At 70.9% G+C, this 57,020-nt stretch carries 49 protein-coding genes, 1 tRNA gene and 1 pseudogene (1 of these 51 running past the window's edge); 22 read left to right on the forward strand and 29 right to left on the reverse strand.

Going from position 1 to position 57,020, the window contains the following annotated elements:
• Positions 1–214: 214 nt before the first annotated feature.
• Positions 215–1,282: pseudogene (locus tag AC1DW8_RS06120) on the reverse strand (IS256 family transposase); the annotation flags it as partial.
• A 429-nt stretch (positions 1,283–1,711) separates the two neighbouring features.
• Here AC1DW8_RS06120 and AC1DW8_RS06125 point away from each other — a divergent pair.
• Positions 1,712–1,918 carry an ankyrin repeat domain-containing protein gene (locus AC1DW8_RS06125; protein ID WP_056781326.1) on the forward strand — a complete coding sequence of 69 codons (207 nt, stop codon included), beginning with the start codon at positions 1,712–1,714 and terminating at the stop codon, positions 1,916–1,918.
• Between the two features lie 291 nt (positions 1,919–2,209).
• Positions 2,210–3,235 carry a molybdopterin-dependent oxidoreductase gene (locus AC1DW8_RS06130; protein ID WP_056781323.1) on the forward strand — a complete coding sequence of 342 codons (1,026 nt, stop codon included), beginning with the start codon at positions 2,210–2,212 and terminating at the stop codon, positions 3,233–3,235.
• A 203-nt stretch (positions 3,236–3,438) separates the two neighbouring features.
• On the opposite strand, the gene AC1DW8_RS06135 is transcribed toward AC1DW8_RS06130, so the two are convergent.
• The gene (locus tag AC1DW8_RS06135; RefSeq protein ID WP_478092602.1) at positions 3,439–4,383 is read right to left on the reverse strand and encodes a cold-shock protein; all 945 of its coding nucleotides are present in this window, start codon (positions 4,381–4,383) and stop codon (positions 3,439–3,441) included.
• A gap of 613 nt (positions 4,384–4,996) precedes the next feature.
• On the opposite strand from AC1DW8_RS06135, the gene AC1DW8_RS06140 reads away from it, so the two are divergent.
• Positions 4,997–5,824 carry a carbon-nitrogen hydrolase family protein gene (locus tag AC1DW8_RS06140; protein ID WP_478092604.1) on the forward strand — a complete coding sequence of 276 codons (828 nt, stop codon included), beginning with the start codon at positions 4,997–4,999 and terminating at the stop codon, positions 5,822–5,824.
• Between the two features lie 536 nt (positions 5,825–6,360).
• Here the strand turns inward: AC1DW8_RS06140 and AC1DW8_RS06145 are convergent.
• Positions 6,361–6,723: a cupin domain-containing protein gene (locus tag AC1DW8_RS06145; RefSeq protein ID WP_478092605.1), complete on the reverse strand. Its 363-nt coding sequence runs from the start codon at positions 6,721–6,723 to the stop codon at positions 6,361–6,363.
• 407 nt (positions 6,724–7,130) lie between these two features.
• Here AC1DW8_RS06145 and AC1DW8_RS06150 point away from each other — a divergent pair, with 407 nt between their 5' ends.
• Positions 7,131–7,640 carry a hypothetical protein gene (locus tag AC1DW8_RS06150; protein ID WP_056781312.1) on the forward strand — a complete coding sequence of 170 codons (510 nt, stop codon included), beginning with the start codon at positions 7,131–7,133 and terminating at the stop codon, positions 7,638–7,640.
• 1,110 nt (positions 7,641–8,750) lie between these two features.
• Here the strand turns inward: AC1DW8_RS06150 and AC1DW8_RS06155 are convergent.
• Positions 8,751–9,269 (reverse strand): NUDIX hydrolase, encoded by a 519-nt coding sequence (locus tag AC1DW8_RS06155; RefSeq protein ID WP_478092608.1) that lies wholly within the window; start codon positions 9,267–9,269, stop codon positions 8,751–8,753.
• Positions 9,270–9,370: 101 nt separating this feature from the next.
• Positions 9,371–10,246, reverse strand: coding sequence for a helix-turn-helix transcriptional regulator (locus tag AC1DW8_RS06160; protein WP_478092610.1), 876 nt, complete (start codon positions 10,244–10,246; stop codon positions 9,371–9,373).
• 104 nt (positions 10,247–10,350) lie between these two features.
• Between AC1DW8_RS06160 and AC1DW8_RS06165 the strand changes: the two genes are divergently transcribed.
• From AC1DW8_RS06165 to AC1DW8_RS06175, 3 genes are read left to right on the forward strand one after another with little or no spacing between them, the layout of a single operon-like run.
• Positions 10,351–11,226 carry an aldo/keto reductase gene (locus AC1DW8_RS06165; RefSeq protein ID WP_478093043.1) on the forward strand — a complete coding sequence of 292 codons (876 nt, stop codon included), beginning with the start codon at positions 10,351–10,353 and terminating at the stop codon, positions 11,224–11,226.
• Positions 11,227–11,266: 40 nt separating this feature from the next.
• Entirely contained in the window at positions 11,267–12,022 is a 756-nt protein-coding gene (locus tag AC1DW8_RS06170; protein WP_478092612.1) for an SDR family oxidoreductase, read from the forward strand.
• A gap of 44 nt (positions 12,023–12,066) precedes the next feature.
• Complete coding sequence (locus AC1DW8_RS06175) at positions 12,067–13,056, forward strand: aldo/keto reductase (RefSeq protein ID WP_478092614.1); 990 nt, start codon at positions 12,067–12,069, stop codon at positions 13,054–13,056.
• 33 nt (positions 13,057–13,089) lie between these two features.
• Here the strand turns inward: AC1DW8_RS06175 and AC1DW8_RS06180 are convergent, their stop codons facing one another.
• The 3 genes from AC1DW8_RS06180 to AC1DW8_RS06190 form a co-directional block, all read right to left on the reverse strand.
• On the reverse strand, positions 13,090–13,734 hold the full coding sequence (locus AC1DW8_RS06180) for a signal peptidase I (RefSeq protein WP_478092616.1): 645 nt from the start codon (positions 13,732–13,734) through the stop codon (positions 13,090–13,092).
• Between the two features lie 115 nt (positions 13,735–13,849).
• On the reverse strand, positions 13,850–14,419 hold the full coding sequence (locus tag AC1DW8_RS06185) for a hypothetical protein (protein WP_478092618.1): 570 nt from the start codon (positions 14,417–14,419) through the stop codon (positions 13,850–13,852).
• Positions 14,420–14,811: 392 nt separating this feature from the next.
• Positions 14,812–15,909, reverse strand: a complete 1,098-nt coding sequence (locus AC1DW8_RS06190) for a helix-turn-helix domain-containing protein (protein WP_478092620.1) — start codon at positions 15,907–15,909, stop codon at positions 14,812–14,814.
• Between the two features lie 280 nt (positions 15,910–16,189).
• Between AC1DW8_RS06190 and AC1DW8_RS06195 the strand changes: the two genes are divergently transcribed.
• Positions 16,190–16,726: a GNAT family N-acetyltransferase gene (locus AC1DW8_RS06195; RefSeq protein ID WP_478092622.1), complete on the forward strand. Its 537-nt coding sequence runs from the start codon at positions 16,190–16,192 to the stop codon at positions 16,724–16,726.
• Between the two features lie 25 nt (positions 16,727–16,751).
• Here the strand turns inward: AC1DW8_RS06195 and AC1DW8_RS06200 are convergent, their stop codons facing one another.
• From AC1DW8_RS06200 to AC1DW8_RS06210, 3 genes are all read right to left on the reverse strand, one after another.
• Complete coding sequence (locus AC1DW8_RS06200; RefSeq protein WP_478092623.1) at positions 16,752–17,492, reverse strand: phosphotransferase family protein; 741 nt, start codon at positions 17,490–17,492, stop codon at positions 16,752–16,754.
• A 69-nt stretch (positions 17,493–17,561) separates the two neighbouring features.
• Complete coding sequence (locus AC1DW8_RS06205) at positions 17,562–18,914, reverse strand: DUF1501 domain-containing protein (RefSeq protein WP_478092625.1); 1,353 nt, start codon at positions 18,912–18,914, stop codon at positions 17,562–17,564.
• A gap of 8 nt (positions 18,915–18,922) precedes the next feature.
• Complete coding sequence (locus tag AC1DW8_RS06210) at positions 18,923–20,551, reverse strand: DUF1800 domain-containing protein (RefSeq protein ID WP_478092627.1); 1,629 nt, start codon at positions 20,549–20,551, stop codon at positions 18,923–18,925.
• Between the two features lie 122 nt (positions 20,552–20,673).
• Here AC1DW8_RS06210 and AC1DW8_RS06215 point away from each other — a divergent pair, with 122 nt between their 5' ends.
• The 3 genes from AC1DW8_RS06215 (at position 20,674) to AC1DW8_RS06225 (ending at position 26,307) form a co-directional block, all read left to right on the forward strand.
• The gene (locus AC1DW8_RS06215; RefSeq protein WP_478092629.1) at positions 20,674–21,498 is read left to right on the forward strand and encodes a nucleotidyltransferase family protein; all 825 of its coding nucleotides are present in this window, start codon (positions 20,674–20,676) and stop codon (positions 21,496–21,498) included.
• 96 nt (positions 21,499–21,594) lie between these two features.
• Complete coding sequence (locus AC1DW8_RS06220; RefSeq protein ID WP_478092630.1) at positions 21,595–25,719, forward strand: AAA domain-containing protein; 4,125 nt, start codon at positions 21,595–21,597, stop codon at positions 25,717–25,719.
• Between the two features lie 66 nt (positions 25,720–25,785).
• Positions 25,786–26,307: a tetratricopeptide repeat protein gene (locus tag AC1DW8_RS06225; RefSeq protein WP_478092632.1), complete on the forward strand. Its 522-nt coding sequence runs from the start codon at positions 25,786–25,788 to the stop codon at positions 26,305–26,307.
• A 100-nt stretch (positions 26,308–26,407) separates the two neighbouring features.
• On the opposite strand, the gene mscL is transcribed toward AC1DW8_RS06225, so the two are convergent.
• The 5 genes from mscL to AC1DW8_RS06250 all read right to left on the reverse strand — a co-directional run bounded on the left by mscL (position 26,408) and on the right by AC1DW8_RS06250 (position 30,540).
• Positions 26,408–26,773 (reverse strand): large conductance mechanosensitive channel protein MscL, encoded by a 366-nt coding sequence (mscL, locus tag AC1DW8_RS06230; protein ID WP_056777871.1) that lies wholly within the window; start codon positions 26,771–26,773, stop codon positions 26,408–26,410.
• Between the two features lie 158 nt (positions 26,774–26,931).
• Complete coding sequence (locus tag AC1DW8_RS06235; protein WP_478092634.1) at positions 26,932–27,633, reverse strand: SAF domain-containing protein; 702 nt, start codon at positions 27,631–27,633, stop codon at positions 26,932–26,934.
• Entirely contained in the window at positions 27,633–28,511 is an 879-nt protein-coding gene (locus AC1DW8_RS06240) for an S-methyl-5'-thioadenosine phosphorylase (protein ID WP_478092636.1), read from the reverse strand. Before AC1DW8_RS06240 ends, AC1DW8_RS06235 begins: the two co-directional genes overlap by 1 nt.
• A 73-nt stretch (positions 28,512–28,584) precedes the next feature.
• Positions 28,585–28,974, reverse strand: a complete 390-nt coding sequence (locus AC1DW8_RS06245) for an FmdB family zinc ribbon protein (protein WP_478092638.1) — start codon at positions 28,972–28,974, stop codon at positions 28,585–28,587.
• Between the two features lie 45 nt (positions 28,975–29,019).
• Positions 29,020–30,540: a potassium/proton antiporter gene (locus AC1DW8_RS06250; protein ID WP_082622929.1), complete on the reverse strand. Its 1,521-nt coding sequence runs from the start codon at positions 30,538–30,540 to the stop codon at positions 29,020–29,022.
• A gap of 228 nt (positions 30,541–30,768) precedes the next feature.
• Between AC1DW8_RS06250 and AC1DW8_RS06255 the strand changes: the two genes are divergently transcribed.
• The gene (locus tag AC1DW8_RS06255) at positions 30,769–33,300 is read left to right on the forward strand and encodes a penicillin acylase family protein (RefSeq protein WP_478093045.1); all 2,532 of its coding nucleotides are present in this window, start codon (positions 30,769–30,771) and stop codon (positions 33,298–33,300) included.
• A 91-nt stretch (positions 33,301–33,391) separates the two neighbouring features.
• Here AC1DW8_RS06255 and AC1DW8_RS06260 read toward each other — a convergent pair whose 3' ends face one another.
• Positions 33,392–34,006, reverse strand: coding sequence for a 5-formyltetrahydrofolate cyclo-ligase (locus AC1DW8_RS06260; protein WP_478092640.1), 615 nt, complete (start codon positions 34,004–34,006; stop codon positions 33,392–33,394).
• Between the two features lie 59 nt (positions 34,007–34,065).
• On the opposite strand from AC1DW8_RS06260, the gene AC1DW8_RS06265 reads away from it, so the two are divergent.
• The 5 genes from AC1DW8_RS06265 (at position 34,066) to AC1DW8_RS06285 (ending at position 39,655) form a co-directional block, all read left to right on the forward strand.
• The gene (locus AC1DW8_RS06265; protein ID WP_478092642.1) at positions 34,066–36,708 is read left to right on the forward strand and encodes a UTP--glucose-1-phosphate uridylyltransferase; all 2,643 of its coding nucleotides are present in this window, start codon (positions 34,066–34,068) and stop codon (positions 36,706–36,708) included.
• A 149-nt stretch (positions 36,709–36,857) separates the two neighbouring features.
• Positions 36,858–37,283 carry a cyclic pyranopterin monophosphate synthase MoaC gene (gene moaC / locus AC1DW8_RS06270; protein ID WP_056778655.1) on the forward strand — a complete coding sequence of 142 codons (426 nt, stop codon included), beginning with the start codon at positions 36,858–36,860 and terminating at the stop codon, positions 37,281–37,283.
• Positions 37,276–37,770 carry a MogA/MoaB family molybdenum cofactor biosynthesis protein gene (locus AC1DW8_RS06275; RefSeq protein WP_478092644.1) on the forward strand — a complete coding sequence of 165 codons (495 nt, stop codon included), beginning with the start codon at positions 37,276–37,278 and terminating at the stop codon, positions 37,768–37,770. The genes moaC and AC1DW8_RS06275 overlap by 8 nt, the downstream gene beginning before the upstream one ends.
• 75 nt (positions 37,771–37,845) lie before the next feature.
• Positions 37,846–38,478, forward strand: a complete 633-nt coding sequence (locus AC1DW8_RS06280; protein ID WP_056777884.1) for a GNAT family N-acetyltransferase — start codon at positions 37,846–37,848, stop codon at positions 38,476–38,478.
• A gap of 70 nt (positions 38,479–38,548) precedes the next feature.
• On the forward strand, positions 38,549–39,655 hold the full coding sequence (locus AC1DW8_RS06285) for a hypothetical protein (RefSeq protein WP_478092647.1): 1,107 nt from the start codon (positions 38,549–38,551) through the stop codon (positions 39,653–39,655).
• Between the two features lie 257 nt (positions 39,656–39,912).
• Here AC1DW8_RS06285 and AC1DW8_RS06290 read toward each other — a convergent pair whose 3' ends face one another.
• Positions 39,913–41,133, reverse strand: coding sequence for an AI-2E family transporter (locus AC1DW8_RS06290; RefSeq protein WP_235508718.1), 1,221 nt, complete (start codon positions 41,131–41,133; stop codon positions 39,913–39,915).
• Between the two features lie 138 nt (positions 41,134–41,271).
• Between AC1DW8_RS06290 and AC1DW8_RS06295 the strand changes: the two genes are divergently transcribed.
• Both AC1DW8_RS06295 and AC1DW8_RS06300 read left to right on the forward strand, forming a co-directional pair.
• Positions 41,272–41,823 carry a hypothetical protein gene (locus tag AC1DW8_RS06295; protein WP_478092649.1) on the forward strand — a complete coding sequence of 184 codons (552 nt, stop codon included), beginning with the start codon at positions 41,272–41,274 and terminating at the stop codon, positions 41,821–41,823.
• Positions 41,824–41,856: 33 nt separating this feature from the next.
• Positions 41,857–42,729, forward strand: coding sequence for an SDR family oxidoreductase (locus tag AC1DW8_RS06300; RefSeq protein ID WP_478092651.1), 873 nt, complete (start codon positions 41,857–41,859; stop codon positions 42,727–42,729).
• Between the two features lie 54 nt (positions 42,730–42,783).
• Here the strand turns inward: AC1DW8_RS06300 and AC1DW8_RS06305 are convergent, their stop codons facing one another.
• The 9 genes from AC1DW8_RS06305 to AC1DW8_RS06345 form a co-directional block, all read right to left on the reverse strand.
• Positions 42,784–43,941, reverse strand: a complete 1,158-nt coding sequence (locus AC1DW8_RS06305; RefSeq protein ID WP_056777895.1) for an acetate/propionate family kinase — start codon at positions 43,939–43,941, stop codon at positions 42,784–42,786.
• Positions 43,938–46,043 carry a phosphate acetyltransferase gene (gene pta / locus AC1DW8_RS06310; protein ID WP_478092653.1) on the reverse strand — a complete coding sequence of 702 codons (2,106 nt, stop codon included), beginning with the start codon at positions 46,041–46,043 and terminating at the stop codon, positions 43,938–43,940. Before pta ends, AC1DW8_RS06305 begins: the two co-directional genes overlap by 4 nt.
• A gap of 9 nt (positions 46,044–46,052) precedes the next feature.
• On the reverse strand, positions 46,053–46,568 hold the full coding sequence (locus tag AC1DW8_RS06315; protein WP_056777900.1) for an OsmC family protein: 516 nt from the start codon (positions 46,566–46,568) through the stop codon (positions 46,053–46,055).
• Between the two features lie 121 nt (positions 46,569–46,689).
• A complete protein-coding gene (locus tag AC1DW8_RS06320; RefSeq protein ID WP_056826702.1) occupies positions 46,690–47,520 on the reverse strand; it encodes a DUF72 domain-containing protein in 831 nt (276 codons plus the stop codon).
• Positions 47,521–47,560: 40 nt separating this feature from the next.
• Positions 47,561–48,640, reverse strand: a complete 1,080-nt coding sequence (locus AC1DW8_RS06325; protein WP_478092655.1) for a sulfite oxidase — start codon at positions 48,638–48,640, stop codon at positions 47,561–47,563.
• A gap of 65 nt (positions 48,641–48,705) precedes the next feature.
• A complete protein-coding gene (locus AC1DW8_RS06330) occupies positions 48,706–49,569 on the reverse strand; it encodes an enoyl-CoA hydratase/isomerase family protein (RefSeq protein ID WP_056777911.1) in 864 nt (287 codons plus the stop codon).
• 21 nt (positions 49,570–49,590) lie between these two features.
• Positions 49,591–51,000 carry a Dyp-type peroxidase gene (locus tag AC1DW8_RS06335; RefSeq protein ID WP_478092658.1) on the reverse strand — a complete coding sequence of 470 codons (1,410 nt, stop codon included), beginning with the start codon at positions 50,998–51,000 and terminating at the stop codon, positions 49,591–49,593.
• Positions 51,001–51,008: 8 nt separating this feature from the next.
• Positions 51,009–52,139, reverse strand: coding sequence for a DUF4331 family protein (locus AC1DW8_RS06340; protein ID WP_478092660.1), 1,131 nt, complete (start codon positions 52,137–52,139; stop codon positions 51,009–51,011).
• 28 nt (positions 52,140–52,167) lie between these two features.
• Entirely contained in the window at positions 52,168–52,644 is a 477-nt protein-coding gene (locus AC1DW8_RS06345; RefSeq protein ID WP_156415619.1) for a hypothetical protein, read from the reverse strand.
• 427 nt (positions 52,645–53,071) lie between these two features.
• Here AC1DW8_RS06345 and AC1DW8_RS06350 point away from each other — a divergent pair, with 427 nt between their 5' ends.
• From AC1DW8_RS06350 to AC1DW8_RS06360, 3 genes are all read left to right on the forward strand, one after another.
• Positions 53,072–53,473: an SHOCT domain-containing protein gene (locus AC1DW8_RS06350; protein WP_056777920.1), complete on the forward strand. Its 402-nt coding sequence runs from the start codon at positions 53,072–53,074 to the stop codon at positions 53,471–53,473.
• Between the two features lie 132 nt (positions 53,474–53,605).
• Positions 53,606–54,709 carry a peptidoglycan-binding domain-containing protein gene (locus AC1DW8_RS06355; RefSeq protein WP_478092662.1) on the forward strand — a complete coding sequence of 368 codons (1,104 nt, stop codon included), beginning with the start codon at positions 53,606–53,608 and terminating at the stop codon, positions 54,707–54,709.
• A gap of 105 nt (positions 54,710–54,814) precedes the next feature.
• Positions 54,815–54,887: transfer RNA gene (locus AC1DW8_RS06360), tRNA-Ala, on the forward strand.
• A 113-nt stretch (positions 54,888–55,000) separates the two neighbouring features.
• Here AC1DW8_RS06360 and AC1DW8_RS06365 read toward each other — a convergent pair.
• Together AC1DW8_RS06365 and AC1DW8_RS06370 are read right to left on the reverse strand one after the other, a co-directional pair.
• Positions 55,001–56,599, reverse strand: a complete 1,599-nt coding sequence (locus AC1DW8_RS06365) for a phospholipase C (RefSeq protein WP_478092664.1) — start codon at positions 56,597–56,599, stop codon at positions 55,001–55,003.
• A gap of 280 nt (positions 56,600–56,879) precedes the next feature.
• On the reverse strand, positions 56,880–57,020 hold the final stretch of the coding sequence (locus AC1DW8_RS06370; RefSeq protein WP_478092666.1) for a dolichyl-phosphate-mannose--protein mannosyltransferase. Its footprint extends 1,455 nt past the window's final position; the window shows 141 of its 1,596 coding nt (coding positions 1,456–1,596); its start codon lies beyond the right edge, outside the window — the gene reads right to left on this strand; the stop codon is at positions 56,880–56,882.

Below are 57,020 nucleotides of genomic sequence, written 5' to 3' on the forward strand. Positions count from 1 at the left end.
TCTCATGAGTGAGTAACTCCTCAACCCATCGACGATGATGATCGTGGTGGTCGAGGACAGTCCTGCCGTTCGGTCAGCACGCCGCTCTTAGGTCACGGGACCACCGGGATAGAGAGAGCCCGGAGGGACTGGCCCTAACGGGGTCAAGGCCCTCAGGCCCGACAGAAAGATTCCGGGTCACCCCCGGGCTCCCAAGGCTCAGACAACCACGCAGGAAGATACCCACGACGTCGGTGCGCCGGCGGATCTCACGGTTGAGCCGCTCGTTCGGGTTGTTGGACCAGATCTGGCGCCAGATCTCCTTCGGAAACACGGTGAAGGCGAGGATGTCCGCCCGGGCCAGCTCGAGGTGCTCAGCCACCGTCGGGAGCTTCTCGTACAGTCCCTCCAAGACCCGGTCGAACTGGCCGTTCACGGCCTCGGCGTCGGGCTGGTCGTACACCGAGTGCAGCAGCGCCTTGACCCACCCCCACTGCGACTTCGGCGTCGCGGCCATGAGGTTCGCGGCGTAGTGGGTGCGGCACCGCTGCCACGACGCGTCCGGCAGGGTCGCCCCTATAGCCTCGACCAGGCCGACGTGCGCATCGCTGGTGACAAGCGCGACGTCCTTGAGGCCGCGGGCGGTCAGGTCCCGGAAGAACCCGAGCCAGCCGGCGCCCGATTCTATTGTGGCGGTGTGGATCCCGAGGACCTCCCGGTAGCCGTCAGCGTTGACACCGGTGGCGACCATCACCGCCACCTTCACGACACGGCCCGCTTCGCGGACCTTCATCATGAGCGCGTCGGCCGCGACGAACGTGTACGGCCTCTCGTGCAGCGGCCGGGTCCGGAACGCGGCGACCTGCTCGTCGAGGTCCTTGGCCATCACCGACACCTGCGACTTGGACAGTCCGGTGATCCCTAGCGTGCGGACGAGCTTGTCCATCCGCCGGGTGGACACCCCCAGCAGGTAGCAGGTCGCCACGACCGTCGTCAGCGCCGCCTCCGCCCGGCGGTGGCGCTCGAGCAGCCAGTCCGGGAAGAACGACCCCTCGCGCAGCTTCGGGACCGCGACGTCGATGGTGCCGGCGCGGGTGTCCAGGTCGCGGTGGCGGTAGCCGTTGCGACGGTTGGTGCGCTCGTCGCTGCGGACCCCGTACTCGGCGCCGCACACGCTGTCGGCCTGCGCGGACAGCAAGGCGTTGATGAAGGTGCTGAGCAGCTCACGCATCAGGTCGGGACTGGCCTGGGCCAGCTGCTCGTGAAGAAAGGCGGCAGGGTCGATACTGGTCTTCGCGGTCATCGCGATGCTCCATTCGAGGGTGCTGTGAGAGGTTCACTCGAAGGATCACGCGGTGACCGCACCTGCATGTGCAGGGACACGCTCACCGGTGTCGTCGTACACCAACGCTATGGACTCAACTGTCACGACTCTCTTGGCGCTGTGAGTGCGGGTGCATCCGGTGTATTTGTCGGCATATCCGTTGTCGAAGCATTCGGCTTGATGAGGCCACCCAGAAAGCAAGAGGACTGGGTGCAGGCTGGGTCTCTGGACAGAGCTGGACGTAGCCCGCTGCACTACGCCGCCCTGGAGGGAGACGTCGAGGCCGCCGATGCACTGATCACCCAGGGCTCGCCCCGGGTTTGCCTGACCATGCCGGGTACACCCCTCTGAACTTCGCGGCCCAAGGACTGCACGCCAGCGTCGCGCGAAGCCTGCTGGCCGGCAGGGGTGCCGGTTGGCCCGCAGGACCGCTTCGGCAGGACGCCGCTGTTCGTGGCGATCATGAGAGTGGGCGACCAAGGCGGTGAGGTCGTGCGGCTGCTGCTGGCCGCCGGGGCTGACCCTGACCTTCAGAACTTCTCTCACAACAGTGCCCGGTCGGTCGCCGAGAAGACCACAAACTTCGATCTCCTGAGGTTCTTCCGCCCTGACTGACGGCGTCGCTCAACGTCGCGCCTTTGCTTGCACGTGCAGGTCTCGATGCGGCACGACCGGGCACCCGCAGCCGCCCTTCACGCGACGTATGCAGACGTTCCCTACGCCCCTGTCACGGCGACCGGTTCGACAGCCGATTGCGCACAGCGGTGAACCAGTCGCGCATGCCATGACCGTCGTCGTGAGGATCGGAGGAGGCTCGCGGGCGGACCCCGACACGGCTGGGGCATCCGCCCGATGACAGCACGCGCGTGACGGTGCCATTCCGGGAGTCCGGGGCACACTTGACGGATGGTCTTACCGTCCCGGCCAAGCCGGCAGACCAACCTCGCCCTGCTTCTGCTGCTGGCGGGAGCCTTCGCGACCGGCTGGTTGGCGTTCGGGGTCGAGGGTTCGCCGCAGTCCAGGACCGTGAGCGTGGTGCACGGCATCCTGGGCCTGGGCATCCTGGTGCTCGCCCCGTGGAAGAGCGTGATCGTGCGACGTGGACTCCGTCGTCGGCGTCGGCACACGGTGGCCGTCGCCTTGGCGGTGGTCGTCACTGTCAGCCTGGCTGCCGGGGTGGTCCATGCCACGCTCGGTCCCCTTGAGGTCGGCGGCGTCCGTGTGCTCGCCGTGCACGTCGCCTCTGCCGTCGCGGTCGCGCTGCTCGTGCTGCTCCACGTGGCGCGTCGGGCGCAGCGACCGCGCCAGACCGACATGTCCCGTCGAACCGCGTTGAGAGCCATCGTGATCGGTGGCTCCGCGGCACTGGCCTACGGCGCGGCGGAGTCCGTCACGTCGGTCGCAGGTCTCCCGGGTCGACACCGTCGGGCGACCGGGTCCTACGAGGTGGGGTCTGGCGTCCCCTCCACCATGCCGGTCACGCAGTGGTTCACCGACGACGTGGCCCGTATCGACCTGGACACGTACGCGTTGAGGGTCAGCCGACCCGGTGAGCCGACGATCGCACTTTCACACGGCGAGCTCTTGGCGATGAGTAGCACGACGCAGGTGGCGGTCCTGGACTGCACGGGCGGGTGGTGGGCCGAGCAGACTTGGCGCGGCGTCCGTCTGGACACCCTGCTCGGGACCCCGGACCGGGGATCTGTCGTCGTCCGTTCGGCGACCGGCTACACGAGACGCTTCCCACCCGAGGACACGTCCGTGCTGCTGCTGGCCACCCAGGTGGGCGGCGCCCTGCTCTCGTCCGGCCACGGCGCGCCGGTCCGGTTGGTCGCACCCGGACGCCGAGGTTTCTGGTGGGTCAAGTGGGTCGACCACATCAGCGTCCAAGCGCAACCCTGGTGGTCGCAGCCACCGTTTCCCCTGCAGTAGGCGCAGGGGCTGACTCGTTTCGAGGGCAGGGTCCAGAATCGACCGAGCCGCGACGCTGCCGCGCCACGTCATCCGCGCCGCTCACCCTCGCGCTGACGAGCCGCGTACGACCCGTCGGCAGAACCGCTCGCGGAGAGCGGGACGGGCGTGCAGCCGGATCGGGACACGCTCGAGCACCGGCTCCGCCCGGACCGGCGTCCCGCTCACACCCTTTCGACGCGGTCGGCCTGGGGTCCTCGATCGCTCTGTCGCACCTGGTACCGGACCCGATCGCCCTCGTGCAGCGCCTCGGCGTCTCTGAGGACAGACACGTGCACGAACAGGTCCGGGCCTCCCGCGTCCGGGGCGATGAAGCCGAACCCCCGCTCCGCGTCGTAGCGTGCGACCACTCCCTCGCCGCCGCGCGCCGGGACGTCGGATGCGTCCAGGTGTCGCGACCGAGGGCGGGCCGTCGATGCCGCGGGTGCGCCCCGCGGTGTCGAGCCGCGTACGAGGCGCACGTCGCGAGCCTGCGGGCCCTTCTCACTCACGACGACGTCGAACGTCACGCGGTCTCCCTCGTCCAGCTCTGGGAGCCCGTCGGCAAGCGCCCGGAAGTGGACGAAGACATCGGGGCCGCCCGACTCGGGGGTGATGAACCCGAAGCCCTTGTCGAGGTCGTACCAGGTCACGGTGCCGTCCGCCCCGTCGGATGCCACGGCCTGCTGGGCGGCCGGGGCTCCCAAGGGAAGCAGATGGTCAGCCTGCGGTCCCTTCTCCCCGTCGACAACGAGGAACGCCACTCGCTGCCCCTCCGAGACCACGCCGCCCGCCACGATGGCCGAACTGTGCACGAAGATCTCGGCACCACCGCCATCGGGCGTGATGAACCCGTACCCCTTGGCAGGCTCGTACCAGGCGACGGTGCCGAGCACGCCCAGCGGTGTATCGGCGGCCTGGTCGGCCGTGACCCGGACGCGGCGTGCCTGCGGGCCGCGGTCCCCCTCGCCGATCTCGAACTCAACCACCTGCCCCTCCCGGAGCAGCTTCATCGCGTCGTCGCTGACGATCTCGGACGCATGCACGTACACGTCCTCTGCGTCCTGCCCGAGGGCGATGAAGCCAAACCCCCGGTCGGCATCGAACCAGCGGACGGTTCCCTCGGTCACGGCTGACTCCTTGTCGAAGCTATGGTCGGTGTTCCCCTAGTGTCCCCCGACGGGACCGCGACAAGCGCCCGGCGCCCGGCGCCCGGCGGTGCTCGCACTGCCGTGGCAGGTGCCCGACGGCGACATCCACGGCGCCCGGCGACGCGCCGACAGCGGCCTGACCGGACGTAGACAGACCGTCGCCGCCATACACCTCGGAATGCCGAAACCCATACTGCTCAGGCGCGGTCGGGTGGATGATCGAGTATGCGCTTGAGGAACTTCCCGTGCTGGGTCATGGGCCACATGTACCTCCACAAGCCCGGAGACAAGGACATGCTCGTCTGCCAGCGCTGTGGCCATCAGGAACTGATGGCGACCCGGCAGATGCGACAAGGAGGCGCTCCGCTGGGCCCTCGCTCTTGGAAGGAATGACGGACAGAAGGGTCGAGTTCGCGAGTCGTCGGCCTTCGCGGGTGCGGTCCGCGTAGCGATCTCTTGTATGGCAAACAGACATGCGACAAGCGGCAGATGTGGGAGTTCAGCATGCGCGCTGGGGAGCCGCGCCGATCGAATGAATGGGCTACCTGTGAGTCGACCGCCCTTCGTCGCCGTGACCTGCCAGCATGCGCGGATGAGCCTTGCCATCGCCACCTGCCAGCCCACCGCGTCGACCGATCCCCGCGCCAACGGCGCCGAGGTGCGTCGCATGCTCAGGGAGACCTCGGCCGCCGGTGCGCGGCTAGCCCACTTCCCCGAGGGGTTCCTGTCTGGGTACGCGGTTGAGGACGTGGCCTCCTGGGACGGTTTCGACTGGGCACTCGTCCGCAGCGAGCTCGAGGATGTGGCCGCGCTCGCCGGCGAGCTGGGGATCTGGGTGGTGCTCGGGTCTGCCCACCCGTTGACCGAGCCGCACTGGCCGCACAACAGCCTGTACGTCATTTCGGAGGAGGGGAGGCTCGTCGACCGATACGACAAGCGGAAGTGCTCGCACACCGAGGTCACGCGGTTCTACACACCTGGCTTCGAGCCGGTGGTCTTCGACGTCGAGGGTTTCCGGTTCGGTATGGCGATCTGCATCGAGATCAACTTCTCCGACGTGTTTGCCGAGTACGACCGGCTCGGCGTCGACTGTCTGCTGCTGTCCGCCTATCCGGTCGACTCGATCTTCGCGACCAAGGCCCGTGCGTACGCCGCGATCCACAGCTACTGGTTGAGCCTGTCGGTTCCGGCGCAGACTACGCACCTGTTCCACTCCGGACTCATCGGCCCGGACGGCGAGGTGCTGGCCGACGCCGGAGGCGAGTCCGGCTTGGTGGTCGGGACTTTGGACCGTGCAGATCCGGCGCTTCGCGGTGCGCTCGAGTTTGCCCGCCCCTGGCGGGCGATGGCGCGGGCCGGCGACATCTATAACGATCGCCGGGTCACGGACGAGCGGAGCCGAGTGCGCACCGAGTTCTAACGGCGTGAGTCAGTTCCCGAAAGCGCGGACATCGGCACGACCGATCGGCGGCAAAGTCGCACGTCTACGTCCCCAGTTTCGGCGATGACTTCGGGATCACGCGCCGGGTTGGCAGAGACGTCACCAGGCATGCCGGCGACGTGTGTCGGCCTGCTTTTGAAGTGACCGCCGAAGTCCAAGGGGCGGTCGGGGGACCCGCCGGGATCGTCCTTTCCGCACCGGGCGCGGTGCCGATACTGTCCACCGCCAGAAGAGTGTTCCACGCCCCATTTGTAGCGAAGGTTGAGACGACAGGGCAGCGGCTTGCACGGCCCAGTCGGGCTAGTAGTCACGTAGTTCTCTTTAGATCGCGTCCACGCAGGCGTTCTCGTCATCAGGGCGGCGGGCTCACGTGCACTGCTAGGGGGCGGTGCGGCGCCCATCCCGCAGCTGACATCCTGTGGCGCAGGAGCCCGTAGTGACGCTCGCGACCCTGCCGGACGCCCGATCGCGCGCCTCGCTGCTCTATCGAGACGTGGCGTCCGGGGCCCGGCGCGTCAGCGCTTCGCGTAGTCGGCGAACCCCTGCCAGTCGATGAAGACGCAGGGCTCGTCCCCCACGACCCAGGCGTCGTGGCCCGGCGCCATGGCCGCGAAGTCGCCCGGGCCGTAGTCCGTCTCCTCGCCGTCGTCCATGACGACCTTCATGCGGCCGGACACGAAGTAGCCCAGGTGGGCCGCCTGGCAGCTGTCCGTGCCGGCGATCGGTTTGACGTGCTCGGACCATCTCCAGCCGGGCAAGAACGTCGCCCGGCCGACGACCCCTTCTTGCGTGTTCACTAGCTGCAGCTGGCCCGTGTCCCCTTCGAAGGGGCGCGTCTCTTCGGGCGAGTCGAGGCTCTTGCGCACAAGACCTGACATCGTGACCTCCAACGTGACTGCTGGTCGCGGAAACGGTTGCACCTTTCAGGTTGGCATCGCCGCGCAGGGGTGTCAGCGTTTCTGGCCAACCGCACGTGGGCAACGCCTCCCGTTCGGGCAAGCGGCGTGACGTCCGTGGCGTAGCGTCCGCGGCCGGGGGGTAGCGGCCCAGAGCGGACAGGTGTCTCTGCCATCAGGATCGGTGATCAGCATGAGACGGCATGTCAAGACCGCGCGCCGCGGTTCGACGAGGGGGGGCACTCCTTCAGGGCATCATGAGCGATTCCGCTACAGGGCCGAAGGGCAGCTACTAGGCTAATGCGGTCTCAGGGGAGCAACCGATGCGCCGCGTGCGCGGGTGTACAGGGGTCGAGTTCACGCGGCCGGTCCATGGAGGTGGACGCACTGTGAAATCGCCCAAGCACCCCGTCCGGACACTCACCATCGCCTGTGGCGCCGTGGCGCTTCTCCTGTTCGCCCCCGCCGCGGCGAACGCGCAGCCGAACGCCAATGTCATCCGCGTCGCCGGATACCCCGGCGACGTGGAGGACATTGGCGCCTGCGCGTTCCCGGTCGCCAACCATCCGTACCAGGAAGGCACGATCTCGGTTCGACAGACCGCCAACGGCACGCTCTTCGAGGTCAGCCTCCGCGAGGTGGACACGTTCACGGCAAACGGTGTCAGCCTGACGTCGACGCCGTACTCCTTCCACTTCACTGGGGAGCTCGACCTGCAGGGCAACATCGTGCGTGAGACGACCGCAGGCGTGCTTGTGAAGGTCCCGTTGCCTGATGGCTCGACGTTCTTCTCCGCCGGTCGGGTCGATCAGCTTGCGTCCGGGCTCGCGTACGTGGTGCTGCCGGACGTGGGGACGAGCCGGGGTCTAGACGCGTTCTGCGCCGCCCTCGCTGGATGAGTCCTCTAGGACTCAGCAACGGCCGCCTCGCGGCGTTCCGACCAGGGTTCTCTGTGGAACTGGAACGCAGCAACTCCCGGCGGACAGCGTTTGATGCCTACCTGCCCATCGGAGGCCACACGACGGTGACCAACTCGGACGATGAGGACAGCCGGCTCTGCCCTTGCCGCCACACGCCGTTGACCTTCTTCCCGTCGACAGAGGCCGGCCACGTCGGCTCCGGTGGCCCGATGAGGTCGTAGAGCGGCGTGGAGGTCGGCCGAAGACGCAGGGAGTCATCCCACGACCCGGGATCGAGGCTCTCGCGGTTGCGCGCAAGGTCGTTGAAGCGGTCGAGTTCGCTCCGGAGATGCCCAGTTCGACGTCGCCCGGATCGTTGGAGGGCAGCAGGCGCGACAGAGCCCCGTGCGGGCAGCCGGTACGGCGAGCCCGAGCGCCAGGCCACCGCAAGGAGCGCACTCCCCTGGCCGGGGTGATGCCTGTGCCGGTCGATCGGGGTGTTCCTGGGTCCCACCTACGAGTGCGCAACCAGCTCTGCTCGTCCACTTCAACGAGGACCGCACGGCACGTGGCGGTCTGGCGCTGGATGACGCAGCCGACGCGTCATCTGCTCGGTGGGAGCCTCGCCCATGGCGGTACGTGCCTGGGGCGTCGTCCGCTCCAGGGACCGAACTCGCACTAGTCGGCGAAGCACTTCCGGCCGACATCACCCAACCCGGCCAGCAGAGAAGGTGGCGAATCGCCATCGCCCTACCTTTCGACTCTCCTCGCCAAGCATCCACCTCGCTGATGTTTCAGCCTGCCGCACGTCCTCACATCGGCATGACGGGAAGAGTGCTTCCGCGTTCCGTGAGCGCACTGGGCTCGATCCAGCCCCAAGGGAGCACACCTGCCGGGCTCATCGCATCACCCAGGTCTGCGGGTTTCAGCCATATGCCACGAGGTCGGGGCATATGGCTGAACCCTCGCTGGGATCTAGCGCGACAAAGCCCTGGCGGGCCGACCAACGGGGACAGGCGACTGGACCGCAGGGGCGCTCTCGCGCAGGGCTGCCAGCGTCGGCCGCCGAGAGTTGTCGGCGACAGGAGCAGACGCCTATGCGTCAGCGGATCACAGGCCGAACGTCACGGGCGTGGCCGGAATGTCGCCGGCGATCAAGGCCGCCAGCGGTGTCGCGATGTCGCGGGGTGAGAACAGGTCGGTTCCGTCGTATTCGGCGATCTCTGCGTGCCGCCACCATCGCATCTCGCTGATGTGCTCGGCGGCGAGTTCGGTGTCGGACAGGGCGCCGCGAGGATCGAAGAGCGTGGTGCGGACCAGGAAGTAGTCGTTGACCACACCGTCGTAGCCGTCGGCGTGGCCGGGAGCGACGACCTCCTGGTGCCAGACGTGGGGCGGGTCGGCGTCGAAGACGAGCCCGGTCTCCTCGTGCAGCTCGCGGCGCAGCGCCGCGAGCGGAAGCTCACCGGGCTCGATGCCGCCGCCGGGGGCCGCCCACACGACCGTTGCGCCCGTCGGGACCGCTGGATGCGGGAAACTGAAGCGACACAGCAGGACCCGGTCGTCCTCGGCCAGGATGACCGCCCGTACGGCATGTCTCAGCTTCGTCGCAGCAGGCGTCTGGTTCATCACCAGATGATCAGGGCGCCAGCGGTGGCCCGCAAGTCGGCACCGGCATTGATTGGACCCGAGCGACGGCTCGCGCCGTGTTGGCTGCAGCGGTCAGCCGGTTAGCTCGTCGTCTCGTGGGTGTCGCTCGGAGCCGGCTCGCTCGTGGCCCAGCTGGAGAGGAACTGCAGTGCTTCGGCAGAGGGCGTGCCGGGTTCGACCGTGTAGGTGATGATCGTGAGCCCGGTGTCTCCGGGCAGCTCCAGCGCCTCGCCGGTCAGCTCGATGTCCCCGATGACCGGGTGGTGCATCTGCTTCGTCGAGGTGCGGTGGAGGCGGACGGTGTGGCCCGCCCACCAGGTGCTGAACTCCTCACTGCGAGTGGACAGCTCGCCGACGAGGTCCGTCAGGCCGCGGTCGGACGGCGTGTGGCCCGCCTGCAGGCGCAGGGACGCGACGACGTCCTTGGCGACCCTGGTCCAGTCGGCGTAGAAGTCCCTCGAGCGGTCGTCGAGGAACAGGTAGCGCGCCAGGTTGGGGTGTGTCGTGCCGCCGTCGTAGAGGTCGGTCAGCAGGGCTCGCCCGAGTGCGTTGACACCGAGCAGGTCGAGGCGGTTGTTGCGGACGTAGGCCGGCGCTGACAGGGAGTCGAGAATGCGTTGTATGCCGGGTCGCAGCTGCTCCTTGACCGGTGTCCGTCGCCGTCGGTTGCCGGCGTTGGCTGCCCGGGCGAGGTCGAAGAGATGGACCCGCTCGGACTCGTCGAGCTGGAGCGCCGTCGCCAGTGAGTCCAGGACCGACTCAGACACCCCGGAGAGGTTGCCGCGTTCGAGGCGCGTGTAGTAGTCGGTGCTGACGTCGGCCAGGACCGCAACCTCCTCGCGTCGCAGGCCCTTGACCCGACGGTTGCTCCCGTACAGCGTCAGACCCGCCTGCTCCGGGGTGAGCCGCGAGCGGCGGGAGGTCAGGAAGTCGCGCACCTCGGCCCTGTTGTCCATGCCCCGACCGTATGCCGTGGGCTCGGGTCCAGGGAGGGGCTGGCTTTACCGGTCAAGGCCGTCACTGCCACCGGCACGGGCCCGCGCCTACGGTCGAAGACATGATGAAACTGCAGCTGAACAACGAGGTCGAGATGCCGGCCATCGGACTCGGGGTGTTCCAGACCCCTCCGGAGGAGACGCGCGCCGCCGTCGAGGCCGCGCTCGCGACCGGGTACCGGCACATCGACACGGCCGCCGCCTACGGCAACGAGCGCGAGGTCGGTGAGGCCGTTCGCAGCTCCGGCGTGTCCCGCAACGAGGTCTTCCTCGAGACGAAGATCTGGATCAGCGACTACGGCTACGACGAGACCCTGCACGGCTTCGACAAGAGCGCCGGCAAGCTCGGCGTCGAGCAGATCGACCTGCTGATCCTGCACCAGGCACTCCCGTCCGCCTTCGACACGACGCTCGAGGCGTACCGGGCGCTGGAGACGCTCCTCGCGGACGGCAAGGTGCGTGCCATCGGCGTCAGCAACTTCATGGTCGACCACCTCACCGCCCTGCTCGATGCGGCGACGGTCGTGCCCGCGGTCAACCAGATCGAGCTGCACCCTTACTTCCAGCAGAAGGCAGTCCAGGAGCTCGGAGCCCAGCACGGGATCGTGACCCAGGCGTGGTCCCCGATCGGTGGCATCACCTTCTACCGCGACGGCAGCCACGGCAGCACCCTCCAGGACCCGGTCATCGGCGGGATCGCCGACGCCCACGGCAAGACGTCCGCCCAGGTGATGCTGCGCTGGCACCTCCAGCAGGGACGCTCCGCCATCCCCAAGTCGACCAAGGCGCACCGCATCGCGGAGAACTTCGACGTCTTCGACTTCGACCTGACCCAGGACGAGCTGACCGCGATCGACGCCCTCGACACCGGCACGCGCGGTGGCCCCGAGCCGGCCGACATCACGCTCGAGACCTTCGGGCGCGCCATCCCGGAGGCCTGAACCGGCCTCGCACCCCTACGACCACGAGCGAGAAGAGCGCATGACCACCACCACCCAGACCAGCCAGCCGGGCCGAGTCGCCGTCGTCACCGGAGCCTCCTCCGGCATCGGCGCCGCGACCGCGCGCTCCCTCGTCGCCGCGGGCTACCGGGTCGCGCTGCTCGCGCGGCGCACCGACCGGATCGACGCTCTCGCCGGCGAGCTCGGCCCTGCAGCCCTCGCCGTCCGTGCCGACGTCACCGACCGCGCAAGCCTCCTCGCCGCCGCAGACCGCGTCCAGGCCCAGCTCGGCGGGGCGGCCGTCCTCGTCAACAACGCCGGCGTCATGCTGCTCGGACCGTTCGGCGCCGACCAGCGCGACGACTACCGCCAGATGGTCGAGGTCAACCTGCTCGGCGCGATCACTGCGACCGAGGTCTTCCTCGGGCAGCTCACGGCCGCCGGCTCCAGCCCGACCGGCGCCGACATCGTCAACATCTCCTCGGTCGCCGGGCGCACCGCTCGTGCCGGCAACGGCGTCTACGCGGCGACGAAGTGGGGCCTCAACGGGTGGTCGGAGTCGCTGAGGCAGGAGCTGCTCCCGGACGTGCGCGTCACCCTCATCGAGCCCGGCGTGGTCGACACCGAGCTGCCCACCCACATCACGCACGAGCAGACCCGAGAGGGCGTCGGCAGGCTCTACGACCAAGCCCAGGTGACGGCGGAGGACATCGCCGACGTCATCGCCTTCACCCTCAGCCGGCCCCGCCACCTCGCGATCAACGAGATCCTCCTGCGACCCGCCGGGCAGCTCTGAGCACCAACGAGTTCCACCACGAACGCGACCAAAGGAGAACCCACATGAAGACGCGCACTCTCGGCACCCGAGGCCTCGAGGTCTCCGCCCTCGGCCTCGGCTGCATGGGCATGAGCCAGTCCTTCGGCCCGCGACCACCACGGGACGCGATGGTGACGTTCCTGCGTGCCGCGGTCGACCAGGGCGTCACTCTCTTCGACACCGCCGAGGTCTACGGCCCCTTCCACAACGAGGAGCTCGTCGGCGAGGCGCTGCAGCCGGTCCGCGACGACGTCGTCATCGCCACCAAGTTCGGTTTCGCCTTCGACGAGAACGGCGCCCAGACGGGCGTCACGAGCCGACCCGACGCCATCCGCGCCGCCGTCGACGGCTCCCTGCGACGACTGCGCACGGACGCCATCGACCTGCTCTACCAGCACCGCGTCGACCCCGACGTCCCCATCGAAGACGTCGCCGGCACCGTCAAGGAGCTCATCGAGGCGGGCAAGGTGCACCACTTCGGCCTGTCCGAGGCCGGGGTCGACACGATCCGCCGTGCCCACGCCGTGCAGCCCGTCACGGCGTTGCAGAGCGAGTACTCCCTCTTCTGGCGCGAGCCCGAGGAGTCGATTGTGCCCGCCCTCGAGGAGCTCGGGATCGGCTTCGTCCCGTTCAGTCCGCTCGGACGGGGTTTCCTCACGGGGAAGGTCACCGCCGCCACGGAGTTCGGGGAGGGGGACATCCGCGCCTCCCTGCCACGCTTCGAGCGGGAGGCGTTGCGGGCCAACCTCGCCCTCGTCGACCTCATCACCGCGGTCGCCGATCGCAAGGGCGCCACGGTGGGTCAGGTGGCCCTCGCCTGGCTGCTCGCGCAGGAGCCGTGGGTCGTGCCGATCCCCGGGACCCGGCGCGTCGAGCGCCTCGACGAGAACCTCGGTGCCACAGACCTCACCCTCACGGACGAGGACCTCGCCGAGCTCGACGCCGCCTCGTCCAGCGTGCAGGTCCACGGCGACCGCTACCCGGAGGCCATGCAGCGGATGATCGACCGCTGACCGCCCTCGCGGAGCCGACGGGTTGAGTCGGGGTCAGACAGCTGTCACGAGAGGATCCTCCCGCGGAGCGCCTGACGGACTCGCATTCTCATCAGGCATGGCAAGTGCCGCGGCGCCCGGCTCGGCGTCCGCGCCTACTTCCGGGTCGGCAGTGGTCCTGGTCCTGGACGGCCACAGGAGGACGAGCAGGGCGACGATGAGCAGTCCGAGCCCGATCGGGACGAGGTGGCCGGCGATGGCGGGCTGGTGGAGCCAGGTCGCCGCGTAGCCGACGTACGGGACGGTCGCGATGACGCGGTAGGCGCTGTCACCGTGCAGCCGCAGACTCCAGGGGTCCGGGGCGGCGTTGTGATCACCCTTGGTGTGTACCGTCGTCTCGGCCGCGACACGGGTGATGTCGGTGACCCGGTGCACGATGAGCCGCGAGTGGTCGTACGGGTCGGTGACCACGACGATGTCATGCGGTTGGACTGCACCCAGGGGGATCCGCTGGGTGACGACGACACCGCCGACGTGCAGGGCCGGCTCCATGCTGCCGGAGAGCACGGGGCGCACCGCGTATGCGCCGGTGAAGACCGCGCCCGCGGCGAGCACGAACGCGAGGACCAGCAGGATGAGCCCGGTGTTCACGACGCGCCGGGTGACGGTGCGCACGGTTGTGCTGGGGTGGGTCGACATGCTCTTCCGTCCTTGAAGCTCAGGCGAGTACGGGTGACCGGTCAGATGGGGTCGGTGTCACGCTCACGCATGGGCAGGCCGCAGACCCGCTGCGACCTGCCCGCGTGAGGGTGGGTCAGCCGACGTAGCTGACCGTGACCGACGGGTTGACGACGCCGCCCTCGGCCGCGTTCGTCAGCGACGCGCAGTCGCCTGTTCCGGCGTAGAACTCGGTCGTGAACGAGTCGGTGGCACCGGGACCCACCGGGCCTTCGATCTGGAGCGGGTTGGCCTGCAGGCCGGACAGCTTGCCGTCGTAGGCGACCTGGCCGCCGATCGGCGAGATGACCTTGACGCAGAGCTGGTTCGCCAAGGCGGTGCTGGCGGCATCGGCACCGTGGACGTCAGCCGCCGAGAGGACGATCGCGTTGGCGGTGGCGGTGCCGTGGTTCGTGATCGTCGTGGGGACCGCGCCGGAGGAGAACGTCGACTGGGTCGGGCCGAGGTCGGCGAACGACGCCGTCTTCCCGTCGTCGCTGATCGAGACGTGCTGGTCGTTCGAGGTCAGCCGGACGTCGATCGAGCCGGCGGTGATCTTCTGCGTGGACGTGACGGCGTCGGTGAACGTGGCGCCGGCGCCGGCGCCGATCAGTCCGAAGCCAGCAACAGCGACGGCTGCGACGACGGTGAGCTTGCGAGTGTTCATGAGTCTCCTTGACATCTGGTCCCCGCCGATCCGGTCGGGCACCCCCTCGATGCACGATCGTTCGGGCACCGGCCCTGACCCGAGTCAGGAACAAGACCTGTTTTGACAGGCGATTTGAGGAGAACGACGACTTCGCTCCGATCTCGTACAAGGTCGTACGGGCATATCGGACAAGGTGGGATGTTTCACCTCCCGGCGGCGGTTCCTTCGGGGGTTCGCCTTCGGAAGAAGCGGCCCCGCGACACCGGGTGTGAATATCGCTAATGCGTAAGGAAATTCGTATTTCGGACAGGCTTGCCCGCCGTCCAGCTGACGGGCGGCCCGCTCCGCCGGTGTGCCGTGCGTCGGCCGTGGCCCCACACCGGTCCGCGGGTGGGTGAGCGTCTCGGGCTCTACCGGTTGGGGTGCAGGGCTCGGGCGTGCACCGCCTGGAGGCTGCCGACAGCGGCGGGTGAACTCAGCTGCGGCGCACTCGAAGCGGACACGCCGGCGGCCCCCCACCCGGTGGCGGTGACCAGGACGATCCAGGCCACGCGGCGACCCAGGCGGATCCGGCCCGGGCGGAGGCTGCGCGTGGAATGCTCCCGCTGCCGTGCGCTCTCGCAGGCGGTGAGGAAGCTCAGCTCGGTGTGGTTGAGCCACCTGCGGTTGACCGGTGTCGCCCAACGCAGCGTCGTGTCGAGCTGGGTCCCGCGGAGCAGGTGGCTTGGGTCGTGTCGCTCTCGGCGCCAGTCCGAGGCCCGGTCGATGAGCCGGCGCAGGATGCTGGCGGCGTCCGGGTCCTCGCTCACCCAGACCCGCAGGGGAACCCAGTGGTGGCGCAGCGGTCGCGTCAGGGTGATGCCGGAGCCGTTGGTCGTGAGGAGCCCGGCGGCGACGAAGGGCGGCGAGACGATCGAGACGTGCTGGGCGAGAGCGATGGGCAGGTCCTCCCACCGGAGTGTCGGGCCCTCGACGTGGTCGAGTCGCCCGAGGCGATCCAGCAGGTCGAGCCGGAGGAAGAGGTGCTGGACCGCTTGGCGTGCGCCCGCACCGAGGCAGGTCGTGGCGGCGGTGAGCAACACCGCTTCGTGAAGGGTCGGCGACCGGCCCGCGTCCAAGGGGGTCTGTGGTGGCCAGGCGGAGTCCGCACTGGCGCGGCGCTCGGCTGCGCGGCGCTCGAGTGCAGGCTCGTCGAGGGTCTCGGCGGGGCCGCGCCTGACGCGACGGACCCGGCGCAGCGCGTCCAGCCAGAGCGTGATCTCCTCCTCGGCCTGCACGCCGCACGCCCCGAGGAGGCCGGTGAGCACCTCCGTCCGGTTCACCGGAGGAAGATGCCTCCCGGCGAAGTACCCTCCCGCTGACGCGGAGGGCAGGCCGGCAGCCGCTGCCGCCTCGCGCACGCTGAGGCCCGCACGCTCGCGCACCGCGGTCAGCAGCTGCGCGAACTCCCGCGCGGTGCTCACCCGTGACGGGCTCAGCAGATCCTGCTCCCCGATGGCATCACTCAAGGCACCCCCGGTGCCGCCCCCTGACATGGACTGCACCGTAGCGGTTGGCGCGGACAGGTGAGCCGGAAACGCGAGGCCACCCTTCCGGGGACGGAGAACTCACGGGTGGCTCGGTGGTAGGGGCGCTCACCCGGAGTCGACCCCCGAGCTCTCACACAACCCCGGGTCCGTAGGGAGGACAGAGTTGGGGCGGTGCGGATGCTCGGGTTGAGTGCCGCAGACCTCACGCTCGCGGACGAGGACCGAGCCGGCCCCCGGGTCCCGTGAGAGGGTGCGGGGCATGACCGGCGAAACGCAGACGGACCGCGAGGTCGTCCTCGAGACGAGCCGCCTGCTGCTGCGGCCGTGCCGGGTCTCGGAGGCCGGTGTCCAGCGTGAGCTGTGGACCGAGCGAGACCCGCGCGTGCCGCCGCACCGGCGCATCGACGCCGACGGCCACCCCACGCTCGCCGAGCTCGAGGACTTGATCCGCGACGCTAGTCCCTCCTCGACCGGCCTGCTGGCGGTCGAGCGGAAGGCCGAGCAAGACGTCATCGGCTACTGCGGGCTCGTCGACAGCGGACGCGGTGCCGCCGCGGAGCCGGAGCTCGCCTTCGAGCTGCTCCGGCGTGTCTGGGGTCAAGGCTATGCGACGGAGGCCTCGGTCGCAGTCCTCGACTGGGCGAGATCGCTTGGCCACGAGCGCATCTGGGCCACGGTCTGGGACTGGAACGGCGCGTCACGCCGGGTGCTGGCCAAGGTCGGCTTCGTCGAGACCGAGCGCACGGACGTTCACCCGGTCCACGGCACCACCCTCTTCACCGTGCGACAGCTCTGAGCGACCCACGCCCAGCCGTGTCAGATCAGACCTGCGCTCTCAGCACGTCGATCTCGCACCCGGGCGCGGCCGGGTCGAAGCCATGCTCGACGAGCCAGCGGATCGCCGTCAGGCTCCGCAGGGACCACCAGGCGCGGACCACGTCGGGGTCGACGGCATCCGCGCCGTAGCCGGCGACGACGTCTGCGACGTGCTCCGGGTGCCCGAGGGTCAGACTCGAGAGGTCGTACATCGCCGAGCCCCGACCCGCCTCGGACCAGTCGAGGATGCCGGTGACCTCGTCTCCCTGGACGAAGACATGGGCCACCTGCAGGTCGCCGTGCATGAACACCGGCGTCCACGGTCGTAGCGCGGCCTCGGCGAGCTCACGGTTGCGCGTCACGAGGTCGGCCGGGAGGACGTCGTTCGTCAGGAGCCACGTGCACTCGGCGTCGAGGCTCGCAGCCTTCTCGTCGAGGCCGGCCCCGGACCACGGCGGCAGCGGCGCGTCGTGCAGGACGCGTAGGACCGCACCCGCCGCGGCCCACGCCGCGGCCGAGGCAATCGAAGGCTCGCCGAGGCGACCGAGCGCTACCCCGGGCAGAGCAGCGAGCGCGAGCACGGGCGGCCTGCACCACAGGACCTCCGGAGTCGGGACCGGCGCCAGCGTCATCGCCTCGACCTCGGCCTCGGTGCGGGCCGGATCGGCGTCGACCTTGAGGAACACGTCACCCACCCGCAGCGTCGCGCGTTCCTGATGGGCGACCACGACCTCGACCTCGTCCACGTCGGCCAGTCTGGCGCAGGGCGTCGGCGACCCCCACCCATTTGTCGGACGGCCGTGCGTCGGCGAGGGTCAGGCCTTGGCGGCGAACATCCCGAGACGGTCGGCAGCGAGCAGCGGGAAGACCGTCGACGACGACAGCTGCGCCCGCTTCTCCAGCGCCTCGGCGAGGATCGTCCGGTAGTCGGTCGTCCCGGCGAGGTCACCGTTGTCGAGGTTGGCCGCCGCGAGGCCGGGCCAGCGCCCGTAGACCTGCCCGCCGCGCACCCCGCCACCCATGACGAGCGAGACGTTGCCGTGGCCGTGGTCGAGTCCACCGGAGCCGTTCTGCGCGACGCGGCGACCGAACTCGCTGAGCGTCACGAGGGTCACGTCGCTCATCTGCGCGCCGAGGTCCTGGTTGAGGGCCGCGAGCGCCTGGCCGAGCTCGGTGAGCTGGCGGAACATCCAGCCCGAGTCGCTGGACCCGAGGCCGGAGTGCATGTCCCAGTTGCCGACGTCGACCGTCGCCGCCCGCAGGCCGATCCGTGCCTTGATGAGGCGAGCGAGGTCGCGCAGGGCGTCGCCGACGGCACCCTTGGGGTATGCCGCCCCGTTGGCCGGGGTGTAGCCGGCGGCCTTGAGCGGTGACATCGTCGAGAGCGCCCCGAGCGTCGCCTTCGCGGGTGCCGCGAGCGCGGCGGGCGCCCCGGCATACAAGGCGTTGAGGGCGGTCGTCCAGCGGGTCTGCTCATCCGGGGTGCTGGCGCCGCTGAGGCTGAAGCTGTCGACGGTGCGGATCGCGACCTCGGGGTTCGGGCCGATCATCGACTGCGGTGTCGTCGCCGATCCGACCGACGCGGACGCGAACGTCGAGACCGGGCCGCTCAGCCCGATCATGCGGTCGAGCCAGCCGGTGCGCAGCGTCGAGCCGGGCGCGGCGTTCTCCATCGTGGCCATGGCCTCGAAGTGCGACCGCGTCGGGTTGACCTGGCCGACCGCGTGCACGGCGGCGAGTCCGCCGGCGTCCCAGATCGGCTTGAGCGGCGCGAGGGCAGGGTGCAGCCCGAACATGCTGTCGAGCTTGATCGCCCGCGACGCGGGGATCGCGATCGCGGGCCGCGCCGCAAAGTACGCAGGGTCCCCGACGGGGGCCACCGCGGACAGGCCGTCGAAGCCGCCGCGGAGGCTGAGGATGACGATCGTGTCGCCGGTGTAGGCCGTCCCGGCGAAGGCGAGCTGCGTGGCGGCACTGGGGCCGGCGGTGCCGATGACGGCGCCGAGCGCTCCCAGGGCCGACGCGCCCGCGAGCAACGTGCGGCGGGAGACCTGCGAGGTCAGGGCCTGCCCCTGCGGGCAGCCGCAGCCCTCCGGGGGGACGCCGGACTCGGCCGGGTACTGGGTCAGGGACGGGGCTGTGGACGCGGTCGCGGGATGGGTCGTCATGGTCGTCCTCAGCGGGTCGCGAAGTTGGGGGAGTCGAGCAGGAGCGCGACGATCGACGGGAGCCGCCACGTCACGGCCGCAGCACCCGCCTTGAGGGCGTCGCCGGGGGCGTGGTCGACGAACCGGCAGATCGCGTCGCGTTGCGCGGTCGTCAGCGTGATGAGCAGCTTCGCGGCGAGCGCGTCGACGAGGGCGGCATACGTCGTCGGCAGCGGGGTCGGCACGAGCGTCGTGACGTCGGGGCGCTTCATCGCCTTGAGCGTCCAGTTGCCCGCGAGGCCGAGATGGAAGTTCCAGCGGTTGAGCGTGCTCGACGCGCCGTTCCAGGCGGCGGCGACGTCGGGATAGCCGTTCGGAGCCGGCCACCCCATCGGTGCCTGACCGAAGGTGCCCATCTGCCAGAAGAGGCCGCGCAGGTCGCTCGTCACCCCGGCCGCCGGGACCGGCTCGGGGGTCAGGCCGAGGATGCGGCACGACGCGAGGGCGTCCTCGTAGGGCGTGCGGATCTTCTGGCCCGCCGAGGCGACGAACTCGGGGGAGAGGAAGAGGGCTCGCAGCACCGGAGCGATGGCCGTGCCGTTGGCGAGGTAGACCTGTGCGAGCTTGCTGACGAGAGTGGCCGGCGGCGTGTCGGAGACGTAGCGCGTCACGAGCTTCGTCGCGATGCGATTCGCCGTCGCCGGGTGGTTCGCCAGGTAGTTGAGGTAGAGCGTCGCGACGGCGCTGCCGTTCTCGGGCGTCGCGTTCGGGTCGCTCCAGGCGAGCACCTTGACGGTCCCGACGTGACGACGGTTGGGCCGGTAGTAGTAGAGACCCGACTCGGAGTCGACGCTGAGACCGGTCAGCGCCAGTGCCGACATCTTGACGTCGGCCTCGGTGAACTTCCCGACGCCGACGGTGTGCAGCTCGAGCAGCTCGCGGCCGTAGTTCTCGTTCGGCGCCTTCTTCGTGCTGTCGGCGTTGTCGAGGACCTTGAGCATCGACGGGTGCCGCGCTGCCGCGTTGAGCATGTCGGAGTACTTGCCGAGCGCGTGCTTGCGGATGACGTCGCGCTGGAAGAGGTGCGAGCTGTCCCAGACCTCGCTGCTCGGGACCGGGACGACGAGGTGGTTGGTCCAGAAGTCGACGACGGTCTCGAGGAGCTGCCGGCGGGAGAAGAGGGCCCGGGCCAGGTGCGCCTCGACGAGGTCCATCATGACGGTCCACGTGTCGCCGCCCTCGAGGCGCTCGCGCACCTCCCACGTCTTCCAGCCCAGGCGGGTCCAGCGCCTCAGCATCGTGTCCATGGCGGTGTCGGGCACCTTGGTCAGCGGAGCGAGCTGGGCGTCGAGCCAGGCCGTCGTCCCGGTCGCGCGCACCTCGGCGACCAGCGCCGGCGTCGGGCCGAACGTCGCGCGTCGCAGCAGGTGCAGCACGGGGTCGGTGGTGACGGCCGCGGCCATGACCGCGGGGGTGGCTGTCGCGGGCGCCGCTGCTGCTGAGGTGGGTGCCGCGGAGGCGGGTGCCGCGGACGCGGTCGCCGCGGTGGCCACGGCGAGGGCTGCGCCGCCCCCGAGCCCGGAGAGCACGCGTCGGCGCGCCGGCGCTGCGGCCGACGGCCGGGCGGGCGACGGCGACTCGGGGGAGTGAGCGGTCATGCGAGGGACGGTACATACCAGACCGGGCGTTGACTCCGTTATCGGACATTTCGGTCAGGCTCCCCGATCCGGCCGTCGGGACGAGGCTCCGGTAGCGTCCGGCCCATGCCGAGGACCGCCCGATGCTCACCGACGAGACGTTGCGCCGGATGGTCGACGAGCTGACCGGCGTGCACGGGGTGCTCGGCGTCGTGCTCGGCGGCAGTCGCGCCCGCGGCGACGCGCTGCCCACCTCCGACGTCGACCTCGGCGTCTACTACCAGGGTGTGCCCGACACCGCCGAGCTGACACGTCTCGCGGGCCGGTGGTCAGAGCGCGACATAACGGTGGGGGAGCCCGGCACGTGGGGTCCGTGGGTCGACGCCGGTGGCTGGCTCGAGGTCGAGGGCACCGCCGTCGACTGGATCCTGCGCGACGTCGATCGGGTTGCAGCACAGGCGGATCGAGCGAATCGTGGTGAGTTCGCCTTCCACTCCCAGGCAGGTCACCCGCTCGGCTTCCTCGACGTGGCGTATGCCGCCGAGCTGGCCACCGGGGTCGTTCTGGCCGACCCGGCCGGTCGGCTCGCGTCCCTGCGAACGGCCGTGACGGCATACCCACTCGCCCTGCGCGACGCGATGGTCGGCGCCCTCTGGGAGGCCGACTTCCTCGTCGGCGCGGCCGAGAAGGGAGCCCGGCGCGCGGACACGACGTACGTGTCGCTGGCGCTCGCCCGAGCGGTCCTGCTGTGTGCCCACGCGCTGCACGCGGACGCCGGACGCTGGGTGACGAACGAGAAGGGGCTCGTGCCTGCGGTCGCGACGCTGCCCGCGGCGCCGGAAGGGTTCTCGCGGGACGCCGCCCTCGCCCTGGGCGCGCTGGGCGCCACCGAGGAGTCCCTCACGGCTGCCGTCGCTGCCGTGGCCCGCCTCGTCGGCGAGACCCGCGCCGTGCTCGGCGACCGCTGACGAGAGCGCACGTGACCGGCCGCCGCAGCACGGATTCCTCTGCGCGGTGGTCTGTCGGTGGCGGGTACGCGAAGGTTCGTTCGTTAGCCTGCTGGAATGACCGACGCCCTCAGGACCGACCCTGCCCCCAAGGCCGAGTCGCCCTCGGGCGATCCACGCGCCGACCGCGTCAGGGCCGCCGTCAGGACGTGGCAGCGCACGCTCGTCGACCTCGGCGGGCGCAACACGCTCCTCTGGTACCGCGACCTGCCCTCCGGCACCCTCGACCTGACGACCGCGCACCCCGGCGGCGTCGCGATGTTGCTCGCCGGTCGTCGCACGCGACTGTCGGACCTCGTGCGCGAGCCCGCTGCCTTCGAGGAGGCCCGCCGCCGCGCGCGCGCCATCCGGTCCAAGGCCCTCGAGCTGCACGAGGAGCGCGGCATCGCGGCCGGCTTCATCGCCATCGGCATGGCGACGTGGTCCGTGCCGCGCGCCGCCCGCCCGCCGGCCTCGCCGGTGCTGCTGCGCTCGTGCGTGCTGCGTCCGACGGGCGCCGCCCAGGAGGACTTCGAGATCGACCTCGGCCCCGAGGCCGAGCTCAACCCCGTCCTGCGCGAGTACCTCCGCTCCGAGCAGGGCATCGAGATCGACGGGGACGCTCTCGCCGACCTCGCCACGGCGGGCAACGGCTTCGACCCGTACCCGGTGTATGCCGCCCTCGGCCACGCGTGCGAGCGCGTGCCCGAATTCGAGATCACCCCGCGGCTCGTCCTCGGGACCTTCTCCTACGCCAAGCTGCCGATGGTCGCCGACCTCGCCCTCCAGGGCGACACCCTGGCCAACCACGACGTCGTCGCGGCGCTCGCGGGCGACGAGTCGGCGCTCGCGGCGGTGCGGCTGCGCCTGCCGGAGAGCGACCCGGACCCCGACCCGGAGCACGAATACCTCGTCCTCGACGCGGACTCCTCGCAGCACGCGGCCATCGACGCCGTACGCGCGGGCGCCCACCTCGTCGTCAAGGGACCTCCCGGCACGGGCAAGTCGCAGACCATCGTCAACCTCATCGCCTCGCTCGCGGCCGAGGGCAAGTCGACCCTCTTCGTCGCCGAGAAGCGCGCCGCCATCGACGCCGTCCTCAGCCGCCTCGACCGTCTCGGGCTCGGCGACCTCGTGCTCGACGCCTACGACGGGCCGACGAACAAGCGCGCGACCGCCCAGCAGTTCGCCAAGAGCCTGGACGCCGCGGTCGAGAACGACACTCCCGAGACCGATCGCACGACCGCGACGCTGCGCGACCGCCGAGCTCGCCTGCAGAAGCACGTCGAGGCGCTCCACGCCGTGCGCGACCCGTGGGGTGTGTCCGCGCACGAGGCGCAGCAGGCACTCGTCGAGCTCGGCACGCGCACGCCTCCGCCGACGTGTCACGTCCGACTCGGCAGCCGCGACCTCGCCGGACTGAGCCGCCCGAGGGTCGTCGAGCTCGGCCGCCGGCTGCGCGACGCCGCGGGGCTCGGGGCGTGGACGCGGGACGGTGACGACCCGTGGTTCGGCGCCCGCATCCTCACGGCCGACGACGCGGCCCGCGCCCTCGACGTCACGACCCGCCACAGCACGAGCGGGCTCGACGACGCGGCCCGCCAGCTCAACGGCATACTGTCGGAATCCCATGTGCCCGAGGCGAACTCGCTGGAGGACTGGAAATCGGCCTTCGCCACGATGTCGAGCGTCCGCGAGACCCTCGAGGTGTTCCGGCCCGAGGTCTTCGACATCCCGCTCAAGGAGCACATCGCCGCCACGGCGACGCGTGACTGGCGTGAGGCCCGCGACGTCGACATGGGCTGGCTCGACCGCTGGAAGATCCGGCAGCAGACCAAGCGGCTCCTGCGCCCCGGTCGACCGCCGGCCAACCTCCACGAGGAGCTCGTGTCGGCCAGCGAGCAGCGTGAGCACTGGTTCGAGCTCGTCGGCGGAGGCGGCCGGCCCGAGATCTCGCCCCGCCTCGACGAGGGGCTGTCGCTGCTCGCCGGCCTCACGGCTGACCTCGAGTGGCTCGACGACCGCCTCCAGGTCGGGCCCGACGGGCGCACGCTGACGTCACTGCCGCTGCGCGACCTGCGGGACCGGCTCGCCGGGCTCGCGAGCCGACCCGACCGGATCGCCGTGCTGCCCCAGGTCATCTCGGCCCTCGACGAGCTGCGCTCGACCGGACTCGGCCCGGTTGTCGACGACCTCGCGGCCCGCGGGATCCCCACCGACCAGGTCACGGCCGAGGTCGAGCACGTGTGGTGGGCCTCCCTCGCCCAAGAGATCACCGTCCGCGACCCGGCGTACGGCGCCCACGACGGAGCGGGACTGCGCCGCGACGTCGCGGAGTTCGCCGAGGCCGACCGTGCCCACCAGTCGGCGACCGTCGACCGGGTGCGCGCCGCGGTCGCCCGCAACATCCGCGAGGTCCTCGCCGACCACCCGGCCCACGAGGCGCTCGTGCGCGCAGAGGCCGGCAAGGCCCGCCGCCACAAGCCGCTGCGCGACCTGATGCCGCAGGCGTCGTCCACGCTGACGGCGATCAAGCCGTGCTGGGCGATGAGCCCGCTCGTCGTCGCGTCGACGCTGCCGCCGGGCCGCTGGTTCGACGTGGTCATCTTCGACGAGGCCTCGCAGGTCCAGCCCGCCCAGGCGATCTCGGCCATCTCGCGCGCCCGCCAGGTCGTCGTCGCCGGCGACGAGCGACAGCTCCCGCCGACGAACTTCTTCACCGTCGTCTCCGACGACGAGTCCGATGCCGCCGCCCCCGCCGACGAGACCCTGACCGAGGGCTTCGAGTCGGTGCTCGACGTGCTCGCCGCGGCCCTGCCGACCCGCAACCTCACGTGGCACTACCGCAGCCGCGACGAGCGCCTCATCGCCTTCGCCAACGACACGATGTACGACGGTCGACTCACGACCTTCCCCGGCACGTCGCTCGACTCGGCCGTCACGTTCGAGCCGGTCGACGGCCAGGCTGTCGTGCAGCCGGGCGTCGACACCATCGAGACGACCGACGGCGAGGTGGCCCGCGTCGTCGAGCTCGTCCTCGATCATGCCCGCACCCGTCCCACGGAGTCGCTCGGCGTCATCGCCCTCGGCATGAAGCACGCCGACCGCCTCGAGGAGGCGATCACCGAGGCGCTGCGCACCGCGCCCGACGTCGCCGCCTTCTTCGACGACTCCCGCGACGAGCGCTTCTTCGTCAAGAACCTCGAGCGCGTCCAGGGCGACGAGCGCGACGCCATCATCCTGTCGATCGGCTACGGCAAGACGCCGCACGGCCGGGTCCTGCACCGCTTCGGCCCGCTCAACAACGAAGGCGGTGAGCGACGGCTCAACGTGGCCATCACCCGAGCCCGCGCACGGATGACCGTCGTGTCGGCGCTGCGCGCGATCGACCTCGACCCCGAGCGGCTCAAGGCCCGGGGCGCGCTCATGCTCCGCGACTTCCTCGCGTACGCCGAGCGGCGCGGTGGCGTCGGCGACGACGACACCCTCTTCGCCTCCGCTCCCACGACCGTCGACCCGCTGCGGCACGACCTCGCCGAGCGCCTGCGCCGCCAGGGCCTCACCGTCCACGAGGACTACGGCACGGCCACCCACCGCATCGACATCGCGGTCGAGGATCCCTACCACCGGGGCCGCGCGCTCATCGCCGTCGAGACCGACGGGAGCAGGTATGCCGCCCTGCGCAGCACGCGTGACCGTGACCGCCTGCGCCCCGAGCAGCTCGGCCGCCTCGGCTGGGTGCACGAGCGGGTCTGGAGCACCGACGTGTTCCGCGACCCCGCGAGGGAGCTCGCCCGCATCGTGACGCTCGCCCGCACGTCGTCGCCGCCCCGCGAGGTCGAGCCGACCGACGGGGCCGTGTCGACGCCCGACGACGGTGCCGGTTCGACGAGCGCGGCGGACGGCGACCGGACGACCGAGCGTGCCGACGCGGCCTCCGGAGCCTCCCGCCCGGCGACGGACCCGGCCGGAGCCGACGCGTCGACGACGGACTCTGCTGCTCGCCCGAAGCGCAAGCGGCGCAGGGTCTTCCGCAAGGGGACCGGGGACGCGGACGGCACGCCCGACGCCGATGCGGGCGAGCCCGGTGCGGCGCTCGGCCGCAGCAGCGACGAGCTCGACCTCGGCTGGGGCGAGCGCCCCGCGGGCTCAGGTCTGGGTGACCGCTGGCTCGAGGAGCAGCGACCCCCGCACTACGAGTGAGCTGACGCGGGCGACGGCGGCGCGACGTGCCGGAATGCCGTGACCTCGTGCGGCGTTGTGGGCCTCATGAACACGACGACACCGTTCTCGCTGCGCCTTTCCTGGGCCCAGGGTCTCTTCGAGCGAGGTGACCACGTGGCTGCCGCGACCGCCCTGGCCGAGCTCGTCGACGAGGTCGAGTCGTCGCGCACGGCCGGGACTGCGGACGACGCGGTGCTGCACTCCGTCACGGACCTGCGGCTCATGCTCGCCCGCGCCTACTTCCAGTCGGCGCAGCTCGGCCGGGCCGAGGCGACCCTCAACGAGGTCATCGAGCACTCGCCGACGGACTCCTACGCGCACCTGCTGCTCGGTCGCACCCTGCAGCGCGCCGGCCGGCACGCCGAGGCCGCCCGCCCGCTCGCCCTCGCCGAGATCCTCGGCGACTACGAGCGTCCCGAGGCCTACGGCACCACCGCCACCACCGCCGCTGGTCCCACCGCCCCCGCCACACCACAGAGCCCACCTGACCCGACATCCCGTCGAGTGACCCCGTCGTCACACGTGACGGGTGCACCCACACTCGAGTGGCCCCGTCGTCACACGTGACAGGTGGGGCCGGGCGGCCACTCGAGGTGACTGCGGGGACTGACGAAGGGGCGGGAGCGATCGGCTCCTGCCCCTTCGACGTGCGTTCGTGTGGTCCGACTCAGCGGGCGCGGAGGCTGTCGCGGATCTCGGTGAGCAGGATGATCTCCTCCGAGGGGGCCTCGGGCTCGGGCTCGATGCCCTGCTTGCGCCGTTCGGCGAGCTTGTTCATCGGCACGACGACGATGAAGTAGACGGCTGCCGCCACGATGACGAAGCCGACCAGTGCGGTGAGGAAGGCACCCACGGCCACCCCGCCCGGCTTGAACGACGAGAAGTCCGGCTTGCCACCGAGCTTGCCGATGAGGTCCATGATGACGGTGACGAAGGCGTCGACCACCTTGGCGAACGCGGTGCCGATGACGACCGCGACCGCGAGGTCGACGACGTTGCCTCGCATCAGGAAATCCTTGAAACCCTTGATCATGCGCGTCCCTTTCTGTGCCCCTGGACTGGGTGATCTCGATGCCACGGGGGTTGTTTGCGACCCGTCCCTGTGGGTCCTGCTGTCTGCTGGGCCTGTGACCCGTGTGCGACGCTGCGACGAGAGTGACGTGTGAGGCGGACTCTCCGGGCATGCCGAGCCTACTGCGCAGCCCCGAACCCGTGCCGGACGGCGACGACCAGACTCTGGCCGGCTTGGAGCGCGCTGAGACCGCGCGTCACCTCGGCGGCCTGTGTCGGGTCGAGCGCGAGGGTCACACGGGCCGGCGCCCCCGCCCCGAGACCGGTCGACTCCTCGGCCGCGCGGACCGCGAGGACGACGACATCGGTCGCGGCCCGGGTGCCGGAGCCGGTGGCGTAGAGGTCGACGTGGTCACCCGGCCGCACCCCGACCGAGGCGGCGTCGAGGACGGGGACGCTGAGGGCCACTTGATCGTCGGGCTGGCCGGCCAGCAGGTCGCGGCCGACGAGGCGCTCGGGCGTCACGACCTCGTGGACGACCAGGGGAGCGGCGGCGACGCGACCCACCACGGCTTGGACCGTCGACAGGGCTGTCACGGGTCGCTGACCACCAGGTCGGACCGAGACGGTGATGTCGTCGGCGCCGATCGTCTGTCCGGCCGCGACGTCCCGGGCCATGACGACCGTCGGCACGCCCGCGCCTCCGGCCGGCGCCGGGCGCAGGGCGGCGACCGTCACGAGCACGGCCAGGGCGGCGAGCCCCGCCGCGGCCCACCGCCGCCAGCGCGCCCGCCTGGCCCGGCGTCGGCGCGGACCGTCGGGCCACGCCGCCCGCCGGCCCTCGCGACGCCAGCGGGAGCCCGAGCGCACGCCGGCCGTCATCAGGGGAGCGGGAAGGGCAGCTCGAGACCGTCGAGGCTGCGTCGGCACGTGCAGGTGGCCGTCTCGTCGGGCTCGTGCGCGGGCATCTGGCCGATGGCGTCGCGCAGGATCGAGGTGAGGTGCTCGACGTTGGTCGCGAAGACGCGCAGGACCTCGTCGTGCGTGACGGCGTCGCCACCCTCGACGCCGGCGTCGTGGTCGGTGACCATGGCGATCGTCGTGAAGCACATGGCGAGCTCGCGGGCCAGGGCCGCTTCGGGCATCGTCGTCATGCCGACGATGCCGAAGCCGGCCTGCTGGTGCATGAGCGACTCGGCGCGGGAGGAGAACCGTGGCCCGTTGACGACCACGAGGGTCCCGTCCATCACGACCTCGAGCTCCGAGAGCCGGGCCGCGGCCACCGCGACCTGACGGCCGTTGGGGCAGTAGGGATCGGCGAAACCGACGTGGACGACCGGACCCTCGGTCTCGTAGATGGTGTGGGGCCGCCCCCACGTGCGGTCGACGACCTGGTCGGGCACGACGATGGTGCCCGGCCCGTGCTCGGGCTTGAGCGAGCCGACGGCGCAGGGGGAGAGGATCTGGCGGACGCCGACCGCGCGCAGGGCCCAGAGGTTCGCGCGGTAGTTGACGCGGTGCGGCGCGAAGCGATGGCCCTTGCCGTGCCGCGCGACGAAGGCGACGCTGCGGCCCTCGACCTCACCGATGACGAGCGGGTCGCTCGGGCGCCCGAACGGGGTCTCGACGTCGACGGTCTCGTAGTCGTCGAGGAACTCGTAGAGACCGGACCCACCGATGACACCGATCTCGGCGCGCGGACCCGGAGCGGGAGCTCCCGGGACGGCGGGGTCGGACACGGTCGTCTGCTCAGTCGTCATGCGAGGAGCCTAGGGCGGGCACCGGGCCGGCCGGACGGCATACGCCCTCGGGTGGGGACAACGTCCCCCGGGCTCAACTGGCTGTGGACGACGACCCGGACGACGACGACCCGGACGACGACGACCCCGAGGACGTGGACGCGGTCTTCGACGGCGTCGACGTGCTCGAGCCGCTCGACGACTCGGAGGACGTCGAGGTGGACGACGATCCGCCGTCCTTCTTCTTCGTGTCACCCGAGCCCGCGCCGTCGGAAGCCGCCGGGGTCGAGGCGCTCTTGGACGCGGCGCGCGAGTCGGTCTTGTAGAAGCCCGAGCCCTTGAACGCGATGCCGACCGGGTGGATCACCTTGCGCAGGCGCGGCTCGCCGCACTCCGGGCACACCGTCAGGGAGTCGTCGGTGAACGACTGGCGGATGTCGAAGGCGTGGCCGCACTCTTGGCACGCGTAGGAGTAGGTGGGCACAGGTGAACCTCGGACGTCGGGAGCGGAAGATGACCGAGGGTCAGTCTACGGCCAGCCGGCGAGGCGCCCGCCCCGGCTGATCTCGCGGATGCGGCGCTCGGTGCGCTGCTTGACCTTCGAGGTCGTGACGACGAGCAGCTGGTCCCCGTGCCGGATCGTCGTGTGCCGCTCGGGCACGAACCCCTCGCCGCCGCGCACGACGAGCGTCACGTTGGCGCCCTTGGGCAGGCGCAGCTCGAAGACGGCGACCCCGTGCAGCCGTGACTCGGCGCCGACGGTCACCTGGATGACGTCGGCGCTGATCTCCATGAGGGAGGTCGACTCGAGGTCGACGTCGACGGAGTGCACGTGCTCGGTGAGCCCCAGCCGCTTGGCCACCCACGGCAGCGTCGGCGCCTGCACGATGGTGAAGATGACGACGAGCATGAAGACGAGGTCGAAGATCCACTTCGTGTCGGGCGTCCCGACGACGAGCGGCACCGTGGCGAGGACGACGGGCACGGCGCCGCGCAGCCCCGCCCACGACAGGAAGACCTGGTCGCGCCAGGGCACCTTGAACCACGAGACCGATGCGAAGACCGACAGGGGACGGGCCACGAGGAGCAGGGCGAGGCCGATGGTGATCGCCGGGACGAGCTGCTCGTCGAGGCGCCTCGGGTCCGCGAGCAGGCCGAGCAGCACGAAGAGCCCGATCTGCGCGATCCAGCCGAGCGCGTTGGCGAAGCTCTGGAACGCCACCCGGTTGGGCAGGCCCATGTTGCCGAGCACGAGGGCCGAGAGGTAGGTGGCGAGGAAGCCGGAGACGTGCAGGGCCGCGCCGACGGCATACGCGAGGACGGTGAGCGCGACGACGCCGATGGAGAAGAGGGCGGACGACGCGCCCGCGACGCGGTGCAGCAGCTGTCCACCGAGCCAGCCCACGGCGCCCCCGACGAGCGCGCCGCCGGCGAGCTCCAGCGCCGCGTGCAGGAGCAGCACCCACCACGGGTCGGCGGATCCGCCCGGCACCCCCTGGGCGGAGAAGGCGACGACGAGGATGACGACGGGCGCGTCGTTGAAGCCCGACTCCGCCTCGAGCATCCCCGAGAGGCGCTTGGGCAGCGGCACGTTGCGCAGCACCGCGAAGACCGCGGCGGCGTCGGTCGAGCTGACGATGGCGCCGATGAGGAGCGAGATCGTCCACGACAGCGGGAGGAAGGCGTGCGCGGCCACCGCGACGACGAGCACCGACACGACGACCCCGACCGTCGAGAGCACCGCGGCGGGGGCCACCGAGTCCTTGATGTTGGACCACGACGTCGTCAGGCCGCCCTCGGCGAGGATGAGCACGAGGGCGGCGTAGCCGAGCACGCGGGTGATCGACGCGTCGTCGAACTGGATTCCGGCGCCGGCGTTGCCGAGGGCGAGGCCGATCCCGAGGTAGATGAGCAGCGACGGCAGGCCCGAGCGGACCGACAGGCGCACGGCCGCGACGGCCACGAGGAGCACGAGCGACCCGATCAGGAGCACGCGCGTCAGGTCGTCGAGGTCCATGGTCGACGACGTGATGCTCGCGAGTGCGGTCAACGGCAGCTCCTCAGGTGTGGGGCAATCCAACCATCCCGGCGGCCGCGCCCGTGGAGTGGTCCGCGGGCGTCGCGCACGGGTCGGGAGCGTTTGTCGTCGGTTCGGCAACGATGTCGCGCGGCGCCCCACGGGCTGCGAGCTGCACCGTCCGCGGTGGCCTAGGCTCGTCGCGTGTCACGGTTGAAGCGCGCCCGTCGGATCGTCCTGCTCGTCGCCGTCCTCGTCGTCATGGCGGTGGTCGGGGTCGGGATCCTGGCGATCGGGGTGGTGCGGCAGTCGTTCCCGGAGACCTCGGGCCAGCTCGAGATCGAGGGCCTGACGAGCTCGGTGTCGGTGCACCGCGACGCCCAGGGCGTCCCCACGATCTACGCCGACAACGCGAGCGACCTCTTCCGGGCGCAGGGCTTCGTCAGCGCCCAGGACCGCTTCTTCGAGATGGACCTGCGTCGCCACGTCACGGCCGGCCGCCTCTCCGAGCTCGTCGGCAGCGCCGGCCTCGACAAGGACAAGGTCATCCGCACGATGGGCTGGCGCCGCATCGCGGAGCAGGAGCTGCCCAAGCTCGCGCCCGAGACGCGGCAGTACCTCCAGGCGTACGCCGACGGCGTCAACGCGTACATCAAGAAGGCCGAGACGCCCGAGAAGATGTCGCTCGAGTACACCGTGCTCGCCCGCCGCAACCCCGGCTACCGGGTCGAGCCGTGGACGCCCGTCGACTCGCTCTCGTGGCTCAAGGCGATGGCGTGGGACCTGCGGGGCGACTACAACGACGAGCTCGCCCGCGCCCGCCTGTCGCGCACGACGCGCTCCCTCAAGCAGATCAACCTGCTCTACCCGCCCTACCCCGTCGACCGCAACCAGCCGATCCTCTCGGAGCAGGACTGGCAGCCGGCGTCGGCGAGCGACCAAGCGGCGGGCCCGGCGCCCGCGGCCCTCACGGCGATGCGCTCCGAGGACGGCAACGCCGCCATCGACTCGGCGCTGGCGTCGGTCAACGCGGTCCCGTCGAGCCTCGGCCGCGGCGACGGCATCGGCTCGAACTCGTGGGTCGTCTCGGGCTCGCGCACGACGACGGGCAAGCCGCTGCTCGCCAACGACCCGCACCTCGCCCTGTCGATCCCCGGCATCTGGGGCCAGGTCAACCTCCAGTGCCGCACCCTGAGCGCGGCGTGCCCCTTCCAGGTGTCGGGCTTCACCTTCTCGGGCCTGCCCGGCGTCGTCATCGGCCACAACGACAAGGTCGCCTGGGGCATGACGAACCTCGGCCCCGACGTCACGGACTTCTACCTCGAGCAGGTCTCGGGCGACGGCTACCTCCGTGACGGGCTGACCAAGCCGCTCGAGACGCGCCAGGAGGTCATCAAGGTCGCCGGCGGCGCCGACGTGCCGCTGACCGTGCGCTCGACGGTGCACGGCCCGATCATGTCCGACGTCGTCCCGGCCATCGACGCAGCCGGCGACCGCAGCGTCGTGCGCGGCGCTCCCCAGTCCAACCGGTATGCCGTGTCGCTCGCGTGGACGGCGCTGACCCCAGGCACGACGGCCGACGCGATCTTCGCCCTCAACCGGGCCACGAACTGGTCGGACTTCCGCAAGGCCGCGGCCCTCTTCTCGGTGCCGTCGCAGAACCTCGTCTACGCCGACACGGCCGGCCACATCGGCTACCAGGCTCCCGGCAAGATCCCGGTGCGACGCTCGGCGACGCCCGGCGCGCCCCCCGGCTTCTGGCCGTCGCCCGGCTGGGACTCGCAGTGGGACTGGAAGGGCTACGTGCCCTTCGACGACATGCCCAACACCTTCGACCCTGCCGAGGGCTTCATCGTCACGGCCAACCAGGCCGTCACCGCGAGCCCGACGCCGTTCCTCACCTCGGAGTGGGACTACGGCTTCCGGGCGCAGCGCATCCGCACCCTGCTCGCCGCGACCCCGAAGGTCTCGCCCGAGACGATGTCGCAGATCCAGGGCGACACCCGCAACACGTACGCGCCGGGCCTCGTCGAGCGACTCCTCGCGGTGCAGGTCGACGACTTCACGGCGCAGGCCCAGCGACTGCTGCGCGACTGGGACGGCAACCAGCCCAACGACAAGACGCGCGACGCGGCCTCGGCGGCGTACTACAACGCCGTGTGGAAGCACCTGCTCGAGTACACCTTCGACGAGCTCCCGCCCGACATCGCGCCCGACGGCGGCAGCCGGTGGATGGTCGTCATGGAGCAGCTGCTCAAGGACCCCAAGAACGACTGGTGGGACGACAAGACGACGCCCGGCGTCACCGAGGGCTCCGGCGAGATCCTCAAGCGCGCGCTCGTCGAGGCCCGCCTCGACCTCGCCCGCGAGCTCGGCAAGGTGCCCGCGACGTGGCGCTGGGGACGCCTGCACTCGCTCGACCTGACGCACCAGGTCATGGGCGCCGACGGCGTGCCCGAGCTCGTCCAGAACCTCTTCAACCGCGACGACATCGAGCTCGGCGGTGGCAACTCCATCGTCAACGCCAACGCGTGGAACGCCTCGAAGCCCGGCTACGACGTCACGAGCGGCCCGTCGATGCGCATGGTCGTCGACCTCGGCAACCTCGACGCGTCGCGCTGGGTCAACTCGACCGGCCAGTCGGGGCACGCCTACGACGACCACTACTCCGACCAGGTCGACGCCTGGGTGGCCAACGAGACCTTCGTGTGGCCGTTCAGCCCGACCGCGGTGCGCGAGGCGACCGACGACGAGCTGACGCTCGTGCCGCCGACGCCGACGTCGAACCCGTAGGCCGCCGCGTCACCCGCGCGGCTGCGCCTCGGCCCCCGATGGCGTATGCGGTGGGCTCGGGTCTCTCGGTCGGCTCGGCGACGTGCGCGCCTCAGCGAAGCCGCACGACGCGTCCGGTCGTCGTGACGTAGCCGTCGACCGGGAGGTCGTGCGCGTCGGCCGGCAGGTCGGTGTCGCTCTGCTCGCCTTCGTGGAGCAGGGTCACGACGGGTGTGGCCGGGTCGCGGTGGAGCAGGGCCCGGTCGTAGCAGCCGCCGCCCTGGCCGAGGCGCGTGCCGTGCTCGTCGACGGAGAGCCCGGGTGTGACGACGAGGTCGCACGTGGCGAGGGCGTCGGTGCCGAGCCAACCCTGTCGCTCGTCGGCGTCCGGTGCGTGGCCGCCGTGGCCGGGGCGGCGCACGGTCGCGTCGTCGCCCGAGGCGCCCGGGACGGCATACCTCCACTCGAGCGAGAAGTCGCCCTGCACGACGGGCACGATGACCTCGTGGCCGGCCGCGAGGAGCGCCTCGACGAGGCGGCCGGTCGGCGGCTCGTCCGGGAGGGACTCGTAGACCGCCACCCGGGACGGGTCGGGCACGAAACGGAGCACCGCCCCGGCGATCGCCGCCGCGGCGGCGTCACGCTCGTCCCGGGTCAGGCGCGACGCGATCTCGCGCCGCCGGGCCCGCGCGGCGTGACGCAGGTCACGCTTGCCCAGGCCGCTCACGGGGAGCACATTCCGCGCACTCGGGTGACGCACATGCGGCCCATCGTAAGGTGATGCCCATGAGTGACCAGGGGCTCCACGCGTCCGTCGCACTGATGCGCGACCGGGGCCTCGGTCCTGAGGCGATCAGGGTGTTCGAGCACTACTACGAGCAGCTGCAGGCCGGGGCGCTCGGCACGATCCCCGAGGAGTCGATCGAGCCCCTCGGCGAGGTGCAGACCCTCCGTGAGGTCCAGGTGTCCGACGAGGAGGCGCGCGAGGCGCTGTCGCGCACCGCCGTCATCAAGCTCAACGGCGGCCTCGGCACCGGGATGGGCATGACCGGCGCCAAGTCCGCGCTCGAGGTCAAGGACGGCCTGACCTTCCTCGACATCATCGCCCTGCAGGTGCTGGCCCTGCGTGAGCGCTGGGGCGTCGAGCTCCCGCTCGTGCTCATGAACTCCTTCCGCACCTCGGAGGAGTCGCTCAAGATCCTCGCGAAGTACCCCGACCTGCCGGTCGACGGGCTGCCGCTCGACTTCATCCAGAACGCCGAGCCCAAGCTGCGCCCCGACGACCTCATGCCGGTGCAGTGGCCCGACGACCCCGAGCTCGAGTGGTGCCCGCCGGGCCACGGCGACATCTACGTCTCGCTCGTCACGTCCGGCGTGCTCGACTCCCTGCTGGAGAAGGGGATTCGCTACGCGTTCCTCTCCAACTCCGACAACCTCGGCGCGACGTGCGACCCCGACGTCGCGGCGTGGATGGTCGAGCACGGCCTGCCCTACGTCGCCGAGGTGTGCAAGCGCACGAAGAGCGACCGCAAGGGCGGCCACCTCGCGGTGCGCAAGTCCGACGGCCGGATCGTGCTGCGCGACACGGCGATGGTGGCCGAGGGGGAGGAGCGCTACTTCCGCGACATCAAGCGGCACAACACCTTCAACGCCAACAACGTGTGGATCAACCTCGAGGTCCTGCGCGAGCGGATGACGGCCAAGCAGGGCGTCCTCGGCCTGCCGATCATCGTCAACCACAAGAACGTCGACCCCGCCGACCCGGGCTCGCCCGAGGTCATCCAGATGGAGTCGGCGATGGGCACGGCGATCGAGGTGTTCGAGGGCTCGGAGGCGATCCTCGTGCCGCGCACCCGCTTCCGTCCGGTCAAGACGACGAACGACCTGCTCGTCATCCGGTCCGACTTCTTCACCCTCGACGAGGGCTACCACGTCGTCGCGACCGTCGACGGGCCCGAGCCCTACGTCGACCTCGACTCGGCCTACCGCTTCGTGTCGGGCTTCGAGCAGCGCTTCCCCAAGGGGGTGCCCTCGATGCGCGACTGCACGAGCCTGCGCGTCATCGGTGACCCCGTCTTCGGCCGCAACGTCCGTTGCGTCGGCGAGGTGCTCATCGACGGCTACCGCCGGGTCCTCGACGACGCCGTGCTCGGCGAGCTGCCGACGCCGACGCCGGCGCCCGTCACGACACCCGGCGACGTGCGTACGGTCGACGAGCACCTCAAAGCCATCCTCTCGACGCTCGAGCCGTCCCCGACCGAGTGGACGCCGCTCACCGAGGCCCTCGGCCTCGTCGTGGCCCGCGACGTCCGGGCCAAGGTCAACCTCCCGCACTTCGACAACTCGTCGATGGACGGGTATGCCGTCCGCGCCGAGTCGCTCGCGTCCGCCGGTGAGTCCCCGGTGCAGCTGCGCATCGTCGGCGAGGTCGCCGCGGGTGCCGACCCGACCTTCTCGGTGGGCGTGGGGGAGGCGGCCAGGATCATGACGGGCGCCCCGATCCCCGAGGGTGCCGACGCCGTCATCGCCGTCGAGGACACCGACGCGGCCGCAACGGGCGACGTTGAGTGCCGCGTGGCGGTCCCGCCGGGTCGCTTCGTCCGTCCGCAGGGCGAGGACGTGTCGTCCGGCGAGGTCATCGTCTCGGCGGGCGAGGTCGTCGGCGCCCGCACCATCGCGCTGCTCGCGGCCTGCGGTCATGCCGAGGTCGAGGTCCACCGCCGGCCGCACGTCGTCGTGCTGTCGACCGGCGCCGAGCTCGTCGAGCCCGGAAAACCCTTGCAGCCCGGTCAGATCCACGACTCCAACTCCTCCATGCTCTGGGCGGCCGCCATCGGCGCCGGGGCGTCGGCCGAGATCCGGGCGGCGGTCGGCGACTCCGACGAGGAGCTGCTCGCCGTGCTCGACGAGGTCGTCGCCGAGGCCGACGTCGTCATCACGAGCGGCGGAGTCTCGATGGGCGCCTATGACGTCGTCAAGAGCGCCCTGCGCGGCGAGGGCATCGACTTCGTCAAGGTCGCGATGCAGCCCGGCAAGCCGCAGGGCTACGGGCTGCTGACCGGGCCGGGTGGCAAGCAGGTGCCGCTCTTCGCCCTGCCCGGCAACCCGGTGTCGTCGTTCGTGTCGTTCGAGGTCTTCGTGCGCCCGGCGCTGCGCCGGCTCATGCGCCTGACTCCCGAGAAGCGCCGGTTGCGGCCGGCCACGCTCATCTCCGGCGTCGAGTCCTTCGGCGGGCGGCGCCAGTTCGGTCGTGCCGTCGTGTCGCGGTCGGCGGAAGGCACGCTCGTCGCCGTCCCCGTGGCAGGGCAGGGCTCGCACTTCGTCGCCGACCTCTCCCGGGCCAACGCCCTCTTCGTCGTGCCCGAGGACGTCACCGAGCTCGTCGCCGGTGAGGTCGTCGACGTCCTCGTCCTCGACAAGGAGGCGTGATGAGCGACCGACCGGAGGCACAGCCAGATCCGAGCGACCCGTGGGTGACGCCCCCGGAGCAGGGCGGGGCCGAGGCCTCCCCGGCAGAGGCCGCGGCGACTGCCGAGGCGCGGGGTCTGACCCACGTGCGCGCCGACGGCAGTGCCCACATGGTCGACGTGTCGGCCAAGGCCGTGACCGCCCGCGAGGCCAGCGCGGCGGGACGCGTCCTGCTCAGCGCCGACGCCGTCGCGGCGTTGCGCTCGGGGAACGTCCCCAAGGGCGACGCCCTGGCGGTCGCCCGCATCGCCGGCATCCAGGCCGTCAAGCGCACACCCGAGCTCATCCCGCTCGCGCACCCGATCGCCGTGCACGGCGTCGAGGTCGACGTGACGGTCGCCGACGACGGCGCCGACATCACGGCGACGGTGCGCACCGCCGACCGGACGGGCATCGAGATGGAGGCGTTGACCGCGGTGTCGGTCGCCGCGCTCGCCCTCATCGACATGGTCAAGGCCGTCGACAAGCACGGCCGGATCACCGACGTCCGCGTCACGGCGAAGTCCGGTGGCCGGTCGGGAGACTGGCATGAATGAGGGTCCGGGCGTGGGCCGCCGGGCCGTCGTCGTCACGTCCTCGACCCGAGCGGCAGCCGGCGTCTACGCCGACAGGTCCGGCCCGGTCATCGTCGAGCGGCTCCACGCCTGGGGCTTCGAGGTGGGCGAGCCGGTCGTCGTGGCCGACGGCGACGAGTTCGGCCTGGCGCTCCGCGAGGTCCTCGCGAGCGAACCGGAGCTCGTCATCACGACCGGAGGGACCGGCCTCACCCCGACCGACGTGACACCCGAGCAGACCGCACCCATGCTCGACCGGCTCGTGCCCGGCGTCGCCGAGGCGATCCGTGCCGCCGGCGTCGCCAGGGGGGTCCCGACGGCGATGCTCTCGCGCGGTCTCGTCGGCCTGGCCGGGCGCACCTTCGTCGCCAACCTTCCCGGATCGCGCGGTGGCGTGGCCGACGCGCTCGACGTGCTCGAGCCGGTCCTGGGCCACGCCCTCGACCAGATCCCCGGCAGTGACCACTGACGTGAGGACGCGGATCCGCTTGCGGCACTCCGTCATCCGACGTCGGCCGATCCCGGGGGGATCGGTCGGATGAGGATGCCGTGGCGCCCACACCGGGACGGTCAGGCCCGCTGGCCCGTGGTCCTGCGTGATGCCTCGTCCGAGCCCGCGATCGTGCTGCGGCCCCTGCGTCTGGACGACGAGCGTGACTGGCAGCGCGTGCGGCGCGACAACGCGGCATACGTCCAGCCGTGGGAGCCGACCCTCCCGCCGGGCTCGCCGGCGCGGACCCCGGTCTCGTTCCGGCAGTTCGTCCGCGACCTCGACACCGAGGCGCGCGCCGACCGCGCCATGCCGTGGTGCATCGAGGTCGGCGGTCGCATCGTGGGTCAGGTCCACCTCTTCGGGATCGTCCGCGCCGCGCAGCAGTCGGGTGCGGCCGGCTACTGGCTCGACGAGTCCGTCACCGGACAGGGCATCGCGACCCGCGCCCTCGCGCTGGCGGTCGACCACGCGCTCGGCGCGGGTGGGCTGCACCGGGTCGAGGTCAACATCCGGCTCGACAACGTGCCCTCGCTGCGCGTCGTCGAGCGGCTCGGCCTGCGTGACGAGGGAGTGCGCGAGCGCTTCCTCCACATCGACGGCGCGTGGCGCGACCACCGCTCCTTCGCCGTCACTACCGAGGACCTGTGCGGATCGACTCTCACGGCTCGCCTGTCACAGGTGTAACACCAGCCTCTTGCGCGACACGCCTCGAATGTGCGGGGCCGTTACCGAACCGCGTCCTACCGTGGGTCACGTGCCAGTCAGCAGCCTCATCTTCGTCGTCATCGTGGCGATCTGGGCTGCCTATCTCGTGCAGCACTGGGCCCGCCGCCGCGAGGACGCCGCCGCGACCCGGTCGGTCGAGGGCTTCTCCGAGGCCATGCGCGTCCTCGAGAAGCGACCGGCCCTGCCGACTCCGGCACTGAGCACCCCGCGCCCGCACTCGTATGCCGTCAAGCCCGCGAGCACCGGCCGTCCCACCGTCGACGTGAAGCGGGCCGTCCCCGCCGGCACGTCACGCCGCCACTCTCCTCTCGTCGCACGTCGATCCGACGAGCAGGTGCTTGCGAGCTCGACTGTCGCATCGGGCTCCTCGTCAGACCTGAGCCAGAACGACCACGACATCGCCCCCTACTCCGCCGAGGTGGACCGCATGCCCGAGTCAGCGCGACCGACGAGCCACGCGGACCGGAGGCCGGCTCGACCCACGGCCCCTGCGCGGGTTCCGCTGGCACAGCGCCGCCTTCGCGCGGCGCTGCTCCTCGTCGCGGTCGCCTGGCTGCCGGTGTCCGTCGTGCTGACAGTGACCGACGTGCTCATGTGGATCTCCATCCCGTTCGCCGTGCTCACCGTCGCCGCCGTCCTCGTGTGGCTGCGGGCCGAGGCCCAGGCCGACCGCCTGCGCAGCAGCTCGGATGCGGGGGACCAGCGCGCTCGAGGTGGCCGGCGAGGTCGTCGCCACAGCCGGTCCTACGACGCGCAGCACCACGTGCCGCTCCTCTCGAGTGACGACACGCAGGTCATCCGTAGCACCGCCACGGCGGCCCCGTCGGAGGTCGTGGCGGTCTCGCACGAGTCGCAGACCGTCGTCGCCCAGCACGTCGAGCCCGGCGTCTTCGACGTCCAGGCGCCGATCACCGGTGAGGTGCCCGTCGCCGTGGCCGCCGTCGAGCAGCCGGCCGAGGGCAGCTGGAGCCCTGTTCCGGTGCCGCGCCCGACCTACTCGCTCAAGGCCAAGGCCGAGCCGCGCTACACCGAGTCCGGCATCCCGGCCGACGTCTTCGACACGCCTGAGTTCGCCGAGGAGGCCGAGGAGCTCGACGACCGGGCCCTCTTCGCCCGCCGCGCCGTGTCCCAGTAGGACCGTCGCTCCAGGCACACCTGGCTCGAACGCACCCCCCCGCTCCACGAAACCGCGCCATGGCGTACTCATGGGTGGCAACCGATGCCGGACCACGACGGAACCGCGCCACGGCGCACTTCCGATGGCCGCCGCCCCGAGAGGGAGGGTGCAGCGACCGGGGCGCGTGGTGCGCAGGTGGAAGCGGGGCCACTCGAGGGTTCGAGTGGCCCCATCGGTCACGGACGTCCGTCGACCCGGGACGGCATACGGCTCCGTCAGGCGTTGGCTGGGGCTCCGCCGTCGTCGGCCGAGGCCGCCATCTCCCGGTCGAGCTCGCCCTCCGACTCGTCGCTGAAGAGGTGCTTGCCCACGGCGTTGAGCACCGCGGCGAAGGGGACGGCGACGAGCGCACCGACGATGCCGGCGATGATCGAGCCGGTCGCGATGGCGAGGATGACGGCGAGCGGGTGGACGCTGACGGCCTTGCCGAGCAGGAACGGCTGGAGCACGTGCGACTCGAGCTGCTGCACGCCGATGACGACGGCGAGCATGATGAGGGCGACGCCCGGGCCGTGCGCGACGAGCGCGAGCAGCACGGCGACGGCCCCCGAGAGCAGCGCTCCGACGATCGGGATGAACGCCAGGATGAAGACGAGGATGCCGATCGCGAACGCGAAGGGGACCTTGAGGATCGCGGCGCCGACCGAGATGCCGACCGCGTCGACGAAGGCCACGATCATCGTCGCGCGCACGAACGCCGACAGCTGGTGCCAGGCGATGATGCCCGAGGAGTTGACGCGGGGGCGGGTTGCGCGCGGGAAGAGCCGCACGATCCAGCTCCAGATGCGCGGGCCCTCGTAGAGGAAGAAGAAGAGGGAGAAGAGGGCGATGAACAGGCCCGCGATGAAGTGCGTCGCCGTGAGCCCGACCGAGGTCGCGGTGTCGCCGAGGTTGCCAGACTCGCTCACCTTGTCGCGGATGGTGTTGAAGTACTCGTCGAACTGCGCGTCGGTGATGTTGAACGACGTGCGCACCCAGTCGCGGATGCGCTCGAGACCGGTGGCGACCTGGCTCGTCAGGTCGGAGAAGCCGCTGCTGAACTGGGTCCCGACGAGGGTGAAGAGCGCCCCGATGAGCAGGATCGTGCCGAGCAGCGTGATGCCGGCGGCCGCCCCCGGCTTCATCCGGTGGTGCAGCCAGGTCGCGACGGGCCGCAGCAGGGCGGTCAGGAGGATGGCGATCGCAACCGGCACGACGATCTCGGAGACCGAGCGCACCGCGAGCGACAGCAGGTAGATGGCCGCGCCGATGAGCAGCAGGCGCCACGCCCACTCGCTCGCGACCCGGACCCCGGGCGGGACGGCCGCGGCCTCGATGCCGGGCAGCTCCGGGGCGAAGGGGGGATCGGCCTGCAGGGTGTCGCTGCCGTCGTGGGTGCGGACGGGCACGGTCGCGTCGGAGGGCGTGCCAGAGGGCTCGGCATGGTTGTCGGTCACGACCACACCGTATGCCGCGTGGCCGTCCCGCGGTGCATCACCCGCCGCTGATCGGACAGCCCGTGCCGGTCGTCACGATCGGGCATCAGTGCACATCGCCGACCGTCGTCCTCGCCTGACGGCGGCGACACTGCCGTCATGACGACGTACTGGGAGCGGATGCCCCCACTGCGGGAGACGGGGCGCCGTCGCCCGTCGAGGGGAATGGGCATCGCCGTCACCGTCGTGACGCTGGTCGTGCTCGGCCTCCTCGTCCTGGCCGGGTTCGGGCTCTGGGCGTACGCCGACCACGACCGGATCGAGCTCATCGACCGACCCGACGTGGTCGCCGCCGTCGACGCCGGCTGCACCCGGCTCCGGGCCGGCCTGGCGGCCAGTCCCGTCGACGTGGGGTCACCGGCCTCGGTGAGGGCGGCGGCGATCGCGGCCCAGGACGAGGCGATCCGCGCGTTCGTCGCCGAGGTCCGCAGGCTCGACCCGGTCGCCAGAGCCGACGACCTCCCGGTCGACGACTGGCTGGCGGACTGGGAGTCGCTCGCCGTCGCTCGCGACGACGTGGCCGACGCGCTGCGGCGGGGAGGCCGTGCCTCGTTGGTCGTGCCCCGTGACGGGGGCGAGCCGATCACGCGGCGCATGGACGCGGTCGGCGTCGCCTGTGTCGACCTGTCGCGCCTCGTGCGCCGGACCTGACGTCGACACCGGTCCCGTGCGTACGCTCGGGGGATGAGCGCAGACGCCACGAGTCCCCGTCCGACCCTCGCCGTCACCGGCTCGACCGGGTGGCTTGGTGGGCTCGTCGCCAAGGATCTCGCCGGCCGTGGAGTCGCCCAGCGGCTCCTCGTCCGTGACGCCAGTCGGGCGCCGGAACTGCCGGGTTCCGTTGGGGCTCAGTGCAGCTACCGCGACGCCGACGCCGCCCGAGCGGCTCTCGAGGGGGTCGAGACCCTCTTCATGGTCTCGGCGGCCGAGAACGAGGACCGGCTCGCCGAGCACCGAGCCTTCGTCGATGCCGCCGCGGCTGCCGGGGTCGGACACGTCGTCTACGTCTCGTTCTTCGGAGCAGCGCCGGATGCGACGTTCACCCTGGCTCGTGACCACGCGGCCACGGAGCAGCACCTCCGAGACTCGGGCATGGCGTGGACGTTCCTGCGCGACAACCTCTACCTCGAGTTCATGGACCACATGGTCGGCGAGGACGGCGTCGTCCGAGGTCCCGCCGGCGACGGCCGGGCCGCCGTCGTCGCGCACGACGACATCGCACGCGTCGCGGTCACCGTCCTGCTCGACCCCACGTCGCACGAAGGCGCGACGTACGCACTGACCGGGCCCGAGGCGCTGACGTTCGCCGAGATGGCGCAGGTCATCACCGAGGTGACGGGCCGCGAGGTGCGCTTCCACGACGAGACGGTCGAGGAGGCGTACGCGTCCCGCGCGGTCTACGGGGCCCCGGACTGGCAGGTGGACGCCTGGGTGTCGACGTACACCGCCGTCGCCGCGGGTGAGCTCGACGGCGTCAGCGGCGACGTCGAGCGGCTGACGGGTCGCCGGCCCACGTCCCTGCGCGAGTACCTCGAGGCCCAGCGCCCGTCGAGGTGATCGCGGCACCCACGGGGGTGCCGACATCACCACGAACCGGCGTGAGGTGGGCGGTCAGCCGACGAGGTCGGCCGTCTGTCGGGCGATGGCGAGCTCCTCGTTGGTCGGCACGACCGCGACGACGACGCGTGACCCGTCAGGAGAGATGACGCGGGCCGCGCTCGAGCCCGACGCGTTGAGGTCCGCGTCGACCGTGATGCCCAGCTCGGCGAGCCCGTCGGCGACCGCGGCCCGGACAGGGGCGCTGTGCTGTCCGATGCCCGCCGTGAAGACGAGCACGTCGGCCCCGCCGAGGATCGCGAGGTAGGCGCCGACGTAGTGCTTGAGCCGGTGGACGAAGACGTCGAACGCGAGACGCGCATCCGCGTCCCCGGCATCGACCCGCTGCACGAGCTCGCGGAAGTCGTTGACACCGCTCAGCCCGAGGACGCCGGACTTCTTGTTGAGGAGCGTGTCGATCTCGCCGAGCGTCATCCCTGCCTCTCGGGCGAGGTAGGCGTGGAGACCGGGATCGACGTCGCCAGAGCGGGTGCCCATGACGAGACCCTGCAGGGGGGTCAGGCCCATCGACGTCTCGACGGCCTGGCCACCGCGCACCGCGGACGCCGAGCACCCGTTGCCGAGGTGGAGGATCACCTGGCGCAGATCGGCGAGGGGGCGACCCAGCAGGTCGGCCGTCGCCTGCGCGACGAACTGGTGCGAGGTGCCGTGGAAGCCGTAGCGGCGGATGGAGTGCTTCGCGGCGAGGTCGCGGGGCACCGCATACGTCGACGCCGCGGCCGGAAGGGATGAGAAGAAGGCGGTGTCGAAGACGGCGACGTGGGGCACGTCGTAGTGCTGCCGAGCGGCCTCGATGCCGATGACGGCAGCCGGGTTGTGCAGTGGCGCAAGGGCGCTCAGCGCCCTGATGCGGTCGAGCACGGCGTCGTCGATGACGACCGGCTCCGAGAAGTCGGGGCCGCCGTGGACGACGCGGTGACCGACGGCGCGGAGCGGCACCTCGTCGAGGTCGACTCCGTCGGCGTGCAGCTGGGTCGTCATCGCCTCGAGTGCGGCCGAATGGTCGGTGACGTCGCTGCCGGCCTCGCCGATGCGCTCGACGATCCCACCGGCGCGGACCTCGCCCGACTCCGCCACGACGAGCTGGTACTTGAGCGATGACGAGCCGGCGTTGAGGACGAGGACGGGCCTGTCGTGGGTGGACTCCGTCACTGGCCGGCTCCCTGCTGCTCGGTCGAGACGCCCTGCGCCTGGACGGCGGTGATGGCGACGGTGTTGACGATGTCGTCGACGAGGGCGCCGCGGGAGAGGTCGTTGACCGGCTTGCGCAGACCCTGGAGCACCGGGCCCACCGCGACGGCGTGCGCGCTGCGCTGCACGGCCTTGTACGTGTTGTTGCCGGTGTTGAGGTCGGGGAAGACGAAGACCGTGGCGTGGCCGGCGACGTCGGAGTCAGGCATCTTGGCCCGACCCACGACGGGGTCGATGGCGGCGTCGTACTGGATCGGCCCGGCCAGCGCGAGATCCGGTGCCCGCTGGGCGATGAGCTCCGTTGCGGCACGGACCTTCTCGACCTCGGCGCCGGAGCCGCTCGTGCCGGTCGAGTAGGAGAGCATCGCGACCCGCGGCTCGATCCCGAACTGCTGCGCGGTCTGCGCCGAGGAGATCGCGATGTCGGCGAGCTGCTCGGCCGTCGGGTCGGGGATCACCGCGCAGTCGCCGTAGACGAGCACCCGGTCGGCGAGACACATGAGGAAGACGCTCGAGACCGTCTTGACCCCGTCGGCGGTCTTGACGAACTCGAGCGCCGGACGGATCGTGTGCGCCGTCGTGTTGACGGCGCCGGACACCATGCCGTCGGCGAGGCCGAGGTGCACCATCATCGTGCCGAAGAACGAGATGTCGGTGACGACCTCCCGGGCGCGCTCGACGGTCATGCCCTTGTGGGCCCGCGCGACGGCATACTCCTGCGCGAAGCGCTCGACGAGGTCGGCGTCGGTGGGGGAGACGACGGTCGCGGCGTCGAGGTCGAGCCCGAGCGCCGACCCGCGGGCCCGCACCTTCGTCTCGTCGCCGAGCAGCGTCAGGTCGGCGACGCCTCGTCGAAGCAGCACGTCAGCGGCCTCGAGGATGCGGTCGTCCTGACTCTCGGGGAGCACGATGTGCTTGCGGTCGGAGCGAGCCCGCTCCATGAGCTGGAACTCGAACATCAGCGGCGTGCGCACCTCGGAGGCCGAGACGTCGATGGCGGTGAGCAGGGCGGCCTGGTCGACGCTCTCGGAGAAGAGCCGGCGTGCCGTCTCGATCTTGTTGCGCGATCCCTTCGTCATCGGACCGCGCACCTGCATGAGCCGCTCGGCCGTGCGGAAGGTGCCGTCGTCGGTGAGGGCGATCGGCAGGTCCTGCTGAACGCCGGCCGACAGGCGCGAGATCGTCTCGGGGATCGGGTAGCCGCCGGTGAGGATGATCCCCGCCAGGGTCGGGAAGGTGCCGGACTGGTGGGCGAGCAGCAGGCCCGGGATGAGGTCGGTGCGGTCGCTCGGCGCGATGACGGTGACGTCCGGGCCGAGCCGGGCGAGCACGTTGGGCAGGCTCATCGCCGCGACGACGAGCCCGAGACTGTCGCGGTCCATCCACGACTCGCTGCCGAGGACGAGCCGCGCCCCGATCGCGTCGGCGAGAGCCCGGAAGCTCGGCGCGGAGAGGAGCGGGTTCTCGGGGATCGCGGCGGTGACCGGGAAGGGCAGGGTGCCGAGCACGGCCCGCACCTCGTCGAGGTCGGCCGGGTCGACGCGGTTGGCGACGACGGCGACGGTCTGGGCGTGGTTGGCGCGCAGCTCGGTGATGGCACTGTCGGCGGCGACGCGGATCTGGTCGGGCGTGCGCTCGCGGCCGTGCACGACGAGCACGACGGCCGAGCCGAGGTTGGCGGCCACCCGCGCGTTGAAGGACAGCTCCGTGCCCGTCGAGACGTCGGTGTAGTCGGAGCCGAGCACGATGATGACCTCGAAGCGCGCGCTCAGCGCGCCGAACCGCTCGACGATGACGTGCAGCGCCTCGTCGGGGTCGTCGTGCGCCTGGGCGTAGGTGACTCCGAGTGCCTCCTCGTAGGTCTGCTCGACGCCGGGCTGGCTGACGAGCATCTCGACGATGTGGTCGACCTCGTCGTCGGGACCGGTGCCCCCGAGGGTCGTCAGCGGGCGGTAGACACCGACCGACCCGACCTCGCGCAACAGGGCGTCGAGCAGGCCGAGGGCCACGGCGGACTTGCCCGTCAGGCCCTCGGGCGAGGCGACGTAGACGCTTCGGCTCACGCGACGAACCTATCGGTCCCGCGGCGCCCGGCGCCGCACCTCGATCGTCGGTGGCTCCCGGAGCGACTGGCCGACGACGCAGTAGCGCTCCGTGGCGGTCGCGAGCCGTTGCAGGGTGGTGTCGTCGGCGTCCGTCGTGACCTCGGCGACGACCCTCGGGCCGAGGACCCCGACCGGTGCCGTCCGGTCGACACCGAGCGTGCCGCGCGCGTCGAACGTCGCCTCCGCCCGAACCTCCACCTCGCGCAGGTCGACGCCGAACGCGACCGACACGGCGTGCAGCGTCACCCCGGCGCACGCGACGAGCGCCTCCATGAGCATGTCGCCCGAGCACGCATCGGACCCGTCGCCGCCCGCGGCCGGGTGCAGCCCGGCGCGGACCGCCCCGGCGGCGGTGCGCACCTCGACCGTGACCGGTTCGCCGAAGACGGCGCTCGCCGACACCGGGTGCAGGGCCGCGCCCGGGTCCTCGCGGTAGCGGGCCTTGAGGGGCTCCTGCGCGGCCCGGAGCTCGTCGCGGTTCACGGCGCCTCACCCGCGTGCTGCTCGGTCATGACTGTCTCCCGTCGTCCGAGGACTCTCGTGACGACACCGTATGCCGCGTGGTCTCCGCGCGGACGCATCGACCTACGTCCACGGCTCAGGCTCAGGCGACCGTGGACAGCCCGAGCCGCCGGACGAGGCCCACCGCGTCGTGCGGCGCGTGACCTCTCGCGTCGTTGTCGAAGTAGAGGTGGACGTCGTGCCCCTGCTCCATCCAGTGGTGGCAGGTTCGCGCCCACCGGTCGAGGGACTCGTCCGTGTAGCCGCTGGCGTAGAGCTCGGTCTCGCCGTGCAGCCGCACGTAGCGGAAGTCGCTCGTCGCGTCGTCCATGACGGGCCACGTGCCTGCGCTGTCGGCGATCACCATGGCGACGCCGTACTCAGCGCAGAGCGCCCGGGCCTCCTCGGTGTCGAAGCTGTCGTGACGCGGCTCGAGGGCGTGCCGCATCGGGACGTCGACCTCGCACGTCGTCAGGATGCGGTCCTCCTTGAGCTTGTCGTCGTGCTTCTCGGCCAGCCGCGCGGCCTCGCCCGTCGAGCGTGGCAGCAGCTGGAGGAAGCTCCGGACGCGGTTCGGGTCGAACTCGATGCGGGCCGGCAGCTGCCACAGCACCGGGCCGAGCTGGGGGCCGAGCGCGAGGACCCCGCTGGCGAAGAAGTTGGCCAGCGGGGTCTCGACGTCGCGCAGCGCCTTCATGTGGGTGATGAAGCGCCCACCCTTGACCGCGAAGTTGACGTCGTCGGGCACGGCAGCCCGCCACGCGGCATACGAGCTCGGACGCTGGAGGGAGTAGAAGGAGCCGTTCACCTCGATCGACGTCATCCGCTCGGCGGCATACGTCAGCTCGAGCCGCTGGGGAAGACCCTTCGGGTAGAAGTCGCCGCGCCACGACGGGTAGCGCCAGCCGGAGACGCCGATCCTTGCGTGGGGCATGTCCGTCCCTTACCCACGAGGCGGCCGCGGGTGCCCGCGGTCAGCGCACGTCGACGTAGGACACCTCGACGGCGTTGTTCCCGTATCCGAGCCGGTTCCACGGTGGGACGTCCGGCTGCTCGTTGCCTGCGGCGTCGGTCGCCTTGGCGCGGATGCTGTACCGCCCCGGCAGGGCGACGTCCCACTCGTAGGCCCAGCTCTGCCACTGGTGCGGCCCCTGGGGGGCCTCGACCACGGCAGGGCTCCAGTCACCTTCGCCGGTGAAGCTGAGGTCGACGTTCGTGACCGGCCCGGTGCCCGACCAGGCCTTCCCGCGGATCACGTGGGTGCCCGGCGTGAGGACCGCCCCCGGCGCCGGGTCGGTGACGCGTGCCCGCACGCGCATCGTCGTCACCCGCTCGTGGGGACGATCCGGCCACTCGTACACGTAGTGCCCGGTCTGGAACTCGCCCTCGAACGGCTCCGTGACGACGTCGATCCTCTTGAGCCACTTGACCGAGGCGACGGCGAACCAGCCTGGTACGACGATCCGGAACGGCGCCCCGTGGTCGCGACCGAGCGGGTGTCCGTTCATCTCGTAGGCGATGAGGATCTCCGCCGCCGGGTCGAGAGCGTGCTCGAGGGTCAGCGAACGGACGAACGTGAGGTCGGACTTCACGGTCTGGGCGAGCACCGGGTTGAGGAGGTAGGAGCCGCTGTCGGCGCCCTCGAAACGGACCTCCACGCCGGCGGGATCGGGCTGCGTCCGCTCGAGCACGTCGCGCAGCCAGGTGCCCGTCCACACGGCGGTGGAGACGGCATACGCCCCCCATGGCTCTCCCGCGGGCAGCGGCCGCGTCTCGAGCCGCCCGTTTCCCGCGCACTCGAGCGTGACGGCCCGCTCGACGGACGGCAGGGCGCGCAGGTCGTCCAGCGTGAGCGTCGTGGGAGAGCCCACGGCGCCACCGATCTCGAGCGTGCCGTCGTGCTCCGGCAGTGCGAAGTTGCTGCGGACGTAGTGCTGCTCCGTCGGGGTGGTGTCGCCCGTCAGCCCTTCGGGTGGGGCCTCGGCGTTGAACGGCTGTTGGTGGATCATCGTCAGCGCGGACCGGGCTCGTCGGAGACTGTCGTCAACCAGCATGGTGGGCTCCTCGTCGATCAGGGGGTCGATCAGGGGGTCGAGCAGGGGTGTCGATCACGGCTCGGTCAGTAGTCCGAGTCCTGGAAGTGGGGGTCTCGGTTCTCGTTGAAGGCGCCGATCCCTTCGACCCGATCGGGGTGCACGGCCGACCGCCAGTGGGCGTCCATCATGATGGCGACGGCTTGCTCGATCGGCTGTCCCTCACCCAGGTGAACCGCACGTTTGACGGCCTGGACGGCGGTCGGCGAGTTGCTCGCGATCTTCTCCGCGATGGCCAGCGCGCGGGACATGAGGTCCGCCTGCGGGTGCAGCTCGTTGACCATCCCGATCCGGTGGGCCTCGTGCGCCGTGACGGGGTCTCCGGTCAGGAGCATCTGCAGGGCCCGTCCCCGTGGCAGGAGGCGGGGGAGCAGGGCCGGTGAGCCGCCTCCGGCCGAGAGCCCGATCATGGCCTCGGGTTGGCCGAAGGTGGCGTTCTCCGACGCGATGATGAAGTCCGTGCTCTGGGCGATCTCGGACCCGCCGCCGTACGCGATCCCGTTGACGACGGCGAAGATCGGCTTGCGGAGCTGGCGGAGTGTGTAGAGGGTGCGGTCGAAGTCCTGCCGCTGCCGCAGCCACTGCTCCTTCGTCATGCTCTGGCGCTGGCGCAGGTCGCTGCCGACCGAGAAGGCCCGCTCACCGGCGCCGGTGATCATGGCGACGCGGATGGAAGGCCGCACGGCGATCGTCTCGAGCACCTCGGTCAGGCGTGCGCCCATCTCGGTCGTGATGGCGTTGTCGGCGAGCGGCCTGTTCAGGGTGATCACGGCGACGGTGTCCCCGGCCACGTACTCGACGAGCACGGAGGGCTCGGCTGCGTCCTCGTCGGGGGGAGGCGGCGCGAAGTCAAGGGCCTTCCAGCGGTCGGTGCCGGTCGTGTCGGACATGCGCTCTCCTCGTTCGGTTGATCAGTCTTCAGGGAGCTCGGCGAGCCACCGCAGCGCTCGCAGCCCCGGGGCGAAGCAGTACTCGCCGCCCCGGGTGACCACGAAGGGCGGCACGTCCGGCAACCTGCGACGGATGGGGTGCTGCGGGATGGTGAAGGCGCCGGACCCGTCGGTCGCCCCGACGAGGGGGTCCTTCTCGGCGGGCGCGCCGATGAAGATCCCGTCGTTGAGCCACTGCGTCTTGACGAACTCGAACTGGCGCTTGAGGTGCGCCCCCGCGAAGACGAAGATGATCCCCCGGTCCTCGCCGTCGTCCTCGAGCACACCGTCGGGCAGCATCGGACCGTAGCTCGTACCCCGGCGGATCATGCGGTGCAGCCGCACGTCGACGCTCATCTCGTGGTCGAGCGAGTCCCTCGGGTTGGCGCGTCGGGCATGGGCTCCGGCGGGGCACTTGAAGCCGCGCAGGTCAGAGGTGTAGCCGAAGTCGTTGTTGCGGCCGGCGTCGCTGCCGAGCTCGGGGTCGTCCTCGTCGGGGGAGAGGACGAGCGGCGCTCCGCTCTGCCACCGCCCGACCATCTTGGCGCCGAGCAGGGCCTCCTCCTCACGGGTCCTCGCCTTGTCGCGGAGGTACTGGCGGTAGGCGGCGACGCGGGTGTGCAGCTTTCTGAAGACGATGTACGTGCCGTTGCGGCCGAGGACCTCCGGGGTCGGCACGGGGGCGAGGCCGCCGGTCTCGTCGGGGTAGCCGAGGATGAACTCGCCCGCCTTGATGGGCGGCTCCCCGCGGTTCGTGGTCGGCGTCCCCACCCCTTCCACGGCGGGCTGCCCGATCCCGTCCTTGAAGCCGAACGACGTGCGTCCGGTGGGCAGCTGGTAGCAGTCCTGGCGCCAGATCACCTCGACGCCCGGGATCTCCTCCTGCGCGTGGCGGGCTCGAGCCACCACCGACTCGAGGTCGGCGGCATCGGGGGCGAGCGCGGCCAGCGCGACGTGCACAGCACGGGTGCCCAGAGGCTTCTCCCAGTGCTCGGGGCTGCTCGCGCCGACGTCACCGAGCTCGGCCGCGCGGGCCGCCATCCCCTCCCGGAACTCCGGGGCGAAGCTGTCCAGCGACTCCTCCGGGACACCGAGCACCCTGAGGCCCTCGTAGGTGAACGCCACGGTCAACCAGGCGCCGGACCGCGGTGCTGCGGAGGCCGGCCCCGGCTCCAGGAGAGGGAGCAGCCGTCGGATGAGCTCCCGCCCGTCGGCGGCCTCATGGATCTGGAGGAGCAGGTAGGTGCCGACGTACGGCGAGGGCCGCTCGTAGAGCGCGCCGCCCTGGATGTCGTCGATCTCGAGCGGGGGCCCCGCGGGCGCTCCGGTCGTCTCGGCGGTCCCGGCCCCCGGGGAGGCGCTCGTGGTGGAGGCGGGCGTCGGCGGGTTCACGGCCCGACCTAGATGTGCGCCGGCGGCACAGGTGGCTCCGGGTTCGGGTCGGCGAGATACGGAAAGGATGTCGAGGCAGGCATGCTCGCCCCATCGACGCCGTCGCTGATGGCGGGCCCGAGGCCGGCGGTGACGAGCAGGGTGAAGATCGTGTCCATCACGTCGTCGTTGAGGGCGCGCCCACCGCAGGTGCGGTGCGCCTCCCCGTTCATGAGTGCTCGCTCGATCTCGAAGAAGGAGCCACGCTCCGCGTACGGCTTGCTGACGTCGACGACGAGGAAGTCGTCGAGCATGACCCCGCGGAGGGCATGCGCTCCGCTCTCGTCGACCGACCAGTCCGCCTTGCCGTCGAGGCCGTCCCAGAAGGCGAGGTTGGCGTCCAGTCGAGCCCGGTAGGCGGCCTTGTACCCCTCGGCGAGGTGGAAACCGTCCTCCATGTTGTAGAGGTCGCGGATCTCGAGGTCGCGGTTGACCTGGTCGAACTGCTTCGGCGCGAGCATGAGGTTCTTGACCTCGGGCCGGCCGACGCGCTCGATGCGGACGTTCAACCTGCCGCGGGTCAGGGTCTCCGCGATGACGCCCACGAGAGCGACATCCGCGCCCAGGAGGGTGGCCACGTCGAGCTCGACGACGATGCTGAGGACGTTCTTGCCGTCGAGGAAGATGGTCCCGGGCTGCGCGAAGCTGAGCTCCCCGGTGGCGATGGTCTTCAACGCGGCAGGAGCGTCCATGAAGAACGGGTCCCAGCGGACGCCGGCGAAGACGCGCAACGGGTCGGTGGAGCCGCCGCTCCGCTCCCCGGCACGGAACGACTGGCTGACGCCGCCCGAGGTGCGGACCACGCCGTCCTGCGCGTGCGGACCCTCCGCGTCCGGCTCGTCGAAGACGACGTCGACCGTGACCTCGCGCTCGGCGATGTCGAACAGTCTGGGGCCGCCGCCGGCGCGGGCCGTGAGCTGGCGCAGGCGGAACCGGTAGATGAGCCCGTCCGAGAAGTGATCGCCGGGCTGGGCGAACGGCAGCGTGTTCATGACGAGCACCAGACGTCCGGGCCGCTGCGGGCTCGGGAAGGCGTACACGTCGGTGATGTCGGCGATCGGCTCGGCCAGCGCGCGCGGGCCGGAGATGTGGTCGGACATGCATTCGCTCCCGAGGTAGGGCTGTCGACTAGTCCGCGGCCACGTCGAGCAGCGGTCGCAGCGCTGGGTGCTGCAAGGCGTCGGCTGCCCCGGGGTCGTCGAGGACCTCCTGGAACGCGTCGTTGACCGTGATGGCCTTCCGGATCTGCTTCACCGTGCCGCCGTAGTTGCGGGCGTAGCCACCGGCGGTCTGCTGGGCACTGAGGATGAAGTCCTTGACCGCCTGCAACGACGGGAGCCCCTCGTAGCCCACGACGTGCTGGAAGATCGAGTCGAAGAGCTTGAGCGGCTTCGACGCGAAGTCCTCCATGTACGCGTCCCAGGGCCCGTCGAAGCTCGTGGCGAAGAGAAGCCGCGTGTCGTCGTCGAAGGGGACGAAGCGTGCCTCGTGGATGGAGGCGATCGGCATCTCGTAGTCGCCGGGCCGGTAGCCGGGCGCGTCCTGCAGGTCCCGAAGGGCCTGGTGGAGAGCCTCACCGTGTCCCGGCTTGACGTGGAAGAACAAGCTGAACTCACTGGTGGGACCGACGCTGACGCCCGGCCTGGAACTTGTGTCGGAACCCATTACCGATGCCCTGTCTCTCGTGTGGCTTCTGTCCGGTGTCGTGCTGCCCCGAGCGAACGGTGTCATTCGGTCCACTCGCCGCCCGGGGCCCCACGAGAGCCCTCCCACCGATCCCACCGTCACGGTTGAGCGCGGGGTGAACATCACCCCCAAAGTATGAAAGAGCACGTGAGATGGCAGCCCCGGACAGCACGTCGGGGGGAACGTGAGGCCGGGCACGCTGGGGGAGGCCGGCAGTTCCAGCCGGTTTTCGTCGGAACGGTTCACCCTCAGCGGTTGAGGCACCTCGCCGGCTCCGTGGGCAGGCTGAGGTCAACGGCGCACGTCAGCGCCCTGATCACCGCTACACCGCACCGAGGGGACTGACATGGACAACATCACGAACAACTTCTGGGACGTCTTGCTGTGGAGCTTCTGGTTCTTCATCTGGATCGCCGCGATCACCGTGTGGTTCCGGTGCATCTTCGACCTGTTCCGTGACCGCGAGCTCAGCGGCTGGGGCAAGGCGGGCTGGGCCGTTCTGCTCATCCTCGTGCCCTGGTTGGGCGCGCTGATCTACCTCATCGCCCGTGGGCGCAGCATGACCGAGCGTCAGATGACGGAGATGGCCCAGATGAAGGCCCAGCAGGACGAGTACATCCGTCAGGCGGCCGGCTCGCAGGCGGCGGAGAGCCCGTCGGCCCAGATCGCCAGCGCGAAGGGGCTGCTCGACTCCGGGACCATCACCCAGGACGAGTTCGACGCTCTCAAGGCCAAGGCGCTGGCCTGACGTGGGTGAGCCGCCGTGCTGCCCCTGACCGGCCCGTCCGACACCTCCGACCGCACTGGGGTCGGAGGGCGTCCGTCCGGCGCGCGTCGCCGGAGTCGGGTCCGCGTCGGGGGCTGCGCGGTGGCGATCGCGATGGCGCTTGTCGCCTGCAGCACCGGGACGGCACTGCCCGATGCGCGGGTGTCCGTCAAGGAGCAAGCGCTGGCCAGGGCACGGACGGACGCCGCGGCGGCAGCGGCGCACTTCTGCACCACGGCGGCCGACTACGTCACGGCGGTCGACCGCTACGGGGACGTGCTGACGGCGACGGCCCCGACGGTGGGGGACGTGCAGACGGCAGGTGCCGACCTCGAGCAGCCGCGTGCGGACGCCACCGCAGCCGCCACGGCCGCGGTCGACGCCCAGGCTGCGGTGGTGACGGCAGAGCAGGAGCTGGCGGCCGCCCAGGTAGCCGCGGCCGCGGGGAACACCACGGCTGGGTCATCGTCGAGCGCCACGACCCCGGCGGCGAGCCAGAGCCCGACACCGACCGTGCCGCCGGCGACGGTGAACCGGGTCACGCAGGCAGAGACCGAGTTCACGGCAGCCCAGCAGGGCATCGGCGCTCAGACGCCCCTGCGCCAGGCCTCCCAGCAGTTCAACGCCGCCGCAGTGGCGCTCGAGATGTCGTGGCTGGCCCTGTTCGCCGACGCAGGGTGTCTGACCGACGAGGCGCAGAAGTCCGCCCAGACGGCGGTGCACGACTACACGGCCACGCTGCAGAAGTCCCTCAGCGAGGCCGGGTACTTCACCGGCAAGGTCGACGGCGTGTACGGGCCGTCGACGGTCGACGCCGTGCAGGCGCTGCAGAAGGCCCACGGACTGCCGGTCACCGGCACGGTCGACAAGGCGACGCAGGAGGCCCTCCAGTCCGACCTGCAGGCCAAGGGAGGCGCGGCCGCGCAGGAGGAGCTCGCGTCGACGGCCGCCGTGCAACAGACCCTCAAGCTCGCCGGCTTCTGGGACGGTCCCGTCGACGGACGGTGGACACCTGCCCTGACGGAGGCGCTCAAGAAGTTCCAGGCCGAGCTCGACGTCCCGGCCACCGGGACGGTCGATGCCGCGACGGTCGCCGCGCTCGAGAAGGCCATCGCCGAGGCCGGCAAGCCGACGCCCTCGCCAAGCCCTTCTGGGTCTGAGACGTCCACGGCGCCGACGCCGTCAGCGGCGACGCCGAGGGCGTCCGCGACGTCCTAGTCGCGGTGCTTTGCCGGCGCTGGGTGCCGACGATCCACCACGCTCTGCGGGCGCGGGTCGATTGGGTATGCCGGTCGGCGTGGTGTTATCGTTCCTTCGCACCAAGGGGCTGTGGCGCAGTTGGTAGCGCGTCTCGTTCGCAATGAGAAGGTCAGGGGTTCGAATCCCCTCAGCTCCACACATGGCAGAAGGCCGGACATGATCGTCGTCCGGCCTTCTGCCATCTGTGGATGGGGATTCGGGAGGAGACGGAGCGACGGCTCCCCTCGGCTTCACCACGGAACGGGCTCGTCACAGGGCCTTGGGCTGACCGGTCTCCGGGTCGAGTGTGAGGCGCGGGGCGCGGGCGCCGTGGCCGTCGTCTCCGGGGGTCCGGAAGGTGAAGAGGTTGCTCAGGGGTCCGGCCTTCTCGTCGAAGGAGTAGTTGCCCACCCGCCCGGTGTTCCAGTTGTCCTCGATGAACCTGAGGATCGAGGTCTGGTCGGTGACCGAGTGGTCGACGAAGTTGCGTTTGGCGAACGGCGAGATGACGAGCAGCGGCTGCCGTGGACCGTAGCCACACCGGTCCAGGTTGCCGCCGGCGATCCGGGCAGGGTTGGTGCCGCAGGCGCCGGGCCCGGTCAGCGCATCATTGGCCTCCCGGGACTGGTTGACGATCGGCGACATCTGGTGGTCGTACCAGCCGTCGCTGTCGTCGTAGGCGATGACCACGGCGGTGTGCTCCCACTGGGACGACTTCTGGAGCTGGTTGAGCGTCTCGACGAGGAAGCGCTGCTCGTCGAGCGGCGTGGAGTATCCGGCGTGCCCATCCTGGTAGGCGGCCGCCTTGAGGAAGCTGACCGAGGGCAGGCTGTGAGCTCGCACGGCGGACCAGAAGTCGGTCAGGTCGTACTGGTGGTTGGCGGGTCCGGCGTGTCCGATCTCGGCCGTCGACGTCGGACGCGTGTGGTCGGGGTTCGCCGTGCTGGCGTAGTACTGGAACGGTTCGTGGTGCGGGATGTAGTCCTTGCTCACGACCCCGCCGGCGTCGGTGTGCGAGGCCGCGCAGTCGGCGAAGCCTCCCTGGAACCAGCCCCAGCTGACTCCTTGGGCGTTGAGCAGGTCGCCGATGTTTCGATTGCGGGGGTCCACCGACGAGCTGGTGTCGCGGGTGTCGCAGATGTCGCCCTTCGGCTGGGGGTCGCCGATCATGGTGCCACTGGCGGCCGGCACCGCCCCGCCGTCCGGGCTGAACCCGTGGGTCTGCCCCGAGACGAGGTTGATGGCACCAGGCGTGGAGGGCCCGAAGGTGCTGCTGAAGTGGTTGTCGCTCATCGCGAAGTGCTGCGCGTAGTTCCAGAGCGCCGTGACGGTGTTGCCGTCGTAGTAGCCCATGACCAGACCCTTGCCGTGGCCGTAGTCGGCGCAGACGCCGGCACCTCGGCCGACGGTCTCGACGAATTTGTCCATCAGCCCGTGGTCGAAGGCCAGCTGCTCGTCCTTGTAGTTGTGGTCCTGGTCGCAGGTCTGTGCCTGGGATCGGGCCAGACGGAACGGCTGGACGGAGTTGGGGTTGTTGGGCGACTGCAGGGAGACGCCCAGCCCGTTGACGCTCGGCGTGCCGGGTGCCGGTCGGAACGAGGGTTCACCGGCGGTATTCACGGCCTGCGGGTAGGTGGCGAAGTAGTGGTCGAAGGAGACGTTCTCCTGGTAGATGACCACGAGGTGCTCGACCGGCGTGGCCGTGGCCGGGTGCGATCGGGCTGCGACCGGGTGCACCTCGGAGACCGCACCCGCGTCCGCGACGAGGGGATGTGAGGCCGTGGTCGGCCCCGACGCAGCGAGGAGGGCGAGGAGGCCGACCGCCGCCGCGACTGGCGCGTGAGCTCGGCCTAGGGGAGAGAACGTCATCAGGACTCCTTTGAGAAGGGACAGCGCGCTTCTGGGGAGCGGTCTTCCGCGCTCTCGTCCGCAGATGAGGGGTCTCCTCACCTGCTCCCGAAACGGGCGTGGGCGCCGGCCGTACCTCTAGCAGACGGTGGGTCCGAGGGATGGGTCAGATGAACGATGGTGCACCGTTCAGGGTAGACCGTTCTGCCCCGAACGTCCGGATCGTGCACTGACCGGTTGCGGCCGAGGACCGGCGCCTCCGGCAGACGTCCCACCTTGGCGACGGCCGGCCCGCGCGGGTTCAGACCCAGCTGGGGAACCACATCCGAGCCTGCCACTCCGACAACGGGATGACGTCGGCGACGTAGATCGGGTGGAAGAACGCGAAGAGGCCGATGGTGACGAGCACGAACGCACCCATGAGCCCGTAGCCGATACGGCG

This window comes from Terrabacter sp. P2_E3 (genome assembly GCF_056403915.1).

Excerpts from the sequence above, each read along its gene's own strand:
- AC1DW8_RS06130 (WP_056781323.1), top strand. The coding sequence starts at position 2,210 with ATGGTCTTACCGTCCCGGCCAAGCCGGCAGACCAACCTCGCCCTGCTT.
- AC1DW8_RS06140 (WP_478092604.1), top strand. The coding sequence starts at position 4,997 with ATGAGCCTTGCCATCGCCACCTGCCAGCCCACCGCGTCGACCGATCCC.
- AC1DW8_RS06145 (WP_478092605.1), bottom strand. The coding sequence starts at position 6,723 with ATGTCAGGTCTTGTGCGCAAGAGCCTCGACTCGCCCGAAGAGACGCGC.
- AC1DW8_RS06155 (WP_478092608.1), bottom strand. The coding sequence starts at position 9,269 with ATGAACCAGACGCCTGCTGCGACGAAGCTGAGACATGCCGTACGGGCG.
- AC1DW8_RS06160 (WP_478092610.1), bottom strand. The coding sequence starts at position 10,246 with ATGGACAACAGGGCCGAGGTGCGCGACTTCCTGACCTCCCGCCGCTCG.
- AC1DW8_RS06165 (WP_478093043.1), top strand. The coding sequence starts at position 10,351 with ATGAAACTGCAGCTGAACAACGAGGTCGAGATGCCGGCCATCGGACTC.
- AC1DW8_RS06170 (WP_478092612.1), top strand. The coding sequence starts at position 11,267 with ATGACCACCACCACCCAGACCAGCCAGCCGGGCCGAGTCGCCGTCGTC.
- AC1DW8_RS06175 (WP_478092614.1), top strand. The coding sequence starts at position 12,067 with ATGAAGACGCGCACTCTCGGCACCCGAGGCCTCGAGGTCTCCGCCCTC.
- AC1DW8_RS06180 (WP_478092616.1), bottom strand. The coding sequence starts at position 13,734 with ATGTCGACCCACCCCAGCACAACCGTGCGCACCGTCACCCGGCGCGTC.
- AC1DW8_RS06185 (WP_478092618.1), bottom strand. The coding sequence starts at position 14,419 with ATGAACACTCGCAAGCTCACCGTCGTCGCAGCCGTCGCTGTTGCTGGC.
- AC1DW8_RS06195 (WP_478092622.1), top strand. The coding sequence starts at position 16,190 with ATGACCGGCGAAACGCAGACGGACCGCGAGGTCGTCCTCGAGACGAGC.
- AC1DW8_RS06205 (WP_478092625.1), bottom strand. The coding sequence starts at position 18,914 with ATGACGACCCATCCCGCGACCGCGTCCACAGCCCCGTCCCTGACCCAG.
- AC1DW8_RS06210 (WP_478092627.1), bottom strand. The coding sequence starts at position 20,551 with ATGACCGCTCACTCCCCCGAGTCGCCGTCGCCCGCCCGGCCGTCGGCC.
- AC1DW8_RS06215 (WP_478092629.1), top strand. The coding sequence starts at position 20,674 with ATGCTCACCGACGAGACGTTGCGCCGGATGGTCGACGAGCTGACCGGC.
- AC1DW8_RS06220 (WP_478092630.1), top strand. The coding sequence starts at position 21,595 with ATGACCGACGCCCTCAGGACCGACCCTGCCCCCAAGGCCGAGTCGCCC.
- AC1DW8_RS06225 (WP_478092632.1), top strand. The coding sequence starts at position 25,786 with ATGAACACGACGACACCGTTCTCGCTGCGCCTTTCCTGGGCCCAGGGT.
- mscL (WP_056777871.1), bottom strand. The coding sequence starts at position 26,773 with ATGATCAAGGGTTTCAAGGATTTCCTGATGCGAGGCAACGTCGTCGAC.
- AC1DW8_RS06235 (WP_478092634.1), bottom strand. The coding sequence starts at position 27,633 with ATGACGGCCGGCGTGCGCTCGGGCTCCCGCTGGCGTCGCGAGGGCCGG.
- AC1DW8_RS06240 (WP_478092636.1), bottom strand. The coding sequence starts at position 28,511 with ATGACGACTGAGCAGACGACCGTGTCCGACCCCGCCGTCCCGGGAGCT.
- AC1DW8_RS06255 (WP_478093045.1), top strand. The coding sequence starts at position 30,769 with ATGGCGGTGGTCGGGGTCGGGATCCTGGCGATCGGGGTGGTGCGGCAG.
- AC1DW8_RS06265 (WP_478092642.1), top strand. The coding sequence starts at position 34,066 with ATGAGTGACCAGGGGCTCCACGCGTCCGTCGCACTGATGCGCGACCGG.
- moaC (WP_056778655.1), top strand. The coding sequence starts at position 36,858 with ATGGTCGACGTGTCGGCCAAGGCCGTGACCGCCCGCGAGGCCAGCGCG.
- AC1DW8_RS06275 (WP_478092644.1), top strand. The coding sequence starts at position 37,276 with ATGAATGAGGGTCCGGGCGTGGGCCGCCGGGCCGTCGTCGTCACGTCC.
- AC1DW8_RS06280 (WP_056777884.1), top strand. The coding sequence starts at position 37,846 with ATGCCGTGGCGCCCACACCGGGACGGTCAGGCCCGCTGGCCCGTGGTC.
- AC1DW8_RS06295 (WP_478092649.1), top strand. The coding sequence starts at position 41,272 with ATGACGACGTACTGGGAGCGGATGCCCCCACTGCGGGAGACGGGGCGC.
- AC1DW8_RS06300 (WP_478092651.1), top strand. The coding sequence starts at position 41,857 with ATGAGCGCAGACGCCACGAGTCCCCGTCCGACCCTCGCCGTCACCGGC.
- AC1DW8_RS06320 (WP_056826702.1), bottom strand. The coding sequence starts at position 47,520 with ATGCCCCACGCAAGGATCGGCGTCTCCGGCTGGCGCTACCCGTCGTGG.
- AC1DW8_RS06325 (WP_478092655.1), bottom strand. The coding sequence starts at position 48,640 with ATGCTGGTTGACGACAGTCTCCGACGAGCCCGGTCCGCGCTGACGATG.
- AC1DW8_RS06330 (WP_056777911.1), bottom strand. The coding sequence starts at position 49,569 with ATGTCCGACACGACCGGCACCGACCGCTGGAAGGCCCTTGACTTCGCG.
- AC1DW8_RS06340 (WP_478092660.1), bottom strand. The coding sequence starts at position 52,139 with ATGTCCGACCACATCTCCGGCCCGCGCGCGCTGGCCGAGCCGATCGCC.
- AC1DW8_RS06350 (WP_056777920.1), top strand. The coding sequence starts at position 53,072 with ATGGACAACATCACGAACAACTTCTGGGACGTCTTGCTGTGGAGCTTC.
- AC1DW8_RS06355 (WP_478092662.1), top strand. The coding sequence starts at position 53,606 with ATGGCGCTTGTCGCCTGCAGCACCGGGACGGCACTGCCCGATGCGCGG.
- AC1DW8_RS06365 (WP_478092664.1), bottom strand. The coding sequence starts at position 56,599 with ATGACGTTCTCTCCCCTAGGCCGAGCTCACGCGCCAGTCGCGGCGGCG.